This window comes from Rhodococcus shunpengi, from assembly GCF_048381395.1.
Taxonomy (GTDB): Bacteria; Actinomycetota; Actinomycetes; order Mycobacteriales; family Mycobacteriaceae; genus Rhodococcus.
This window is the reverse complement of record NZ_JBLWIU010000034.1, coordinates 580,966-637,621: the sequence shown is the minus strand read 5'-3', so window position 1 is coordinate 637,621 and position 56,656 is coordinate 580,966. Positions and strand designations below refer to the sequence as shown.

Below are 56,656 nucleotides of genomic sequence, written 5' to 3'. Positions count from 1 at the left end.
TCCGTTCCGTGTCGGCGCCAGCGCGTCGAGCAGTGTCGCGGCAGATACGTCGGCATGTGCGAGAGCGTCCCGAGTCCCACGGGAGATGTCCTCGAGGAGATCTCGGAACGGCTCGTCGAGGCGCACTCGGGTGCGCACCGGCAGGACCGTGCGCACATGAGTGGTACCGGCCGGGACCGGGACACCGAGGACGACGTCGTCGGTACCACCCGACCTGGCAACGAGGATCGCGGTGGCAGCGTGCAGGATCGGGAGACGATCGTCGGCACATTCGGCGCTCGCTCGGCCCGGTCCGCTGCCGAGGGGATGGACGAACTGCGCCCACGCCGAAGCAGATCCCGCGTTGCCCGTCCGTCCACCGGCGGGTGCCGGCGTGGACGGTGACAGTGCGGGCGGGGTGGGTGCGCCGGCCAGAAGGTGCCGCCAGTGATCGAGCACGGTGTTCCGCCGGTAGCGGGGGGCGGCCGCTCCGGCGCTCGGCGGATGGATCGAACCGACCGGCGTTCGAGGGTCGGCTGCGACGAACTGCTCGAGGATCTCCGTGAAACAGATGCACTGCGCCTGTATCTCGTTCTCCTCGTATCGGTTCGGATTCGCCCGGAATTCGATCACGGTGCCGGCCGGCGCACTGCGGCGGTGGACGGTGATCAGCCGGTCCCCGACGGGCCCGCGCGACAGGACATGTGGTGTTCCCACGATGTCCCCCAGTACGGGTTGCTGATCGAACAGCATGACGTTGACCAGCGGGACCGAGAATCGGGACACCGGTTCGGATGTCGCCCGGCGGATGTCGTCGAGTCCGCACGCCTGGTGTCGGAGGGCTCCGACGAGCTCGACCTGCATCCGCCGGACGAGATCCTCGACGGGTTCGCTCGGATCCACCCGGATCCGCAGGGGAACCACGTTGACGAGCATTCCGGCGGACCGTCGCAGCTCGGCCGTCGTCCGCGCCGACACCGGGATGTTCACGAGCACGTCGTACCGCCCCGACCGCCGCGAGAAGAAACAGGCGGCGGCCGCGAGTACCACTGCGGCCGAGGAGGCATCCCGCATCGCCGGGGACCCCGACAGGTAGACGTCCGCAGTGTCCGACAGATCCGTCTCCGCCGTGAGGGTCCGGACCGCCGGGGGCACCTCCGTGGTGTCGACGTGCGGCAGGTCGCGGATCCGCTCACTCCAGTACTCACGATCCGCGACGAACCGGCTCGACGCGCGGTACTGCCGGTCCTTCTCGTACAACGTCCGTAGATCCGCCGGCGGCTTGTCCGGCGTCGACACCCCGTCCTGGCCGGAACTCCGGGAGGCGAGTGCCCTGGAATAGAGTTCGGCTCCCCTGCGGACGATGATCATCGCTCCGAACCCGTCGAGCGCGATGTGGTGAGCCTTGACGTACACGAGGTAACTGGCATCACCCGTGCGCAGAACCACGATGCGGCACAACCGGTCCGCCATCAGGTCGACGGGTGCTTCCACATCCCGCCGGAGCCACTCCTCGGCCACTCCCCGAGGATCGGATTCGTCACGGAGATCGACGACCTCGGTGGGTACATCGAGGTTTCGGTCGACGACCTGGCACGGACGGCCGTCCACGTCGACGAGACGCAGGAGGACGGTCTCGAACTCCCGCCCGGCGGTCGTCGACGCCCACTTCAGCAGCTCGAGATCGAGTTCTCCACGGAATTCCACGTATTGGGCGATGACGAAAGGGACTTCGGGCACGAGTTGCTGAGCGAGCCAGATACCGTACTGGGCCGGAGTCAGCGGGAACGCACCCGCGCGCTCGTCGTCGGAGTTGTGCGCGGTGCCTACGACGGGAGTGGCCACAGCGCCCCCTTCACGAGGATGTGTGTGCAGCGGCAGCGTCGAACGGGAGCGTCTCGTCGAGCCGGATGCCATCGAGCGTCGTGCACAGCTCACGAGTGGGAAGGACCGAGTCGGCACGTCGCTTCGAAAATGTATGCGTCAGCGTAGGACGGGGACGGGGTTGCTGCAATGCTGTGCAGCAGAACGAGATCGAGATGCGACCAGGACATGACGCAGAGGACGACGCTCACACATCCCGACATTCGGCATTTTCACGCCATAAACCTTGGGTTTGTTTGATGGGATGGATAGAAACCCTCCGTCCGCGCTATGCTCGTTTTACAAACTTAGAATGCAAAACTTTCGGTAAACTCCGGACGAAGGGGAATTCACGCCCGGCCCGACGGTCGAACGAGCACGGGACCCGCGAGAGCGGACGATGCACGAGGCCGGACCGGAACAGTCGAACATTTTGCGCTGCAACAATTTCCACTCGTCGTATGCCTGCTGCGCGAAACAGCCTTCCGACAATCCTTTCCAAGAACCTTCCCCGGTTCCCACAGACACGCGACATTCATCCCCCTGGAGGGAGGAAGCGCAGATGCCGATCCAGAGACGAGTCGGGCCTCGTTCGGGCACGGTCTGGGTGGACCTGTTCGGTGAAACCTCCGAGTACGCAGACGAAGCGAGCGCCCACCTGTTGAGAACGTGGGCGAGTGGGTATCTCACCGAACCCAACCCCGACCTCGGCCGCAGCGGGCCCGTCTGCCCGTTCGTTCGTCCGTCGATCGGCAAGCAGCTCTTCGGAGCCGCGTTCGTCCACGGACCCGCAATCGACGCCGGGGCACTCGGCACGATCGTGGAGGACCAGTTCGACCTGTACACGACGCTCTCACGCGAGGACGATCGCGACCGGAGCCTGAAGACGCTCGTGACCGTACTGCCCGACCTCACCGGCTTCGAGGTGATCGACGTCGTCCACGCGGAATTCAAGTCGCGGTTCGTCGAACACGGTTTCATGCTCGGCCAGTTCTACCCGGGCTGCACCCAGCCGGGTCTGTGGAATCACGACTTCCATCCGCTCGACGCCCCGTTGCCGATGCTGGTCGCCCGCAACATGATGACGACCGATTTCCCGTTTCTCGTCGGTCGCCAGGAATGGCTGTGCGCCTACTTCAAGAAGTTCGCCCCGGCACTGCCGTCGACACTCCGCCTCACCATCGCGAAACGGATGAAGTACGACGGCGATGCGGTGGACGCGATCACCGCACATCATGAGCTGACGGGGAACGAGCCGGCCCGCTAGCCCGTACGCATCGCCACGCGGCACCCCGATTCGTCAAGCTTCAGGTCTTGATTATCCTGAATCAAGCCCTCACACTTGACCCATGTTCGTCTTGACGGTCGACCAACGGGGCAGCCGCCGCGATGTCGACCGCGTGGCGGACCTCCTCACCGCACTGCAGGACGTTCCGCTGGTACGGCCCTTCGATCGCACCGCGGGCGACGAGGTCCAGGCCGTCGCGGACGATCCCGCTCTCGTCGTCGATCTCGTCCTCGACCTCCTCCGAAGAGAACGCTGGAGTATCGGGGTGGGAATCGGCCCGGTGGAGACCCCGCTCCCCGAGCAGACACGCGCCGGCCGCGGACCCGCCTTCGAACATGCCCGCACTGCTGTCGAACGCGCCAAGAGCGCACCCGGGCAGGTCACGGCCGAAGGTGACGACCCCGAGGCCACCGCCGATGTCGACGCCGCGCTCACCCTGCTCGCCACCGTCGTCCTGCGCCGCACCGAGCAGGGGCACGAGGCGGTCGATCTTGCTCGCCAGGGTCTGTCGCAGGCGCGGATCGCCGAGCGTCTCGACATCAGCAAGCAAGCGGTATCCCAGCGCCTCGCCACCGCCGGGTGGCAGGCCGAACTGGCCGGACGCGAACTCGTGCGCCGACTCCTGGAAAGGGCCGATCGTTGACCGTCCTCTCACTGGTGTGCCTGGCCGTCGCCGCTCTCGCACCCACGCTCGCGCTGCGCCCGAGCCTGCCGGTGTGGCCGGCCGCCTCGCTGAGCCTCGCGGGTCTCGCCGGTGCCGCCCTCGCCGCCACCGCGACCACACCGGTTCAGGGAGTCGCGCTCGCGGCCACGCTGATCCTCACCGCCACGGCGGCGATCACCGGGGGCGGACCCGCGGTCCTCGTGGCGTTCCGGATCGCGCGCCGGCAACCCGACGCCGGTCCCGAGCCCACCCCTCCCCCGGGCCCGCTCCGCGGCGGACGCGTCATCGGCGTGCTCGAACGCGGAGCGGTCACCGCCTCCGTCCTCGCCGGATGGCCCGAAGGGATCGCCGTCATCATGGCGGTGAAGGGTCTCGCCCGTTATCCCGAACTACGCGAACCGAATGCTTCCGAACAGTTCATCATCGGCACGTCCACCTCGGTGCTGTGGGCGGTCGCGGTGTGCGGCGTCGGGCAGGCGCTGATCACCTGACGCCGGGATCTCCACCGTCAGGTCTTCTTCAGCGCACTGCCCTTGTGCATCGCGACGTGATCGGTCTTGTCGCTCCGGATCTCGTACTGCGGCTCGTCCTCGCTGCACCGCCGCGTGCGTCCCTTGAACTCCACGTCCTCCGTGTGCTTCGCGATGATCACACCCTCGACGTATCCGGCCTCGGAGTTCCATCGGACGTGGTCACCGACGGAGAAGTGGGTCGCCATGTCGTCGTCCTCCCGCTCGGCCCGCTTCCTGTGACAGTCGGATAGCCGTCTCCGATCGGTCCTACACCCCAGGTCGATCAGTCCGTCCGATGCTCCGCGGGATCCGCGGATCCCTCGGCGACGGCACGGAAACGTTCGAGGTCCTCCGGACGGAACTCGGGCCGGTCGACCACCGCGTCGACGAGCAGCCGCAACTGGTGTTGCAAGGCCGGTACCGACTCGGTGCGCCGCTGCTCGGAGAGATGATCGATGAGCATGCGCAGAACCCGGGCGAGCGCCGTGGCCACGTGCAGCTGCGCCGAACCGGCCTGCCGGATCTGTTCGAAGGCGTGCTCGATGTACTCGTCGGGCGACAGGATCCACGGACGCAGCAGAATCCGGCCGTCCGCCCCCTCGATCGCCGGCACCGGACTGTCGGTGACCAGCAGGGTGCGCAGCAGACTGCCGAGTCGGAGCACCACCTCGGTGGCGGTCGTCGGGTCGTTGATCGCCTGACTGAGGGCGCGCAGCGCGATGTCGACGAGTTGCCGCAGCGCGAAGTCCACGTCCTGTTGCATGGTGCGCGCATTCGAGATCTCCACGGCCGCCTCGAGCCGCCGCAGGACCACCGCCCGTTCCGGCTTCGGATGGATCCGCAGCAGCGGTTCCCCGCAGTGGATGTACGCGCCGGGACGCGTCTCCATCCGCACGACCGCACCCGGCGGTACCACGGCGAGAACGAGCTCGGCCGGCGCCTGGGTCACCCAGCCGTCGCGCGGGGCGTGCACCGTCGCCCCCTCGGTGAAATCCGGCTCCGGCACCCGGTCGACGTGGATCTCGCGGTGCGCACTCCGGCTCGTGTTCGCGATGACCTTCTCGGCCTCCGAGGCGATGCTGCGCACCACCTCCCCGACCTGCAGACCATGGGCCAGCCGGTTGAGATAGGCGATGATGAGCACCACGGTCGACACCGCGAGAACCACTGCAAGGGTGGTCGACAGTGTCGGGGCGGGTGCGGCGTCGTCCGCGCCGATGTGGCGCAGCGTCAGCACGCAGTAGACGAAGGTCGCCACCAGCATCCCGATCACCGTCTGGCTGGCCCGATCCCGGATGAAGGACCGCATCACCCGCGGTGAGAACTGGCTGCTCGCCAACTGCAGGCTCACGACGGTCAACGAGAAGACGACACCGGCGGTGGTGATCGTGGCACCCGCCACGGTACTCAGCAGCCAGATCGCGGCGTTGCTGTTCATCTTCATGCCCCACGGGAAGGGGCCGGAGGCCCGATCGATGTAGCCGCTCACCTCCGCGAGCACGGCTCCGGCGACGACGACCAGCGCGGGCAGCGCGAACAGGCTCTCCCGGAATCGGTATACGCCCGCTGCGACCCGCAACTGTATCCACGATCTCGGCAGAGCACTCATGTCGACCACGCTATCGACAGCCACGGCTGCGGCAACCCGACTCGCGAAGCACAGCGACCACGACCGGTCTCCGCCCCGGAAGTGCTACCTTCTCACCCGGTCGTCCGGAGGGGGTGGATCCGCTCCTCTCGCGCGACGACCTCGATGCGGTCCTGCACTCGTCGCATCGCGCGTAGCCACCGATCCGGGTCCGATGCTCGCCGCCGGTAGTACTCCGCCACCTCGGGGTGCGGAAGGATCAGGAACCGGTCGTCGCCGAGGGCTCCGACGATATGGTCGGCGACCTCGTCCGGGGTGAGCACCCCGCTCTCGAAGATCACCCGGCCTGCCGCGTCGGTGGGCAGCAGATCCGTCGCGACGCCCTGCGGGCACACGCACTGGACGATCACGCCCTTGTCCCCGTAGGTCGCCGAGAGCCATTCCGCGTGGGCGACGGCAGCGTGCTTGCTCACCGAATACGCCGGGGAACCGAGCATGGTCAGCAGTCCCGCTGCCGACGCCGTCACCACGAACCGGCCGGTGCCCCGATCGAGCCACTCCGGCAGCAGTGCCCGGGCGGCGCGGACGTGACCCATGACGTTGACGTCCCAGGACAGCTGCCAGGCCGCCTCGCTCTCGGCCCCTCCGGTCTCGACCCCGGCGTTGGCGAACCACACGTCCACGGCGCCGAGAGCGGCGCGCGCACGGGCGACCAGATCGGCGACCCCCTGCTCCCCTGCCGCATCCCCCGGTGCCGCGACGCCACCGATCTCCTCGGCGACACGGACGCACGCGTCGGCGTCGAGATCGTTGACCACGACACGGGCGCCGGCCTGCGCGAGGCGGTGGGCGAGAGCCCGGCCGATGCCGTTACCGGCTCCCGTGACGACGACACCCGCGTCCCGGAGATGATCCGGAGTCGTCCTGTGTGTCAACTGTCGTCCTTCCGTTCGTGCCGGCCCGGACGTGCCGGGGCGGCAGGCGAGACCGGGCCCGGCAACGAGCGACTCGCCGCCGGGCCCCGTGATGACATCTCGATCCGTGTGGTCACATCTTGCTGAGCGCGTCGGTTCCGCCCACCAGCATCGCCGCGGCGACACCGACCGCGGTGACACCGGTCATGACCAGGGCGACAGCGGCGACGAGCGGGTACCCACCGTTGGACCAGTACTCGAACAGGATGGTGCCCATCACCTGCGTCTGCGAGGCCCGCACCAGCAGCGACGCCGTGAACTCGTGGGTGAGCAGAACGAACAACAGGGCCGCGGTCCCGCCGAGGCTGCCGCGCATGAGCGGCAACAGGATCTTCACGTTGGTGGCCACGAAACCGGCACCGCTCACCCGGGACGCCTCGAGATAGGTCTCACCCAGGGCGAGCATCGAGGACAGCTGCATCCGGGTCGCGAACGGCAGCATCAACGTCACGTACACCAGGATCACCACCCACGAGGTGCCGTAGAGGACGATCGGCCCCTGCGTGTAGGTCAGCAGGAAGGCGGCGCCGAAGATGACCGCCGGCACTCCCAACGGCATGGACACGAGCACGTCGGTGACCACACGCAGCACCGGGTACTTCGTGCCACGCACGATGAGGTTCGCGGCGACGAAGCCCAGGGGCAGGACGATCGCCATCGCGATCAGGGAGAACATCACGCTGTTGCCCACCGCGGCGGGCACCGCCGTACCGGAGAAGATCGTTTCGAAGTTCTCGAAGGTCAGCGCCGAGAAGTTGACGGTGCCACTCCAGTAGCGCGACAGGGCGACGAACACCAGCGCCAGCAGCGGCAGCACCGTCGACAGCAACGAGAACAGCAGGATGATCGCCACACCGGTCTTCGACGGGCGCCCCTGCGAACGGAAGGCCTTACCGCCGTGGGTGACGAACCGGCGCTGATTGCCCAGCATCGCCTTCTGCGCGAAGACCACCACGATCCCCACGATCAGCAGCGGCGAGCCGAGGGCCGCCGCGGTGGCGAACTGTGCCGGCGAGTCGCTGATCTGGAAGTACATTTCCGTGGTCAGCACGCTGACCCCGGTGTTGGTGCCCAGCAACAGCGGACCGGTGAACTGCCCGAGCCCGAGCAGAAGTGCCACGCCCGCGCCGTAGATGAGTGTGGGGCGCAGCAACGGCAGGGTGATCTTGAAGAAGACCTTCCATTCCGGCATCCCGGAGACCTGAGCGGCCTCGATCATCTCCGAGTTGATGTTCTCGAAGCCCGAGCGGACGAACATGTACACGAACGAACTCAGCGAGAAGCCGGTGATGATCACGATCCACTGGATCGAGTAGATGTCGATCGGGCCCTCTTCGAGATGCGACCACCACGGCAGGTTCCGCAGCATCGCGTTGAGGTAGCCGGGACGGGGTGAGAGCAGGAACGCCCAGCCGACGATCGCAGCGACGGCCGGGATCACGATCGGCAGGATCGGCAGGATCTGCAACACGGCCAGGCGTCGGGGAAGCCGGTTCGCCGCCCACGCCAGTGCCGTGCCGAGAACCATCGCGATCACCAACGAGCCGAACGCCAGGCCGACGGTGTTCCACAGGATCTGGCCGATGCGGGGCAGACCGAAGGCACGGTCGTAACCGGCTGCTCCGTCCTCGAAGGCCGTCGCCTGCAACCGCACCACCGGAAGCACGACCAGGTAGCAGAGCAGCGCCACGAAGGCGACGACGCCGAGGCGGCGCGCGACGACCCGCACCGCGTCGTTCCCGAGCGCGCGGGGGACACTCGGAGGGGCTTCACCGACCTCGGCGGTCGGCAACGTCATGACAGCCATGTCCGCCTCACCCCACCAGAGCGCCGGTCAGCGCCTGTCGGGGCAGTGCCAGTGCCGTGCCGTCGTTGTCGAAGGTGCGCGCGTCGAGCGGATCGAAGGCGAAGATCATCGTCGCGCCGCGGTTCACCGTGCGCGGCATGCGCGCCGTGTCGAATGTCTGGATCCGGGCATGCAACTGGCGGCGCACCGATCCATCGCCCACCACCGAGCACATCACGTCGAAGTGCAGGCCACCGTACTCGACATCGTCGATGTGCACGGCCATCCCGGCTTCACCGGGCAGCAGGTCCGCGACGTCGGTCACCAGCCGGACCTTCTCCGGTCGTAGGCGCAGGACGAACGAACCCACCGAAGCCTCTGCCCGCGGTTGCATGCCGTGGATCTCGGTGCCCAGCGCATACCAGCGTCCGTCGACGTACTCACAGGGCACCCGGTTCGACATGCCCGTGAAGCCTGCGACGTACTCGTCGACCGGCTCCTCGAAGACCTCTCGCGGCGGACCGATCTGGACGATCCGGCCGGCGCGCATGATCGCCATGCGGGTGCCCAGCGCCAGGGCTTCGCTCTGATCGTGCGTCACGAACACCGCCGTGAACGGCTTGCGCTGATGCAGGTCGTGCAGTTCCGCCCGGACCTGATCGCGCAGGCGCGCATCGAGGTTGCTGAGCGGCTCGTCGAACAGGACGAGATCGGGATGGGAGACCAGACCGCGTGCCAGAGCGACGCGCTGCTGCTGCCCGCCGGACAGTTCCGCCGGGAGCCGGTCGAGCAGACGTTCGCAGTCCACCAGCGCCGCGGTCTCCTCGACCCGGCCGTCGGCGAGCGCGTCGGTGAGCTTGCGCGACTTGAGTGGGTAGGCGATGTTCTTGCGGACCGTCATGTGCGGCCACAGGGCGTAGGACTGGAAGACCATGCCGATGAAGCGCTTGTCGGGCGGCAGGTTCACGCGGCGGGCACCGTCGAAGACCACCTCGTCGCCGAGGGTGATGGAGCCGCTCGCAGGCTGCTCGAGGCCGGCCAGACAGCGAAGGGTCGTCGTCTTGCCGCACCCGGACGGGCCCAGCAGGACCAGGAATTCGCCGTCCTCGATCTCGAGGTCGAGATGATCCACGGCCACCGTCGGGGGCTTGCCGTCGAAGTTCTTCAGCAGCTGGCGTATCGAGACATGGGACATCGTGTACTCACTTTCCGACCGTCGGAGATCAGTGCTCGGTGGCGAACAGGGCGGGTGCCGGTTCGCGAACGGGTTCAGGGGACGGGGTGCCGCCTTCCCGGTCTGCGCGGCCGGTCGCGAGCCGATACAGCCGCTGAGCGTGTTCGTCGGCGGTGCCCCACAACACGCTCGAGCTCAGCGCCCGGCGGTAGTACAGGTGGGCGGTGTGCTCCCAGGTGAAACCGATGCCTCCGTGCACCTGGACATTCGTCGCAGTGGCGAGGCCGGCAGCGTCTCCGCACGCGATCGCCGCGATGGCCGCTGCCTCGGCGCACTCGTCGTCGGTGCCCTCCTCGACCGCCCACACCGCGTGTGCGACAGCGGAGTCGGCCAGTTCCACGGCCACGGCCACCTCGGCGAGCATGTGCTTCACGGCCTGGAACTCGCCGACGAGGCGGCCGAACTGCACGCGTTCCTTCGCGTAGGCCACTGCGGCGTCGAGGCACGCGCGGGCGACGCCGAGACTGTCGCAGGCCAGCGCCACGAGGGCCCGATCGCGTACGCGGCCCGGTTCGGGCCGGTCGGTGAGCAGGGTGGCCGGGGCGTTCTCGGCGTGGATGCGTGCCAGACCCCGGGTGGCGTCGGTGCTCTCCATCGGTTCGACCGCCAGATGGACGCGGTCGACGGCGTAGAGGCCCAGGGCACCGTACCGGTCGACGGCGTGGATCAGGATCGTGTCCGCCACAGCTCCGTCGAGCACGAACTCGACTCGGCCCGTGAGAGTGACGCCTCCGCTGCCTTCGACTGCCCGGAAGGCGCTCTCGGCGGACGGCGCGTCGCACTCGTCCCCGGGGACCACCGTGGCGACAATCCGTGTGCCCGAGGCGATCCCTTCGAGGAGGTCCCCGGCGAGGGGGTGTCCGGCGCAGCGGGTGAGAGCCGCGGCGGCGACGACACCGCCGAGGACCGGGACCCGGGTCAATTCCGCACCGAGGGTTTCGAGAACGGCTGCCACGGTGGCGAAAGAGGTACCGAGACCGCCGAGATTCTCGGGGACGGCGAGAGCGCCGATTCCGATCTCACGGCCGAGTACGGACCACAGTTCGCGGTCGAGGGCACCGTCGCGGTAGACCCGATCGGTCCGCCCGTCCGCCGGGTCGGCCCGGCCGACGGCGGCTCGGATGGTGTCGACGAGGAGCGCCGTATCCTCCGCGCCGGTCGCGCTCGAGAGAATCATGGTGTCGCCTTTCCTGGGGATGCCGGCCGTGGGAGCTGATGCCGGCGTCGGGATCTGCTCAGTCCGAGGACGGAAGGGGCCGGGCCTGCTTCTCGGCGAGAACCGCGTCGCCGATCGCGAGGGGTCCGGTGCCGGGACGTACGCACAGCACCTCGACTCCCCCACCCTCGTATCGCTTGCCGATGAGAAGACCCTGGTCCGTCGCCCCGCCGGCGGCCGGCGCCGCATCGGCGGACATCGGTTCGCCTCCGCACAGCAAGGGTCCGGTCACCGTGCCGTCGACTCGGACGACCACGACTTCGGCACCGCACACGGGGCTCTTGAGACGTTCTCCGACCTTCATGTTTCTTTCCTCTCGCGTCCGGGACCGATCCGGGTCTCCGGAAGGTTCGTCGGGCACCGGAGGCGGCGCTGCCGACGGCGGCGGGTATCGATGGGTTCTACTGGCTGGAGCCGAACAACTGCGCGAACTCGGCGCGGAAGGCCTCGGTCTCGTCGGCGGTGACGATCCGGCTGTTGACCCAGATGTCGTCCGCGGACGTCGCGGCCGTGGAGATGTCGGGCAGCACGGAGCCGGCGCGGTCGGCGACGGCTTCCTGACCGGCCTTGGTCACCAGGAAGTTCGCGAACAACTGTGCGGCATTGGGGTGCGGTGCGGTCGCCGGGACCCCGGTGAGGAAGGGTGCCCCGAAGACCGGCGAGGGCAGACCGGAGTCGACCGGAGCACCGGCTTCCTTCTCCGCGGTGAGCGGCATGGTGTAGATGGCCGCGGCAATCTCACCGGAGGTCAGTGCCTGGGCCATCGCCTGGGCGCCCGGATAGGTGCGGGGCTTCTGACCGGCGAGCTTCTCGACGTAGTCGGGTGAGACCGTGTCCCCCAGGAAATCGTAGAAGTCCACGATGGCGGACGACACCGGCAGCATCACGCCGATCTTCCCGTCCGCGAGGGAGGGGTCGAGCAGGTCCTCGTATCCGTCGACGCCGTCCGGTACCCGGGAGGTGTTCCAGCCGTAGGTGAGGACCGCGGCCGACGAAAGGAAGATCCGGTCGTCGTCCCGCAGGAACTTCTCGCGGTCGAACTCGGCGGCGTCGAAGGCGGGGCCGGTGACCGGGACGAAGTAGTCCTCGGCCAGCCGCGTGTCCACCCAGGGCCGGGAGGCGGTGGCGATGACATCGGCCGTGTGGCGACCGGTTTCCGCCTCCGCAGCCAGCTTGGTCTGGAGGTTGGCGTCGTTGTCGCGGACGATCTCCACCCCGATGCCGTACACCGACTCGAATCGGGCCGCGAGTTCCTGGAGGTTGTCCGTCGGTTGCCCGGTGAGATAGGTGACCGAGCCTTCCTCCTTCGCGGCCTCGATGAGTTCCTCCCAGGCGCTGTCCCCGGCCGGACCGAGATCCTCCGCGGACACCTCCGTGGTACCGGACCCGCACGCAGCAGCAGCGAACGTCACTGCAGAGATGCCGATTCCGGCAAGCGAGCGACGAAGCGACGGAAATCTCATGGCAGACCTTTCGATTTTCTGAAGAGTCGAGCGACCGTGCGCCGGGGGACGCAAGGGCGATGCGGTGGGACGGCCGGGATGCTCAGCTTCCGGAAGCGACCCGACCGTGGACGCGATGTCGCGCCTCGCGCCAGGTCAGGCCACGGTCTGCCCGAGCCTCCGCGGGGAGCCCGAGAAGTCGTTCCGCGACGATGTTGCGCTGGATCTGATCCGACCCGCCGGCGATGCTGTAACCGGGGGCGCCGAGAACGTGCGCATTCCATTCGTAGGTACCGGGAATGCCTGTGTCGGCGATGAGGTTGCGTCCCAAGACCGTTCGTGCTGCGTCGGAGACCGCGGCGAGCTTGTCGACCCATTGGATCTTGCGGACGGATCCGATCGCCGAGGGCGCGGCCCCGCCGTCGCGGGCCTGACGGTCCCGCAGCAGGTCCACCGCGGCGAGTTGCTGGCGCAGGTACACCCGGGCCAGTTGCTCGCGCACACGCGGGTCCTCGTCGCGCCCGAGGCGCCGGGCCGTGGCCACGAGTTGATCGAACTGCCCGCCGACATTCGCGGTATTGGAGCCGCCTTCGCGTTCGAAGGCGAGTGTGGTCAGAGCGACGGACCATCCCTTGCCCACCTCCCCGAGACGAAGGCTGTCGGGGATGCGGACCCGGTCGAGGAAGACCTCGTTGAAGCTGCTGCCCCCGGACATCTGCCGGATCGGGCGGATCTCGACACCGGGAGCGTCGAGAGGGATCAGGAATGCGGTCATGCCCTGATGCTTGGGCTGGTCGGGATCGGTGCGGGCGATGAGTTCGCCCCATTCGGCGAACTGCGCTCCCGACGTCCAGACCTTCTGCCCCGAGACGATCCAGTCGTCACCGTCCCGGACCGCGCGTGTTCCGAGATTCGCGAGGTCGGAGCCGGCATCGGGCTCGGAGAACAGTTGGCAGGCAAGCAGTTCGCCACGAAGCATCCGTGGCAGGAACTGCTGCTTCTGCTCGTCGGTACCGAGGAGCCTGATGGTGGGGGCGATGAGATGCAGGGTGACCGAGACGAGCTCGTGCGGCGGGAGCGGGCACAGTTCGTTCTCGATGCGCGCGAAGGCTTCCGCGACATCGGTTCCGGTCTCCGTGCCGCCGTATTCGCTCGGCCATCCGAGCGCACCGTAGCCGGCGTCGAACTTCTCGCGCTGCCAGGTGCGGTGGCGGTCGAGGAGCGCCCGCTCCTCGTCTTCGGGGAGATCGTGGAAGACCGAGACGTCGTACTCGTCGTCGCGGACGGTGAACGACAGTCGAGCCAGGGTGTCGGTCATCCAGGTACGGGCGCGGGTCTCGAATTCCGAGAGGGACATGAATACTCCACTGGCTGAGATCGTCCCGGGTGGGGCGATCGGGCTGTTGGTCGGTCCGCGGCCGGTGGCAGAAGCTACCCGCTCGGCATCCATTAGGAACATACGCATATTAACGGAGATTTAGGTCACAGTCCAGTGATGCGAGAGATGCGTGTCACCCCGCCGGAGGACCGGGACCGGCTGCGAACCGCCGGTGCCGGNGGTCCGCCCCGAGGGTATGGACCGGCACCTGGGACTCGAGGACGTCAGTCCAGGTTGTAGAGCGCCGCGGCGTTGTCGTGCAGGATCTTTCGCGCGTCCGCCTCGGAGAGGTGCGCGAAGTTGCGACGCAGGTAGTCGTCCGGCCGCACGGCGTCGCTCGCCGGTCCCGGGGACATCGAGGTCGGGTGCGGGTAGTCCGTCTCGTAGAGCACGTTGTCGGCACCGAGTTGCTCGATCGCACTGCGGGCCGAATCCTGCTCGAACCAGAAGCAGCCGTAGATCTGCCGCTTGAAGTACTCGCTGGGCAGAAGCTCGTAGTTCGGGTGCTCCTTGTGCACACCGCTGTTCCGCCACTGCCAGTCCATGCCTTCGAGCGCGAACGGCATCCAGCCGATGCCCGACTCCACGGAGACGAACTTCAGCTCGGGGAACCGGTCGCAGATGCCACCGAAGATGAGCTGCGAGATCGTGCGGGCATTATCCATGAAGAACGAAATGCCCATCATGCCGTAGTTGGCCGCTACACCGTTGCTCTCGTGCCCGAAGCCGCTCAGATCGACCTCGCCCGATGCGATGTGGAAGTTGATCGGCAGCTTCTTCTCCTGCGCGGACGCCCACAGGCGGTCCCAGTACGGGTCGGTCAGTACCGGCAATCCGAATGCGGCCGGATTCTGCGTGAACACCAGACCCTTGTGCCCGGCAGCCGCGACCCGCTCGACCTCGGCGATGGTCGCCTCCATGTCCCAGAAGGGCAGAATGCCCACCGGGACGTAGCGGCCGGGTGCGAACTGGGCCCACTCGGTGAGGTAGTCGTTGTAGGCGCGGACACACTCGAGCTGCAGATCGTTGGATCCGTTGGACTGCAGTGTCTTCTGACTGAAGACCGCGACGTTCGGGTACAGGATCTGTGCGTGGATGCCGTAATCGTCCATCAGCGCCAGACGCTTGGCGGGATCCCACGAACGCGGATCGGTGTCGGCGAAGCGCGGCGGGCAGCTCGGCGGGTACTCGTGCCAGCCCGCCATCGCGGGCGCACCGACGGCGCTCATGCGGGTACCGGAGACGAACCACGCCTCGTCGCCGCGCTGTTCGTCCCACCGCACGTGGGGAACGAGATCGCCCCACTTCTTCGACATCCGGGACGTCCACAGGTCCGGCGGTTCGACGACATGGGTATCGGTATCGATGATCTTGATATCGCGAAGGTCGTACACGAGAACTCCTCCTTGTGGAGATCGGGAAGCGAAAATGTCGGTGCGCGAGTGCGCAGGAAAGGCGGCGACCTCGGGTCGCAACCGGAAAGCTCTGTTCGATCGAGTGGAGACGCGCTACTTGATCGCGCCGGCGATCTTGAGTTCGACGATGCGGTCCCAGTCCAGACCGTGCTCGAGCAGCACCTCGTCGGTGTGCTCGCCGTGATGCGGGGCTCGCGTCAGTGTCGGGGCCTCCCCGCCGAAGGAGGTCGGTGCCGTCACCATGTCCAGGGTCCGCCCGTCCTCGTATTCGACGGTGCGGACGAAGCCGTTCGCCAGGGCCTGCGGATCGGACAGCACGTCGATCGGCTTGCGGAAGACATCCCACTGCCCTTCCTGCTTGCCCAGGATGTCGGTCCACTCCGCGAGGGTGCGCTGCTCGAAGATCTCCGTCAGGATCGCCGTGCACTCACGGGAATTGCGGGCGCGGTCCTCGAAGGTCGCGAACCGCGGGTCGTCGATCAGGTGGGACAGGCCGATCGCCTCGCACAGGCCGGGCCAGAACTTCTGGCTCTGCAGCAGCGCGAGATGGATGTAGCGCCCGTCGCTCGTGCGGTAGATGTTGGAGACGGGATTGACCGGGTTGTGGCGGTCGGGATACGGCAACTCGTCGGTACCGACCATCTGGCAGCCCGCAATCGTCGCCTGCATCGCCCAGGCACCGACCGAGAACAGCGACGTGTCGACGACGATCCCCTCACCGGTGCGTTCGCGGTGGAGCAGACCCGCCGCGATACCGCCGGCCAGGGCCATACCGCTCTGGGAGTCACCGAAGGCCGGACCGGGCATGTTGGCGGGCCAGTCCAGATCGTCCGGGGCGATGGATCCGGCAGCACCAGAGCGCGCCCAGTAGGTGATGCCGTCGAAACCACCCTTGTCGCTGTCCGGGCCGGCGACGCCCTGAGCGGTGCCGCGGGCATACACGATCCGCGGATTGCGCGCGAAGATGTCGTCGACGTCGATACCCAGCTTGGCGCGCGCGTCCGGCAGGAAGTTCGTCATGAAGACGTCGGCGGATTCGACGAGCTTCATGAGCACCTCGCGCCCCTCGGGGTGGGCGATGTCCAGTGCGACGGCGCGCTTTCCGCGGTTGTTGATCTCGAACAGGCTCGCGAGGCCGTCGACCTGGGCGGGGACGCCCCAGGCCGCGGTGGAGCGGGTGGGGTCGCCGAAATCCGAGTGCTCGATCTTGACGACGTCGGCTCCCCAATCGGAGAGGATCGCGGCCGCCGAGGGGACGAACGCGTACAGCGCCACCTCTACGACCTTGATCCCGTTCATCACCGTGGTCATCGAGTGTTCTCCTTCGTCGTCTCACGGCCACGAGAGGCCGCGTACAGCATGGGAAGTGAGCGCCGAGCGACTCCGTGAGGTGCGGGTCGGGAATTCGGCGGAAGCTCGAACGCGAGCTGAAAACACCGTAACTATAGCAATGTTTTGTGCGTTGTACATCACAATTTTTTCGGGAGGTCGCGAGGCGACGCCACGCAGGGCGGGTCAGTAGAGCGACTCACCCCCGTCCACCACGAGGTTCGTGCCGGTGACGAACGCCGAATCCGGACTCGCGAGATACAGTGCGGCAGCGGCCATGTCCGCCGGGGTGCCGGCCCGGCCCATGGGGACCGTCGCGGCGCGCTCGTCGAACAGGTTGTTGCGGTCCTGGGCGAGAGGGGTCGCAGTGATGCCGGGCGACAGCGCGTTCACGCGCACTCCCGTGGGCGCGAGCTCGTAGGCGGCGAGGCGGACGAGCTGGTTCAGGCCCGCCTTCGAGGTGCCGTAGGGAACGAGCGAGGGCCGGGCACCGAGCGCGCGGATCGAGGAGACGACGACGATGGACCGGTTCTCGTCCGCACGCTCGACCATGGATCGCGCCGCCGCCTGCACACAGAGGAACGTCCCCGTCAGATTCAGATCGATGCAGTCCTGCCATTGCCGCGGCGTGAGCTCGAGGAAGGGCACCACACTCCCACTCCCGGCATTGGCGACGAGTACGTTGAGCGGCCCGTTCCGATCCTCCGCGGTCTCGAACATCGCGGCGATGGAGTCCGCGTCGCTGATGTCCGCGACGACGCCGGAGACCCGGTCCGCGGCCTCGCACCGCATCTGCAGTCTCTCGACCGCCGCGTCGAGCACTTCGGGCCGACGTGCCGCGAGGGAGACCGTCGCTCCGGCATCGAGCAGACGCTCGGCGATGCCGTAGCCGATGCCCTCGCTCCCTCCGGTCACGAGGGCGTGCTGTCCGACGAGAGCGCCCGCGCCGGTGTCGTTCGCAGAATCTCTGGGTATACGTGTGTTCTGAGTCATAGAGAGTGGTATAACATCAACTAACCGAAACATACATATATTTCCACCTAGCCCTCAACACCGGGCTTCCTCCCTATACTCGGCCGCACGCTCACCCCCGCTCGGACGAGTGCGGGCCCCTGCAGAGACGACGAGGACACCATGACCCGCAACTTCACGAGTTCGCAGTCGGACACCGCCGCGCGACGACGCGCGGTAGCCATGACTCGCACCGAGAAGGTCTCGCGCACAGTGGCACGCATGGTCGCCAAGGAGATCGCCGACCGGCAGCTCGCTCCCGGTTCGGCCCTCGAAGCCGAGTCCGAGATGGCTCGACGCTTCGGCGTCGGCCGCGCCTCCGTCCGCGAAGGGCTGCGACTACTCGAGGCCCAGGGCCTGGTGACGGTTCGGCAGGGTCTCGGCGGTGGGCCCATCGTCTCCGAACCCACGGGGAGCGAATTCGGCGACACACTGTCGATGTACCTGCAGGCCAAGGGTGTTCGTTTCCGAGAGGTGGCCGAGGCCGCACTGGAGATGGAGGGCCTCGCAGCGGCGATGCTCGCCGACCGTGTCGCCGCCGGCGAGGACGTCGATCTCGACGCCTTGGCCGGGAAACAGATCGTGCCGGAGATGACCGACGACGAGGTCGTCGACACCGCGGTCGGCTTCCACCAGACCTTGCGGGAGATGTCCGGCAACTACGTGCTCACCCTCACCGGCTCGGCGCTCGCGCACATCTACACCTTCCGCATGCTCGAAGCACACCCCGATGTCTGGGACGACGAAGAGCGCGAGGGCTTCGAGGGTCCGCACCAGGCGATCCACAGTGCCATCGCCGCCGGCGACTCGGAACGCGCCCGCCGCCTGGCCCGCGAACACATGCGTGAGGTCATCGACCGCCTCTCCGCCCTCAACCCCCGAATGCTGGACGAACGCGTGGACTGGCGCTGAGCCCTCCCCTTCGGCGACGACCTGCATCCGGGCATCCGCCCGCGACCTGCACATCGATCACCCACGGCCCGGCGTGCCTGCACGGCCGCCGGATCGCCGACGCAGGTCGCCGTACCGAACCGGAGCTCCGCGTGTCGTCGAAGGCTGTTTCCGATACGAGTCCGCGCCCACGCACCGCGCTCCCCCGCGCGGCGTGGGCGATCTCGTTCGCCACCGTCGGTGTCTTCATGGGCATCGGCGTCGTCAGTCCGATCCTTCCGTCCCTGGCCGACGAACTGGGTGGGTCCCCCGCTCAGGTCTCCCTGCTGTTCACCAGCTACATGGCGGTGATGGGTCTGGCGATGGTCGTCACGGGCTGGATCTCGAGCCGCACGGGGGTGCGCGCCACCCTCCTGGTCGGCCTGGCCCTGATCGCGGCAGCCGCGGTGGGCTCGAGTGCATCGTGGACACTGGGGCCGATCATCGGTTTGCGCGCGGGCTGGGGACTCGGCAACGCACTGTTCGTCGCAACGGCCCTGGCCGCGATCGTGGCCGCGATGCCGGGACGGCGCTCACGCGCGATCACCTACTACGAGGCCGCGGTGGGAGCCGGCATCGCCACCGGTCCGCTCGTCGGTGGTCTCCTCGGGCAGATCTCGTGGCGGGCCGCCTTTCTCGGGTCCGCGCTCCTGGTCGCCCTGTCCTTCGTCCTGTTGGCGGTCGTACTCCCCCGTACCCCGCGTGCCGCCGAACCGACTTCGCTCGTCGCGCCGTTCCGAGCCCTCGCCCGTCGCGGTCTGTTCTCGGTCGCGGCGGTGTCGCTGCTCTACCATCTCGGTCTCTTCACGGTGTTCTCCTACGCACCCTTCGTGCTCGGGTTCTCGCCCGCACAAACGGGTTTCGTGTTCTCCGGCTGGGGTGTCTGTCTGGTCTTCGCGTCGGTCGTGGCCGCACCCCGTCTGCGGGGATCGGTCGGTGCCGTGCCGACCGTTGCAGCGTCACTGGCCCTGTTCGCGACGACGATCGCGCTCGTCGCGGTCTTCACCGAGGACAGAGTTGTCGTGACGGTCTGCATCGTCGCTTCCGGGCTGTTCGTCGGCGTGCTCAACGCACTGGTGACCGAGATCGGCATGCACGTCTCCCCCGTGGACGGCGCCACAGCTGCGGCGAGCTACAGTTTCGTCCGTTTCGGCGGGGGCGCCTGCGCGCCGTGGCTGGCCGGATGGCTCGGGGAGGCCACCACTCCGTCCGTGCCGTTCGCCGCGGCGGCGGGCGCGACCGCCCTCGGACTGGGCGCCCTCGCCTTCGGCCGGAAGAGCCTGCCTCCGCGACCTCGACGTGATGTTTCCGGTGAGGGTGGCCCTGATCGAGCGACTGCAGGGAGTCCCTCTACGATTCGGGGGTGACGTGGGCCACTGCACGCGCTATGCTCTCTAATATCCCAAATATGACGATGTTTTGGTCGTCCATTCCTTCTTCTGCCTACGGCACGAAAGGCCACGTCATGAGCGAACTTTCCCTCGGATCCGGTTCCGTCGTCGTCACCGGCGGAACCGGTGGTCTCGGCACCGCAGTCACCGAACGGCTCCTCGCATCCGGCGCCCGGGTGGTCGTCCCGTGGTACGACGAGGCCGAAGCGGACCGGTTGACCCCCCACCCCGATCTCGTCCTCGTCAAGGCCGACCTGTCCGACGAGAACGACGTCGAGCGGGTGCTCGGCCTCGCGACCGCTGACGAGTCCCGCCCCCTGACCGGCCTGGTCAACCTCGTCGGGGGCTTCCACTCCGGTAGCCGCGTCCACGAGACACCCGTAGAGGTGCTCGACGCCCAGCTCTCCCTCAACCTGCGGATCGCCTATCTCGTCACCCAGGCCGCGCTGCCCGAACTCATCCGACGCGGTGGCGGATCGGTCGTGTGCATCGGGTCGGCCGCCGCAACCCGCCCGTTCCCGGGAGCCGCCGGCTACATCGCCTCCAAAGCCGCTGTCGCGGCACTGGTCCAGAGCATGGCGGTCGAGTACGCACCCGACGCCATACGCGTCAACGGTCTCGTGCCGTCGATGATCGACACCCCCGCCAACCGCAGCGCGATGCCGAACGCCGACACCTCGTCGTGGGCCCGCCCGGCCGACATCGCCGACGTCATCACCTTCCTGTTGAGCGACGCGTCCCGCTCGGTGACCGGCGCGCTGATCCCCGTCACCGGAACCACATCCGATCGCTGATCCCGGCCACTGGATACAGGAGGACCCCGCGGGCGATCCGCGGGGTCCTCTTCTGCATCCGCTTCACCGGCGAATCGGATTCACCGGTGGAGCGCCGGCGATCGCACACCGAGCCGGTCCGCGAGGGCCGCGAGATTCTCACGTCGCTCCGCGACGGTGGCGCCCTTCCATCCCGCATCCGCCCACACGACCAGATCGTCCAGTCCACGATCCCGGTACCGTTCGAGATCGGCCGCCGTCGTCGCCTCGGTGACCTCGACCCGTACGTAACACGGGAACTCGGCATTCCCACCCGCGTCCGTGCGATGACGGCGCAGGCTGTCTACCAGATCGACGGCTTCTTCGAAGGTGGGTGTGCCCGAGGAGATCCAGGCGTCACCGAGACGCGCCGCACGGGACAGGGCCCGAGGACCGTTGCCCCCGTACACGACCGGCACGGACACGGCTCGCGGGTGCAGCCGCACCTCGTCGAACCGATAATGGGCGCCCTCGTGGGAGAACGACTCGCCGGCCCACGCCTTCCGCAGGATCTCCACGCATTCGTCGGTGCGCGAGAACCTCCCGGCGAAGGGCACGTCGAGTGCAGCGAACTCCTCGGCGAGCCACCCCGCGCCGACACCGAACAACAACCGCCCACCGCTCAGTTCCTGCAGGGTGATCGTGGTACGCGCGGTGTGCAGGGGATGACGCAGCGCGGTGACGTGGACGGCCGTACCGAGCTTCAGCCGCTCGGTCACCGCCGCGATCGCCGCGTGCAGCGCGAGCGGATCGGTGAGTTCGGTGGTGTCGTCGACGATCGGTCCCGAATGGTGCTGGCGGGTCCCCGTCGACGGATGGTCGCTCGCGTACGAGGTCGGGTGCAGCACGTGCTCCCCCAGCCACAGCGCGTCGAATCCGAGTTCGTCGGCGGCGCGGGCCAGTTCGAGCGCGTCGAGCGGCGTTGTTCCGTAGGTACACAGTCCGATGTTGGGCATGTCTTCTCCTCGTGGTCGGGAACGGAGACGGGGCACGCCCGGGGGCGGTTCGCACCACCGGACGTGCCCCGTGCGGACAGGATCTCTGCTCAGGCATGCAACAGCCCGAGCGCTCGGCGCGCGAGCGGCGCGACGAGCTCCCCTCGCTGTCCCATACGCGGATCAGTGGTCTCTCCACGGATGAACCGCGCATAGAGTTGCTGCAGGATGACCACGGTCTTCCAGCAGCCGAAGGCCTCGTACCAGTCGATGCGCGACAGGTCGAGATCGCTGCCCGAGGCGTAGCGCTCGACGATCTCCGCCCGCGACGGCAGATCGAGCGCGTGCATACCGGGAACGACGATGAACGCCGCATCCGAGTCGGGAGCCACGGTCCGGTCCGGCCAGTAGTTGAGCAGGGTGCCCAGGTCCACGAGCACATCACCGGTCGTGGCCATGTCCCAGTCGAACACCGACTTGACCCGGTCGGGGTCGCCGTGCGGGAACTGGCAGTTGTCGACCTTGTAGTCGTTGTGCACGATTCCGGCCCGCTGACTCGCAGGGACATCGGCCCGGATCCGACGGCCGACCTCCTCGACGAGATCGGCGACCTCACGATCGGAGACGTACTCGGCGACGGCATCCCACCGGGACGCCCACCCGGCGACCTGCCGTTCCAGATATCCCTCCGGCCGGCCGAGATCGGCGAGATCGCACGATGCCGGATCGACGGCATGCAGGTCGGCGAGCCCGTCGACCACGGCGAAGCCGATCCGCCGACCGGCGTCCGGGTACTGTGCCATCGACTCCGGGATCTCGTCCCACACCACGATTCCGTCGCGGTACTCGGAGACGAAGAACTCGGCGCCCACGACAGAGGTGTCGGCACAGTGCAGCAGCGCACGCGGAGCCCGGTCGTACGCGCGGTACAGACGGGAGAGCACCCGATGCTCACGCGCCATGTCGTGCGCGCCGCGCGCGATCTGCCCGAAAGGAGGACGGCGCACGACCAGCAGGCGGTCACCGAAGGCGACCCGGTAGGTCAGGTTCGCCGAACCACGCGGGAACTGCAGCACCGAGAACTCCCCGTTGAGCCCGTCGAGGTTCGACCGCAGGTAGGCCTCGAGCGCGTCCCAGTCGAGTTCCTCCCCGGGACGGACGGGCGCGATCTCGACCCGCGGTTCCTCCACGCCCTCGACGCGCGACTCTTCGGCGACGCCCGTCATCACTGCACCCCCAGCGCCGGCAACCCGAACTTGGCCTCTGCTGCAGCATCCAGTGCGAGCAGATGGGTCGTCGGGAACAGCCCCTCGGCCGGCGTCGCCGTCTTCAGCAACTGCTTGGCGATCTGCTGCTTGTGCAGCTCGGTCGCGCCGTCCGCCAGGCCCATGTGGTAGCTCTCCAGAAGCCACTTGCCGAACGGCATCTCGGTGGAGATACCGAGCGAACCGTGCAGCTGGATCGCGCGGGAGACGACATTGTTGAGAACCTTCGGCATCACCATCTTCACAGCGGAGATGTCGGCGATGACCTTCTTGTAGTCGTCGAGCCGATCGATCTTCCACGCGGTCCGTAGCACGAGAAGGCGGAACTGCTCGAGTTCGACCCACGACTCGGCGATCATGTCCTGCACCAACTGCATGTCGGCGAGCGAACGGCCGCGCGTCTGCCGCGACACGGCACGTTCGAGCATCATGTCCAGCGACGCCTTGACCAGGCCGACCGTGCGCATGGCATGGTGGATCCGTCCGCCGCCCAGACGCGTCTGTGCGACCGCGAAGCCCTCGCCCTCCTCCCCCAGGAGGTGATCGGCCGGGACCCGCACATCGGTGTACTGGATGTAGGCGTGCGTGCCCTCGGACTCCTGGTGACCCCAGACACCGACGTTCCGGACGATCTCGATACCCGGCGTGTCCATCGGGACGACGAACATCGACGCCCGCTTCGTCCGGGGAGCCTCGGGATCGGTCACGGCCATCACGATGAGGAAGGACGAGAACCGTGCGTGCGAGGAGAACCACTTCTCACCGTTGATGACGTAGTGGTCGCCGTCGCGCACCGCGCGGGTGACGAAGCTGGTCGGATCGGAGCCACCCTGGGGTTCGGTCATCGAGTAGCAGGATGCGATCTCGCCGTCGATGAGCGGCTGCAGGTAGCGTTCCTTCAGCTCCGGTGTGCCGTAGTGCGCGAGGATCTCGGCGTTACCGGAATCCGGCGCCTGGCAGCCGAACACCACCGGACCGCTGTGGGTGGCACCGAGGATCTCGTTGAGCAGTGCGAGTTTGAGCTGCCCGTAGCCCGGACCTCCGAGCTTCGGGCCGAGATGGCAGGCCCACAGGCCCTTCTCCCGCACGATCTGCTGCAGCGGACGGATAAGTTTGTTGCGCGTCGGATCGGTCACGTCCCAGGCGTGTTCGATCACCCGGTCGACGGGGGCCACTTCCTCGTTCACGAAGGTCTGCACCCAGTCCAGCTTCTCCTGGAACTCCGGGTCCGTTTCGAAATCCCATGCCATGTCGATCGTCTCCTACCGTGTGATGAAAAGTTCTCGTCGGCGATCCGGTCGCCGATTCAGCGTGTGAGGACGGTGCACGCGCTGATGCCCGGCGCCCCGTACACATGGGTGAATCCGACCTTGGGGTCGCCCGGCACCTGCCTGTCCCCCGCCGCACCGCGCAGCTGGACGACGTTCTCGTAGACCTGACGCAGACCGGTCGCGCCGATCGGTTCCCCGTTCGCGAGGCATCCACCGTCGGTGTTGACCGGTATCGCTCCACCGATCTCGGTGGCGCCGGAGCGGATGAGTGTCTCCTGCTCCCCGTGCTTGCACAGTCCCGTCTCCGCCAGATGCATGATCTCCGCACCGGCCTCGGTGTCCTGGATCTGCGCCACGTCGATGTCGCTCGGGTCGATCCCCGCCGCTTCGAAGGCCGCGCGGGAGGCGGTCACCGTCGGACCGTCGGCACGTTCGGGCGAGGTCCACGGACTGAACACTTCGAACGAACCGAACAGCCGCGAGCGCAGTTCGGCAGCCTCGAGGAAGACCGGCGTGTCGGTGTAGCGGTGGGCCCGGTCGGCGCGGGCGAGCACGAGCGCGACCCCGCCCTCTGCCGGGGAGCAGAACATGTACTGGGTGAGCGGGTCGTTGACCATCGTCGACCCGGCGATCTCCTCCTCGCTGAGCGGAGTTCGTCGCCAGGCGTGCGGGGCGAGCGAACCGTTGCGGAACGCCTTGGCCGCCACCGTGGCCAGCAGCGATTTCGGCAGTCCGTGCTCGACGAGGTACCGCTGGATCTTCATGGCGAAGAACTGGGTGGTGACCATCATCCCGGTCTCGCCGTACCAGCGACCCAGCCCGTTGTCCTCGGGGCGAGGGTTGAATGCTCCACGAGGATGCTTGTCGAAGCCGACGACGAGACCGAGATCGGACTCGCCGGAACGGATTCGGCTGACCGCCGAGGTCAGGGCGCTGCCGCCGGTGGCGCATCCGTTGGACACGTTGACGAAGGGCAGGCCGGTCAGGCCCAGGGTGGACACGAGGGTGTCGGCGTTGCCGGCGGAATCGCTGCCTCCGTAGGCGAACTGGATGTCCTCGAACTCGACTCCGGCGTCGGCCATCGCCTGCCGGGCCGCGTAGGCGCCCTGGTCCAGGCCGCTCACGCCCTCGGTGCGGCCGAACCTGTGGATGCCGATACCGACGATCGCGACCTTCATGCCGCCTCCTCCTTGCTCGGTGCGAATGCGAAGGTGACGACCTCGGTGCCATCGTCGTCGACGTGGTTGACGATGCTGCACAACCGCATCGGCATCCCGATCTCCAGCGACTCCGGATCGTTCACGGTGAGCCGGGACTCGACGATCACGTCACCGAGATCGATGTAGCCCACGCCGAAGGGGGTGAACGGTTCGACGTGCAGGAACGGCTTCTTCGGAGCGAAGGACTGCACGGTGTACGACCAGAGCACGCCGTCCCTCGGCAAAGCCTCGGGGTTCATCTCCGCGGCCCCGCAGCGGGGGCAGCTGGGCTGCATCGGAAAAGTGACGGTCGCGCAATGAGAGCAGCGGGCGCCGCGCAGTGCGACGTTCGGGTCGTCGTCGACGAACAGGACCGGATCGATCGGGCGGGTGGGCGTCGTGGTCATTCGTCCTCCCCGGTGCCGTCGTTCGCGCGCTCGGTGTCGATCTCCCAGACAGGCAGCGCCACGGGGTTTCCGGCCGCGTCCTCGCCGAGGTCCTCGAAGGTGCAGCGGACCGGAGTTCCGGCGGTGACGTCCGCGCTACCGGGCAGGTTGCCGATCAGGCGCACGCCGGCCTGCTCTCCGTCGAGGTCGACGACGATCACGGTGTACGGGACCGGGAACAGCGGATGCACCTGATGTTCGACGATGGTGTGGCTGTACACGGTGCCGGTGTGGGGTGCCGGCTTCCACGACACCTCGGTGCTCGCGCAATACACGCAGCGCGGGCGCGGCAGGTGGATGCGTCGCCCGCAATCCTCGCAGGTGAGGATCTCGATGCGGCGCTCGGCAGCGGCGGAGAAGAAGCCTGCGCTGCCCCGTTCGGTGACGAGGGGACGGAGCCGGTCGGTGGTCGCCGCGCTCGCGGCTGCCGCGGCGCTCATGCCGCCACCAGGATCAGCGCGGACGCCGCCGGGGGCGGGGCCGAGGTGACCAGGGAGACCTGCGCGCCCTCGACCTGGCTCGTGGAGGTGCCGCGGATCTGCCGCACCCCTTCGACGACGTGGTTCATTCCGTGGATGTATCCCTCGGACATGTGTCCTCCGCTGGTGTTGATCGGTATCGTTCCACCGAGGTCGATCTGCCCCTCGGCGAGGAAATCGCCGGTGTCGCCGCGCTTGCAGAACCCGTAGTCCTCGAGCTGGATGAGGGCCGTGATGGAGTAGCAGTCGTAGATCTGCGCGACGTCGACGTCCGCGGGACCGAGACCGGCCCGGTTGTAGAGCGTGTCCTGACATTCCCGCGACGGCAGGGCGGTGATGTCCTCGCGCATGAGTGTCGGGTACATCAGGCCCGGCTGGGGCTGACGGCAGGTCGACATCGCGACCGACCGGATGAGCGCCGGCGTCTGCCGCAGGTCCTTGGCGCGTTCGGCGGTGGTGACGACGACCGCTGCGGCACCGTCGGTTTCGAGGCAGTAATCGAACAGGCGCAGGGGCGATGACAGCATGCGCGAATCGAAGTAGTCGTCGAGCGTCATCGTCCGGTCGTACATCTGGGCGGCCGGATTCGCATTGGCGCGCTTGCGGGTCACCAGCGCGATCTGCGCGAGTTGCTCGGAGGTCAGACCGGTCTCGGTCATGTAGCGCTGAGCCATCAGCGCGAAGTACTGGCCGGACGACAGCAGCCCGTACGGGCCGAAGAACTCCTCGAAGGTCTCGTTGCCGCCCACCTCGGGGGTGACGACCGGAGACAGGCCGAACCGACGGCCCGATCGGCCGTTGAGCGAACGGAACACGACGACGGTGGTCGCCTGTCCGCTCATGATGGCGGCCACGGCCTGGGCGACCATCGCGGCCGGCCCCGAACCACCCGGGCCGGCCTCGCCCCAGTAGGTCAGGTGCGGGACGCCGAGTCCGTCGGCGAGCGCCGCACACGAGACGAGATCCATATCGTTGCGGACGACGCCGTCGACATCGGCCGGGGTCAGTCCGGCGTCCTCTAGGGCCGCCGCGGCGGCCTCGACGGCGAGCGCTGTGACGGAGACACCGGAATCCTTGGAGAACGCGGTGGTTCCGATTCCTGCAATGGCGCAGGCATCCCTGCGCCAGGTCGGGTCGGTGGACATGTGTGGGTCACCTCTGTGTGTCGTGCCCGCCGCAGCGGGCGGGGAGTCAGTTCGCGGTCAGTCCGCCGTCGGCGGCGATCGCCGCGCCGGTCACGAAGGAAGAGTCGTCGGACAACAGGAAGGCCACCACCGACGCCATCTCGGCCGGGTCCGCCGAGCGTCCGAGCGCGGTGTTCTCCACCACCCGACTGCGGGTCGCCTCGGGCTCCGGGCCCTGCAGCGCCTGCGAGTTCACCCGCAGACCCGTCCGCACCAGTCCGGGGCACAGGCAGTTGGCCCGGATGTTCCGGTCCGCGTACCCCATGGCAACCGACCGGGTGAGCTGCAGGACGCCTCCCTTGGACGCGTCGTAACCGGGGGTGTTCAGGTTGGTCGCCACCAGCGACGCGACCGAGCCGACGGTCACGATCGAGCCCCCGCCGGCCTGGAGCAGGTGGGGCAGGGTGGCCCGCAACGGCAGGAAGGTACCGGTGAGGTTCACGCGCAGGATGCGTTCCCAATGGGCGAGTTCCATCTCGTGGAGCATCGCCGTCCCGTTGATGCCGGCGCAGGTCACCACGCCGTCGAGGCCTCCGAACTCGTCCGCCGCGGCAGCCACGGCGTCCGCGACGGAGGTCTCGTCGCCGACGTCGCACCGCAGCCCCAGCGTCGGTGCGCCGGTCTCCGCGACCGAAGCGGACACGGCCTCCGCGGCCTCGCCCCGGGCGTCGGTCACCGCGACCGCTGCACCCTCGGCCGCGAGTCGCTTCGCCACGGCCTCACCGATGCCGCTGCCACCACCGGTCACGAAGAGCCGGCGACCTTCGAGTCTACTCGGCACCCGAGCGGTTTCGGGCCGGGTCTCGTTGTCCAGAGCGGTCACAGTCGCACCCCCGCGTCGACCGGCAGTGCCACGCCGGTGATGAATCGTGCTTCGTCCGAGGCGAGGAACAACACGGCGTTGCTCATGTCCTCGGGCGCAACCCAGCCGATGCCCATGGGATTGCGGTCCTTGGAGCGCTCCCACAGGTCGTCCGGTCCCGGATTCTCGAGATCGGGCCCGAAGATCCGGAAGGTCGCATCGTTGTGCAGCATCGGGGTCTCCACGGCGCTCGGATTGACCGTGTTGACGCGGATGCCGTGGGGGCCGAGTTCGGTGGCCAGAGTCCGCATGAGGCCGACGACACCGCTCTTCGACGCGTTGTAGTGACCGATGTTGGCCGAGCCGAGCATCGCCTGGATCGAGCTGGTCATGACGATCGATCCACCGCGGCCGGCGCGGATCATCTCCGGAACGACGGCTCGAACGGTGTGGAACACCCCGGTGAGGTTGACGTCGAGCATGTCCTGCCATTCGGCGTCGCTCAGCTCCCAGGTGGGCCGGAAGCCCACGATGCCCGCGTTGGCACAGACGATGTCGATGTGCCCGAACGTTCCGATCGCGTCCGCAACCGCAGCATCGAGCTGCGTCTGGTCCCGGACGTCGGCGACGCGGGACAGGACCCGACGGCCGGTCGCGGCGACGAGCGCCTCGGTCTCCTTCAGGTCGTCCCCGGTGGCAAGCGGGTACGGCACCGAGTCGATCGACCTGCACACGTCGAGGAGGACGACGTCCGCCCCTTCCTCGGCGAGACGCACGGCGTGCGCGCGCCCTTGGCCACGGGCCGCGCCGGTGATCAGTGCGACCTTTCCTTCAACTCTTCCCATGGGGGTGACTCCTTCTCCGGCGATCCCGGAACTACTGGTTGAACAGACGGCCGAAGCGGGCCTTGAGTTCTTCGAGTGCTTCCGGCGTCATGGCGTCCGTGTTCTGAGGGGCAACCTTGTCGACGGTGGTGACCGCCGAACCGATGCCGGGCAGAACGGAGGCATTGCGGAACGAGACCGCTTCCTGACCCGCCGGGGTGATCATGTAGTTGGCCAGGACCTGGGCTGCATTGGGATGAACGGCGTCGGCGAGGATCGCGGTGTACATGGGTGCGCCCCACACGACGTCTCCGAAGGCCGAGTCGACAGGGGCGCCGGTCTGCTGCTCGCTCTTCTGGTCCTGCACGAATGCGGCGGCGGCGATCTCACCGGAGGCGAGGGCCTGCGCCAACGGCAGCGCGCTGGGGTAGATCCGCGGACGCTGCTGGGCCAACTTCTCGAGATAGCCCTCACCTCCGACCTGCTCGAGATAGTTGTCGTAGAAATCCACGTGGGCGGTCGACGTGGGAAGGACGATGCCGATCCTGCCGTCGCCGAGCGCCGGATCCAGGAGATCGCCGTAGCTGTCGACGCCGTCCGGGTAGCGCTGGGTGTTCCAGCCGAAGGTCAGGACCGACGCATTGGAGACGAAGTAACCCGTGTCGTCCTTCAGGGTCGTGACGTCGTACTCACTGGCGGAGTCGGTGAAGGCCGGGCCGACGGGCTCGGCGAACTCCCCCTCCGCGCCGAGGCTCACGGCCCACGGCACACTCGCCTGCGTGACCACGTCGGCGACCCGGTTGCCGGTCTCGGTCTCCGCACCGACCTTCTGGTGCAGATTCGCGTCGACGTCACGGACGACGTTCAGGCGGATGCCGTAGTCGGCCTCGAAGCGGCGGCCCAGTTCGGCGAGAGCGTCCGCGGCGTTCGACGAATAGATCGTGACCTCGCCCTCCGCCTTGGCCGCCTCGATCACCTGTTGCCAGGCATCGTCGCCGGCCGGGCCGGTCGCTCCGATCGATTCCGAGGTGATGCGGTCGTCCCCACCGTTTCCACCGCAGGCCGCGAGGGTCGCGGCGAGCGCGGCGGCGGTCAGGGTCGACAGGAAGGTGCGCCGGGTACGGCGCGGTGCTCGGATGAAGTCCATGGGAGGCTCCTGGTCGTCGGCCCGTGGGCCGCGGATCGGGTCAGGGGGTGGAGGTGCGGCCGCCGTCGACGGGGATCACGGCACCGGTGGTGTAGGTGGAACCGGGCCCCGCGAGATACAGTGCGGCGCCGACGATCTCGTCCGGATTTCCGGCACGCCGGAGCGGCATCGCCCCGAAGAGTTCGTTGGCCGAGTCCATGTCCCAGGCCTTGCTGATGTCGGTGAGGAACGCACCGGCCATGATCGTGTTGACCCGCACGCTGGGGCCGTATGCCTGCGCGAAGCCCTTGGTCAGGGTGTTCAGTCCCGCCTTGGCGGCCGCGTACGGCAGATCGGTGGTCATCGGCCGCTCGGAGGCGATGGAGCTGATGTTGATGATCGATCCCCCGGAACCCGCCGCCATCCGAGGACCGACGAGGGCGGTCAGACGGAAGGCACCCTTGAGATTGACCCCGATCACCTTGTCGAACAGTTCCTCGGTCACCTGGTCGAGGCTGGGGTACAGAGGCGCCATGCCGGCGTTGTTCACCAGGACGTCCAGGTGGCCGAACTCGTCGTAGACCCGGTCGACGACCGGTTCGTGGGCGTCCCAGTCGCCGACGTGCAGTGCGAGGGGCAGAGCCTTGCGTCCGGTGGTCTCGGCGACCTCCGCGGCGAGTTTCTCGCAACTGTCGACCTTGCGGCTGACGATGACGACGTCGGCACCGGCGTTCGCAAAGGCGAGAACCATCTCGCGGCCCAGGCCGCGGCTGCCACCGGTGACGAGCGCTACCTTTCCTTCGAGAGGACGGGGATGCGTGGTCATGCGGGCTCCTGTCGATGAGGTCGGCGTCGAAAGCGCCGAAAGAGTGAGAAGGTGCGGCGGGACACCGGCGTCGCCGCAGCGACGTCGGGACGGTCCCGACGGAGTCAGGTCGAGGGGACGAGAGGGACGAGGGCCTTGCCGGTCGCGGCGCCGTCGAGCATCCCGACGAAGGCATCCCATGCACCGCCGATGCCACCGGCGAACTCGGTGTGGACGGGCCGGATCCGTCCGCTCCGGACGAGCGAGGCCATCTCGTCCTCGAAGGCGTCGCGTGCGTCGAGATGGTCGGCCAGCAGGAAGCCTTCCATCCGGGCGCGACGCCAGATCAGTTTGAGCAGGTTGTTCGGTCCGGGCACGGGTGTGGCGGAGTTGTAGACGCTGATCATCCCGCACAGAGCGATCCGGGCGTGGTCGGCGAGCACGCGGATGGCCGCTTCGAGCTGTTCGCCTCCGACATTGTCGAAATACACGTCGAGCGCGGTGGCACCGACCTCGGCCATAGCGCTGCGCAGCAGGTCCTTCGCCGGCCCCTCGTGATGATCGAACGCCGCGTCGGCACCGAGTCCCCTGACGAGCGAAACCTTCTCGGGAGATCCGGCGCTCGCGATCACCACGGCACCGCGCAGTTTCGCCAGCTGGACCGCGGTGGATCCGACTGCACCGGCCGCGGACGACACGAACACCACGTCGCCGCTGCGCACCTGCGCGATCCGATCGATTCCCACCCAGGCGGTCATACCCGGGATGCCGAGGACACTCAGGTGCAGAGCGGCGGGGAGATCGTCGTGCCGAAGCCTGCGACAGTCGGAGACATCGACGAAACTTTCGGTCCGCCAACCGTACTCGTGGAGAACCAGTGATCCGACCGGCAACTCGGGTCGATCGGACCAGGACACGAGCCCGACAGTGGGGGCAAGCATCGGCTCCCCGAGTGCGTAGGGCTCCGCGTAGGTCGCCTCACCGCCCATCCTGCCCCGCATGTAGGGCTCGACGGACATGACGAGGTTCCGCACGCGGATCTGCCCCGAGGCGGGTTCGCCGAGAGCGGTTCCGACCAACTCGACGTCGGTGTCACGGGGACGGCCGCTCGGGCGCGCCCGGAGGATCCACTCGCGTCGGACGAGTTCGGTGTCCACGATGTCGGTCACAAGGATGCCCGTTCTCTTCGTGATGCGGACGGCAGCGCGATCATCCCGCGAGTCCGGCCGTGACCTGCTCGACGAGATCGCGGCGCACCAGCTTGCCGGTGGGGGTACGGGGCAGGTCGTCGACGAACACGACGTCGTCGGGGGTCCTCGAACCGCGCAGACGTTCACGGCACCACGTGCGGATCGCATCGGCCTCGTCATGGTTGTCGACAGCCGGGACGATCACCGCGCAGATCCGTTCGCCCCATTCGTCGTCGGGAGTACCGATCACGGCCACCTCACGCACCTGCGGGTGGCGCGCCAGCACGTCCTCGATCTCGGCCGGCGCGATGTTCTCCCCGCCCCGGATGATCGTGTCGTCCGCGCGACCACCGATGTAGAGATAGCCGTCCTCGATCCGGGCGCGATCCCTGGTCGGGAACCAGCCCTCCGCGTCCAGAACCGAACCGTTGCCCATGTACTCGCCGCTGACCTGCGCCCCGCGCACCCACAGCAGACCCGTCTGCCCGTCGGGCAGCACGCGTTCGCCGTCCTCGGATCGGATCTGCGCTTCGATGCCGGGCACGATCCGCCCGGTCGAGGAGAGACGCCCTCGCAGTTCGGGTTTCGCGAAGGCTTCCCGATGGTCCTCGGGTCCGAGCACCGCGATCGTCGAACTGGTCTCCGTCAGCCCGTAGGCGTTGACGAATCCGGTGTCACCGAACGCCGCGAGCGCACGTTCGAGGACCGGCTGGGGCATCCTCGCGCCCCCGTAGGCGAGCGACTCGAGAGTCGGAACCTCGGCCGGCGCACCGTCGAGGTGGTCGACGATGCGGGCGAGCATCGTGGGCACCACCATCGCGCTGGTGACGCCTTCGGTGCGGACGAGGTCGAGCCAGCCCTGTGGCGTGAAGTCGGGCAGGTACACCATGCGGCGACCCGAGTAGACGTTGCTCAGAACGGCACCGAGACCTGCGATGTGATAGGGCGGCGTGCTGACCAGCGTGGCCTGTTGCTCTGCCGCCGAACCGAATTCGACGGTGTTGAGGAGGTAGGACAGCAGGTGCCGGTGTCGGAGCAGGACCCCTTTCGGAGCCGAGGTGGTTCCGGAGGTGAACAGCACGATCGCTGTCCCCTCGTCTTCCGAGCGGTCGCCCGCGAGAGGTGCCGTCCCCTCCGCGAGACCGAGAAATTCATCGGTCGAGACGATTCGGTGCGCACACCCGTCGAGCTTGCCGACATAGTCGGCGTCAGCCACGACGATCGGTTCGTCCAACCTGTCGATCAATTCGAGCAATTGCGCCGCGGGAAGCCGGTAGTTCAAGGGCGCCAGGGGAATACCGGCACGACCGGCGGCGAACATGAGCGCGGGAAGGACCGGACCGTTCACTCCGACGAAGACGACGTGCCGGGCTCCGAGCTCACCGAGCAATCCCGCACCGCGCGAAGCGAGTTCGTCGAGCCGGCGGTAGGTGACACCGTTCGAACGAGGACCCATCGCGATCCGATCGGGGGTGGCGGCGGACGCCATGTCGAGGACCATCCCGATACCCATATGACCACCTGTCTTCAGAAGCTCTGCCGTACGAGAGAAGAGACGAATCGACCGGCGCTCGCGATCACCGGGTGCCGAACCGTCGGTCGCGAGACCGTGTGATGCACACCATAGCAATTATGCCTATATTTGTGAAGGTATCGACCCGGAATTTTCTGGCAGCCCTCTCACCAGGCGAAATGCGAGACATGCCCGACCCCCGGTACGACCTCACAGACCGGCATCGAGCCGCATGGCATACTTGACGCCACAACTGAACAGCCACCGAACCGCGGCGGGAGAGTCCCGCACACGGCGGGCGCCGAAGGAGCAACCTCCCCGGGAATCTCTCAGGCCCCCAGACCGCCACGGCGAGGCTCCTCTGGAAAGCAACTCTTCCGGGTTCACCGAAGGTGTAAGCGGCTCCGTCCGCGAAAGCTCTCAGGTCCGATGACAGAGCGGGGAACGACAACACCCGCTGGTGCTCGTTTCGTGCACCCTGGACCCGAGGTAGACGTGTGACCGTTTCCCTGGGCGCGCTTTCGCGCGCCGATAATTCACTGTCCGCGCCCCCGCGCGCCGATGATGCGTTGCTCAAGCAGCGCGCCGATATTGCACCGACCGAGTCGCGTGGCCCTGTTCTCCCTCCCTCCCCCGCCCCGAAGTCGCCGCCGCGTACGAACCGGCGACTCGGGATCGCCGCGATCGTGCTGTCCGCGACCGCGATGGGCGCCGCAGGGTTGTTCGGCCGCAAGGCCACTCCCGAAGGCGCGGTGCTCGGTGAGGCACTGACGCTCGGACGGATGGCAGTCGGAGCACTCGGCATGCTCGTCCTGATCGCGCTGTCCCGCCGCCTCGGACAGTTGCGCCGGACCCGCCTGTCCTGGTCGGTCGTCAGTGGCGGTGCGCTCCTCGGACTGTCCCTCGCGACCTATCTGTCCGCCACGGTGTTGACCGACCTGTCCCGTGCCGTGGTTCTCCATTACCTCGGCCCCGTCGTTGCGACGGCCCTCGCCCGGGTGTTCCTGAAGGAGAGGGTCGGTCGCCTCGACGCCCTGTCGATCGGCACGGCGTTCGCCGGGATGTTGCTCGCCGCCGGCCTGGTGGGCGGTGAGTCGTCCGGGGGTGAGCACGAGACGCTGGGTACCGTGCTGGGCGCTGCCTCGGGAGTCTTCTACGGCGGGGCCCTGCTGTGCTACCGCTATCGCACCGACATGCCGTCCGACGTCCGGTCCCTGTGGAACTTCGTCTTCGGCGCCGTCGCGGCAGGTGGGATGGTCGCGGTGACCCGACCCGACATGTCGGGGATGACCGCGACGCACTGGTTGTGGGCCGGTGGGTTCTTCGTCGTCTGCGGTCTGTTCGCGCTGGGGCTGCTCGTCGTCGCGGGCAAGCACCTTCGTGCCGCGGAACTGTCCGGGCTGTCCTACCTCGAAGTCGTGGTCGCGCTGATGATCGGCATGGTCGCCTTCGGAGAGTCCGTGACCGTGCTCGCCGCCGCGGGCGCCGGTCTCATCATGGTGGCGATGGCACTGCCGATGCTCGGCCGCCGATGACACTGCCGATGCTCGGCCGCCGATGACGAGTGGGAGGGCGCGCCGACGGGCGCGCCCTCCCACTCGAATCGGTTTCCGTTACTGCTGTTGCGGCGGCTCGGCCGGCTGCTCGGATGCGTCGTTCGTCATCCAGCGCTGCGCCGGCGGCGTTGCGGGCAACGCCGACTGTCCTTCACCGGAACCCCCCTGTGTCCCCTCCGTGGCGAGACCCGTCCGAACTGCGGGGTCGACCGGCTTGCGCGCGACCGCCTCGGCTTCGGCGACGGCCTGGGCCACCTCGGGGTCGCGCTTGGTCGCGAACCAATCCTCGACCTCGGCACTGTCGTCCTCGGGCCGTTGCAGTTCCTCGTCGACAGGACTCGGCTCGAAGCGGAAGACGCCGTCCTCGCCGGGCGCGCCGAGCGTCCGCGCGAATCCTTCGAGCGCCTTGCCGAAGTCGCTCGGCACCACCCACATCTTGTTCGCATCGCCCTGGGCCATCTGCGGCAGGGTCTGCAGGTACTGGTAGGCGAGCAGCTCCGGAGTGGGCTTGCCGGCCTTGATCGCGGCGAACACCTTCTCGATGGACTTCGCCTCGCCCTGAGCCTCGAGGTAGCGCGCCGCGCGATCACCCTGCGCGCGCAGGATCCGCGACTGCCGGTCGGCCTCGGCTTCGAGGATCGCGGCCTGCTTCGCACCTTCGGCGGAGAGGATGCGCGACTGCTTGTCGCCCTCGGCGGTCTTGATCGCGGATTCGCGGTGACCCTCGGCCGTGAGGATCATCGCGCGCTTCTCACGGTCGGCCTTCATCTGCTTCTCCATCGATTCCTGGATCGACGGCGGCGGATCGATGCTCTTGAGTTCGACCCGGGCGACACGCAGGCCCCATCGGCCGGTCGCTTCGTCGAGCACACCGCGGAGCTGGCCGTTGATGGAGTCGCGTGAGGTGAGCGTCTCCTCGAGGGTCATTCCACCGACGACGTTGCGGAGTGTGGTGACGGTGAGCTGCTCGACCGCGGCGATGTAGTTGCTGATCTCGTAGACGGCCGCCTGCGGGTTCGTCACCTGGAAGTACACGACCGTGTCGATGCTCAGCGTCAGGTTGTCCTGGGTGATGACCGGCTGCGGCGGGAACGAGACGACACGTTCGCGTAGATCGACCTTCGCGCGGATGCGGTCGACGAAGGGCACCAGGAAGGTGAGCTGACCCGACGCCGTCCGGTAGTACCGGCCGAGACGTTCGATGACCGCGGCCTCCGCTTGCGGTACCAGCGATACCGATTTGGCCACGACCACCACGACCAGTGCCACCACTACGGCGAGCACGATCAGAGCTTCCATCCTCAGACACCCCTCCACACGACGGCAGTCGCGCCGTCTATCTGCATCACTGTCACTGTCGTTCCCGGCTCGTATACCTCGGTGGCGTCCAGCGGCCTGGCGGTCCACACCTCACCGTCGATCTTGACGCGCCCGGAATGCTCCCCCACCTGCTCGAGGACCAAGGCGTGCTTGCCCGGGAGAGCGTCGATCCCGGTCGGCAGAGCGGGCGGCTGGGAGTACCGCCGCCTCAGCATCGGCCGGACACCGAGCAGCAGAACCAGCGAGGTCACGGCGAAGATCACCGCGTCGATCCAGACGGGCAGATCGGTCGCCGCAGAGACCCCGCCGGTGACGAGCGCTGCACCGCCGAGCATGAGCAGCGCGAAATCGCCCGTGAGCGCTTCGCCGGCCGCCAACGCCACTCCGGCGATCAACCAAATCAATGCGGCCACGATCACCATCGAACCACAAATCGGACATCCTGGCAGACGCCCTGGTGGAGGAAACGGTCTCGGCTCCTCGTCTTGGATGCTGTTTCCTGAAGGGGAGATCTCAGGGCCGGTGATTCTGTATTTTTCTTTTTTCCGTCCCGACCGGACTCCCCGCCTCGCTCCATAAGTGAAGTTAGCCGAAACACATCCTTTTGCCGTTGTGAGATCGGTGATACCGTCCCCGAACTATGGGTATCACCCCCGTGCGTTCGCTCCTCGTGGGAGCGTTGATCGGCCAGAGCGCCGACGCCGATCCGACCGACACCGCAATCCTTGCGGCCACCATCCGCTGCCTGAGCCATCACGGCCTCGAGCGGACGACCGTGGCCGACGTCGCGGCGGAGGCCGGCGTCGGCCGCGCGACGGTCTTCCGGCGGTTCGACACCAAAGAGGAACTGCTCGGTCGCGCGTTCGCGTGGGAGCTCGATCAGCTCGTCACGCGGTTCCACGCCGCCATCGACGACATCGAGGACCCGTACGAGCGCGCGGTCGAATGGATCGTCGAAGCGGTCCGTACCGTTCGCCACCACCCGGTCGCACGACGATTCGTCGACGACGGAGCCGCCCTCCCCCTCCTGCACGATCCGCAGATCACCGCCGCGCTGCTCACGTCGGTCCGCCACGAACTCGACCTCACCGCACAACGGGCGGGGATCACGTTCGACACGGCCACCGCCGCGGAGATCGTCTCGCGATTCTTCGCGAGCGTGTGGCTCGCACCCGATCTGGGCAGCGCCACCGCGACCGACGACGGGGTACGACGGGTGGCCCGGACCATGCTGTCCTTCCTGATCGTGCCCTCGACGCCCTCCACCGACAGCTGATGTCCGCATCCGTTCCCCAGCCATCGAACCCGAGGAGTCCGGCAATGGAAGTCACTCCCGCACAGCGTGTTCGCGCAAACATCGAGGACGACGTACCCGTCGCCGACCGCACCTTCGTCCGGTTGCTGGCAGATCGCCGCATCTGGCCGATGTTCCTGTTCCGGGCGCTCTCCCTCCAGGGCACCCACCCCACCGTCATGGTTGCGCTCGAACAACATTCGAAGTCGTTCACCGAGCCGTCGGTACGCGCGGAGAACACCCTCGCGTACACCTACCGCATCTACTTCGGCGAGAACGTCGCCGATTCGGCACGCGAACTGCGGGAGATGCACCGCCCCATCACCGGACTCGACTACGAAGGCCGGAGATACCACGCGTGGAACCGCGACGTGTGGACGTGGGTCCACCTCACCACCATCGAATCGCTCATCTACGCGATCGAGGTCTGCTTCGGTCCGCAACCCGCACCGGAGGTGGAGGCCTTCTACCGGGAGAGCTGCCGGCTCGGCATGCTGTTCGGCGTCCGTGAGCAGGACATGCCGGACGACGTGGCAGCTCTTCGCGCCTACGTCGACCGAGGGGTCGCCGACAAGCTCGCGATGTCGCCCGGGACCCGGCGGATGCAGCAACTCGTCGACGAACAGGACGTGATCGCAACCCTCGAGCCGAAACTCGCCGCACTCCCCCGGCCCCTTCCCGCCGTCCTCGAGAAGTTGACGGGGCGGCCGGTGAAGACGTTGATGTTCGGCGCATTCCCCGAATCCGTCCGCCGGATCTGGGGAGTGCCGTGGAGCGCGGCCCGCGAGCGTGAGTTCCGAGCGATCCTCGCACTCATGCGCGTCGGCTCCCGGCTGGTTCCCGAGCGCCTGCGCATGATCCCGGAAGCCCGCGCCGCGCTGGGGATCTGACCCACCGGTCCTCACCGCCGTACACGCGTCCGCTCGTAGCGGACGCGAGCCGATGCTGCAGTCGTCGGCCGTCCTGCAAGTACCCGACTCGGGTATCCGGTTGCTTCCGTGCCCGGTTCCACCCAGTACCAATCGATTCAGTGTCAGTTCATCAGGGGGCTCGATGAAGACCTCGCGACCCGCGGACGCAGACGTCCGGGGCGAGCGGCCGTTCGGAGGTGCCGTGGTCACACGCACCGCCGACTCCACACGCACATTCGGACGCACGCTCCGTCTGGCGTTCCGCTCCACCGCATACCTGATCGTCGACATCGCACGCGGTCGTTTCCCGATGCGGGAAGCAATCGTTCAGGGATGGTTCTTCATCTCCGTCTCGGCCGTGCCCGCAGTTCTGGTGGCGCTGCCGCTCGGCGTCGTCATCGCCGTCCAGGTCGGCAGCATGACCGACAACGTCGGCGCCAACTCCATGGCCGGCGCGGTGGGCGGCATGGGAGTGATGCAGCAGATCGCGCCCCTGGCCGCGGCCCTGCTCATCGGTGGTGCCGGTGGTTCGGCCATCTCGGCCGACCTCGCCTCGCGCACCATCCGGGAGGAGATCGACGCGCTGCGCACCCTCGGCATCGACCCCCAGCGCAGATTGGTCTCCCCCCGCATCCTGGCGATGGTCGTCGTCGCCCCGATGTTGTCGGTGCTGATCATCCTCATGAGCATCCTTGCGAGCTTCGCCGTGGCCTCGCTCGGCCAGGGCGTCGCCCCCGGCTCGTACTGGTTGTCGTTCGGCAGTTTCGCCTCGACCACCGACCTGATCGTCTGCCTGTTCAAGGCCGCGGTCTTCGGTTACGTGGTGGCGATCATCTCCAGCCAACGGGGCCTCGAAGCCAAGGGTGGCCCGAAGGGCGTCGCGGACAGCGTCAATGCGGCCGTGGTGCTCAGCATCATCGCCTGCATGGTCGTCAACCTCTTCATCACCCAGGTGGTCCTGATGTTCGTCCCCATGAGGTTCCTCTGATGAGCGCCACACGCAGCGGATCCGTTGCCACGCCGTCGCCCTATCGTCCCCGCGGTCTGCGGTGGACGCGCCACGCCGGCCGGGCGTGGAACCCGTTCGAATCCCTCGGGCTCTACCTGCACTTCGTCGTCGTCTCGTTCCGCGGCATCGGCCACGCCCTGCGCCGCAACCGCCGCCAGACCGTCGCCATCTTCACCGACCTGACATGGGGCAACGGCCGCGCGGTCATCGTCGGCGGAGGCGTCGCACCGGTGCTGGCCATCCTCGGCATCGTCGCCGGGGCGATGGTCGGTCTCGTCGGCTTCTCCGCACTCGACATGCTCGGGATGGGACCGCTGACCGGCGCCATGTCGGCCCTGGCGAATCCACGCGAGCTCGCTCCCCTCATTGCGGCGATCGGCTTCGCCGCCCAGGCCGGCTGCCGCATCACCGCCGAGGTCGGCGCCATGCGGATCTCGGAGGAGATCGACGCGCTCGAAGCCCAGGCCATCGACTCGATCCCCTACGTCGTCTCCACCCGGCTCATCGCCGCCGTCGGCGCCGTCGTCCCGTCCTATCTGATCGCGCTCGCGCTCGGATTCGCCGCCACCGGCGCGACCGTCACCGTGGTGCAGGGTCAGGGGTCGGGCGCCTACGACCACTACTTCCACATGTTCACCGAGCCGATCGACCTGATCTACTCGCTGGTCAAGGTGATCGTGTTCGTCCTGGTCGTGACGCTCGTGCACGCCTACCAGGGCTATCACGCGAGCGGTGGTCCCGAGGGGGTCGGGATCGCCTCGGGCAGGGCCATCCGGGCGAGCCTCGTGCTGATCGTGACCACCGACATGGTGCTCACGCTCGTCATGTGGGGCCTCGACGCGACGATCAGCTTCTCGGGGTGAGGAATCAGTGAGCGCAGCACAGTATTCGGGCTTCGGCCCCAGTCGCCGCGGACTGCGGATCCGCGGGCTCGCCGTCGTGGTCGCCGCCGCACTCGTCGTCACCGTGGCCTGGTGGGCGTCGCAGCCCGACCGCTCCGGTGAGGTGCAGTTCGCCGTCACCGCATCGAATCTCGGCGACGGAGTCTCCACCGACACCGCCGTGCGTCTGCGGGGCATGTCGATCGGATCGGTGATCGAGGTCGAACCGCAGGGGCCGCAGCAACAGATCGTCACGCTCGGTGTCGACGAGGAGCACGTCGACGAGCTGTCGACGGCGATGCACACCCGTTTCGTCTCGTCGAACATCTTCGGCTCCACCGCACTCGAACTCATCCCGATGCCGGGCGGCGAGCCGATCCGAGCCGGCAGCACCCTCGCCCTCGGCGATGTCGGGGACTACACCGTCACCACCGTGCTGCGCGATTCCGGTCGTCTCCTGCTCGACGTGGTCACCCCACAGCTGTCGGACTCGATCGACAGTGCCGCCGAACTGACCCAGCAGATGGCGCCGCTGCTCGCCTCGTCGCTGCTCGTGATGCGCAACATCGCCCGCACCCAGAACGAGCCGCTCAGTGAGCTGCTGCCGAAATTCGCGGATGTCTCCGAAGGTGTCGCGGCGTTCACCCCGTCGGCACTGAACACTCTGTCGGCCATCGCGTCCGTCGAGGAACTCGAGGACGATTTCCGCACGCAGCAGGCAAGCGAGACGATCACCGAGGTCTCGCATCTGGTGCTCGCACTCTCGGGTGAGATCGTCGGCGCGCTCGGCCCCACTTCGTCTGCCGTCGACATGCTGCTCGACATCCTGATCCCGCTGAACCAGAGCCTGGGAGGGGTCACCCCCGATCAGGTCGACAGGCTCGTCGACGGCGCAGACGGTGCCCTGCAGCACCAGGGCGACCGGGTGGTCCTGGGGGTGGACGTGCTCGTCGACACCTTCCCGGCCTTCCGGGTTCCGCTCGAAACCACCGGGGGTACCCGATGAGAACTCCACGCCAGGCAGCCGTCCGGCTCGCCCTGCTCGCCGGCGTCGTCGTCCTGATCATCGTGCTGATCGTGCAGGCGATCGAACGTCCCGTCGGCGGATCGACCGTCGCCTACAAGGCCCAGTTCGGTGACGTCTTCGGCCTCAAGGAGAACGCCGACGTGCGCCTGCGGGGCGTACAGATCGGCAAGGTCACCGACATCTCGGTGTCCGACGGCAACCGTGCGCTCGTCGACTTCACGGTGCTCGAGGAGTACCGTCTGCGCGAGTCGGACCGGCTGCTCGTGAAGTTCCAGAACCTCACGGGCCAGCGCTATCTCGAACTCGATCGCAGCGAGGAGGGTGGCCAGGAGGTCGACCCGTCGGGGCTGGTCGTGAACACCGTCGACTCGTTCGACATCACCACGGTGTTCAACGGGCTCAAACCGCTTCTGCGCGAGGCCGATCCGGCCGTCTACAATCGGCTCGCCACGAATGTGGCCGCGTTGATCGAGGGCAGCGAGTCCAGTCCGACCCCGGTGATGCGCGACATCGCCGAACTCGCGAGCTACGCCGAGGACCGAAGCGCGCTGATGAGCACCCTGCTCGACAACTTCACGGCCCTCAACGAGCAACTCGAAGGCCGGTCCGAGAATCTCGAGAACATCCTCGAGGTCTTCCATTCGATCTTCACACCGCTGGTGACACGTATGACCGAGTTCCTGTCCCTGACCAAGCTCGGTGCACTCGAGATGGCGGAGGTCGACCGCACGGTGAACCTGCTCTCCCAGCTCGGTCTCGGCGCGCCCGCCGAGCACGAGGGATTCCTCGAACGCAACGATGATTTCATCGTCCGCGTGGACCAGGTGATCCCGGATCCACAGACGGCCATCGACACCCTGTCGGTGCTGCCGGGGATCTTCGAGGGCATCAATTCCCTGGTGCCGCGCGTGGACGAGTCCCGACAGTGCAGCAACGGCGCGGTGCAGTTGCCGATCGAGGCCGACATTCTGCTCCAGGGCCGTCCCCTGACCATCTGCAACGGAGGTGCCTGATGCGCACCCGTCTGTTCGGACGACTCGACTTCGGCGCCGAGGACGCCGATCCCCGCACCCAGATGTGGTGGGCGCTGTCGGGTCTGATCGTCCTCGCCCTCGTCGCGGGAATCGTCCTCGTGCTCTATCTGCGACCGGTCGGTTCGACGACCTATCGGCTCGAACTACCGGAATCGGCGGGGCTCGCTGCCGGCGACGACGTGCGCATCGCGGGTGTGCCGGTCGGATCGGTCACCGGTCTGAACCTCGCCGACGACCACGTCGACGTCGAATTCACCGTGGAATCCGAGCATTTCGTCGGAGACCAGACCTCCGTGTCGGTGCGGATGCTCACTCCCATCGGGGGCCTGTACCTCGCGGTGCACCCGGCCGGCCGGCAGCCGCTCACCGAACCGATCCCCGAGAACCGCGCAGCACTGCCGTTCCTGGTGAACGACATGTTCGAGGAGGCCACCGAGGTGGTGGAAGAACTCGACACGCAGGCACTGCGCACCGCCCTGGACAAGACCGCTGCGCTGCTCGGCGAATCCCCGGATTCGGTGCGGATCACGGTCACCGATCTCGAAGCCGTCATGGACGTCATCGCGAATCAGAAGGACCAGATCGAAAGCCTGCTCGAGCTGTCCAACGAATATCTCCGCACCGCCAACGACAACAAGGAACTCGCGCTCGAGATCATCCGCGGCTACGCGATCCTCGGCCCCAAGATCGTCGAGGCCCATCAGGACGTGAAGATCTTCGCCGACGGGCTCTCCGGGCTCGCCGGGCTGCTGTTCGACTTCCTCAGCGGCCCGTACCAGGAAAAGGTCGAACCGATCATCCCGCATCTCGTCGAAGCCGCCGACAGCAGTGCGGAACTGTCGGCCTCCGTCGAGTCGATGACGGAATCCCTCCGTGCCACCCTCACGGGACTCGCGGCCGTCGCCGGTCCCGAAGGCCAGGCCCTTGTCGACCAGAGCGGACTGACGGTCCAGCGACCCGACGTCTGTCTCCCGATGCCGGGAACACGGTGCTGACGTGCGAACACTGACGACGACTACACGACGACTCGTTCCCGCGGTGACGGTCGTGGCGCTGGCCGTGGCCGGCGCGACCGCCTTCGCCGCGACCTCGGGGGACGACACCTCGATCTGCGCGTACTTCGAGGACTCCTACGGCCTCTACCCCGGTTCCCCGGTCACCATCCGCGGGATCTCGGTCGGGACCGTGGACCGGATCGAACCCGACGGTGCGCGCGTGCGCGTCGACATGACCGTCGGTGACCGCGAGCTTCCCGCGGAGACCGGCGCGGTGATCACCAACGCGTCCATCCTCACCGACCGCAGACTCGAACTCGTCGACGCCGATCCCCGGCCGGGACCGACCCTGTCGCGGGAGACGTGCATCGACACGGCGCACACCCGCACCCCGGTCAGCGTGTCGGACGCGCTCGGATCGTTCTCCGAACTCGTGCGGCAGATGACCGAGCGCGGACCCGACGGGACCGCGCCGCTCGAAACCGCATTGAAGGACGCCGGACGCGAGTTCGAGGACCTGGGACCGACACTCAACCGAGAACTGCGCGACCTCGCGGACCTGCTCTCCTCCCCCGACAACTTCATGGACCAGCTGGGGCAGATCCTCGACAACTCGGCCGAGATGACGACCCTGCTCACCGGCGACTGGGAGAACGTCAAGTCCACCATCCAGACGTTCGCCCCGGGCCTGGCGGGCATCGAGCAGATGCTCGTCGTGGCGAAGATCCTCGTCGAGAAGCTGTCACTGGCCGTCGGACCTCTCGACCGGCTGTTCAACGAGCACTTCCCGTACCTGATGAACGCCCTGAACTCGACGCTGCCCACGCTGACGATGCTGCGCACCCAGGCGGAGAGCTCGAGTGAGCTGCTCGCCACCATTCCCGGCACGATCACGATGCTCGAGACCATGGTGCAGTCCCACCCGGGGTCGGTCGCCGTCGAACTCGATCCCGCCCGCGCCGAGGTGCCGACCCCCGATGCCGCGCTGACGTGCACAGCACTCGAGCAGATCGCACCCGACAGCTGCACCGTGGTGTCGTCCCGCTCGGTGTCGGTGCCGCTGCCTCAGCTGGTCCTGTCGACGATCGGAGCAACGCCGTGACCCGTTCGTTCTCCCGGTCCCGCCTTCTCATCGGTGCGGTCCTCACCGCGCTGGTGGCATTGTGCGGATGCAGTTTCGACCCCAGCGACCACGCGCTGCCCGGCTCCGGGGTGCGCGGACCGACCTACCGGCTGAACCTCGAATTCGAATCGCTGCTGAGCCTGCCGGCCGGGGCGGACGTCCGCTCCGAAGGCATCTCGGTCGGCACCCTGCGGGCGATCGATCTCGAGCCGCACAGCGCCGTTGCCCGGATCGACGTGCGCGAGTCGGTGGTCGTGCCCGCGGGCACCCGCGCCGAACTGCGGCAGAACACCGTGCTCGGCGACATCTACGTCGCTCTGCTCCCCCCGAAGGACGGCAGCGGCGCACCCTTGCAGGACGGCGACACGATCCCGTTGCAGGACACGGATCCGGGTCCGCAGATCGAGGACATGCTCGAACGCATCGCGATGTTCGTCAACGGCGGAAGCCTGACCCGCCTGCAGGATTCGCTTGCGCGGCTGAACGACGTGCTGCCCGAGGACACGCAGGAGACCCGTGAGTTGTCAGCGGTCATCTCCAACGATCTGAGCGAGGCCGCCGCGAACATCGACCAGATCGATCGCATCGTCGTCGCGACGGAGGACCTGTCCCAGCGTCTCGATGCCGCACGCGACGACGTGGGGTTCCTGTTCTCTGACACCGCACGTCGGCGTCTCGACCGGGTGCCTTACTTCATGGAGGCCGTGCTCAACATCGTCATCGACGTGAACACCATGGTCACGGGCCTGGAATGGTTGATCCCCCGCCTCCCGCACATCAACGACAACCTCGAGATCCTCACTCCGCTGCTGCGCGAACCGTCGCCGAACGCCACCGAACTGCGCGGCAACGCAGCAGAACTCGTGGAGCTCGTCGACGAGAAGCTCGTCCCCTTCCTGCTCGAACCCGGCATCGACATCCGTGAGGTGACCATCGCCGGTAACGAGGGGAGTCCGGCGGCCGACGGACTGGTTCTCCTGCGCATGATCGGAGCGATCCCGTGACCCGAATTCCGGCCTGGATGTCCGCACTCGCCCTGGCCCTCGTGATGATCCTGGGAACCTGGTATCTCGTCGTCGGTGTGCTGCAGATCGATCCGACCCAGCGCCGCGTGCACGCCGTGGTGGACATGCGCGACGCGGCAGGACTGCGCACCGGATCGAGCGTCGTCTACCGCGGGGTGAACATCGGACGGGTCGACGGCATGGAAAACCTCGACGGTTTCGTCCGCATGAACATCTCTTACGAAGCCGAACACCGCATCCCCGTCGACAGCACCATGCGCGTCGAGAACCTGTCGTCGCTGGGCGAACCGGTGTTCTCGTTCCTCCCGGCCTCGACCCAGGGGCCCTATCTCGAGGACGGCGCCCACCTGACCGAGATCGTCGAGCTGCCCACCTCGGTACCCGATCTCCTCGCCACCACCTCGGAGCTGCTCGAACAGACCGACGCCGAGTCGCTGAACGAGCTCGTCGCGACGTTCACCGAATCGGTTGCGGGTCTCGAGGAGACCATGCCCGCGGCGGGTCGTGGCGCCGAGCTGCTGCTGTCGACCCTGACCCGGCACGAGGGATCGCTGGAAACGGTACTGAGCGACCTGATGTGGATGATGGGCGATGTGGACTGGGTGCGACCCGCGATGGTCGCGGCGCCTCCCATGCTGGACCAGTTCGGTGAGACCCTCGGTGTCTCGTACGAGTACCTCTTCGAGGGGTCCTCGGTACTGAAGGGTGAGGAGATCCTCGGCTCGTGGCGCGAGGAGGAGATCGAACTCGCCGACTTCCTCAGGAGGTTCGCACCCGAACTCGGCGCGATCGGTGTCGCGCTCCGCCCGGTCACCCAGGCCACCGGTTCCGTGGTGGGCCGAATGGATCTCGGTACCCTGCTCGAACAGGCCATCGCGACCATGCCGGGCGACAGCGTCCGATTCACCGTGAACGTACCCCGATGAAGAAGGAAGAAATCGTCATGTCGAACACCGGCCCCTCGAACACCGGCCCCTCGAACACCGGACCTTCGAACACCGGGCCCTCGAACATCGGGGTCACCGAACAGGAACCGGCCACCTCCACGCCGACTGCCGCCGAGGCGGGAAGCCGCGGTCCGTGGTGGTCGTCGGTCCGTGCCCTCGCGGTCGTGACGGTGCTCGCCGTCGTCGCCGCGGTCACCTTCGGGGTGCTGTGGGCGACGGACGACTCGTCCGAGCAACTGCAAGCCCTGCAGAGCCGACTCGACACCGAGGCCGAGGCCGAGGCCGTCGCCTCCGACTACGCGCTGAGCGTCTCGGAGGTCGACTTCCGTGATCTCGACGCCTGGCGGACGGCGCTGACCGACGGCGTCAGCGAACAACTCGCACCGAAACTCGAAGGCGCCGTGGACGTCGTGGCTCCGTGGCTGACGCAGATGGAGTACACCGCCGACGCCCGGTTGCTCGCGGCCGAGGTGGCGAGCAACGACGGCGATACCTTCGTCGTCCAGGTCTTCGTCGACATGATCTCGAAGAGCAAGCAGACACCCGACGGCGTCGCCGCCACCGCGACCTACACGGTGACGATGGACCGCGCGTCGGACTGGACCATCACCGACGTCGGCGGAGTGGGCACCGGCCTGCCGGGTGGCGCCGCGGAGCCGGAACCTGCGCCGGCGCCGGCGCCGGCGGACGGGGGCCGCTGAGGCTCCGGTCGGTCAGCCCTCGTCGGGTTCGGTGACGAAGTCGACGAGGCGCTCGACGGCGCCGATGAGGTGCGATTCGAGATCGCGGAACGAGTTCACGGCGTTGTAGACGCGCCGCCAGCCGTCCTGCGGGGTGCCCCAGCCCAGTTCACGACAGACGCCGGTCTTCCAGTCCTGGCCGCGCGGGATGGTGGGCCAGGCGTCGATGCCGACGGCCTTCGGTTTCACCGCCTGCCACACGTCGATGTAGGGATGACCGGTGACCATCACGTGCGAACCGAGATTCGCGGTGAGACGCTCCTCCTTGGATCCGGTGACGAGGTGGTCGGCGAGCACACCGACCCGACGACCCGGGCCGGGATCGAACTCGGCCAGCCGGGCACCCAGATTGTCGAGGCCCTCGAGTTGTTCGACGACCACACCCTCGACCCGCAGATCGTGCCCCCACACCCGTTCGACGAGGGCGGCGTCGTGCACGCCCTCCACCCAGATCCGGCTTCCCCGCGCCACGCGTGCGCGCAGACCCTCCACCCGGGTGGACCCCGAAGCGGATCTCGTCGGTGCGGAGGCGGGACGGATCTTCGGTTTGACGAGGGTGACGGGTGCTCCGTCGACCAGGAACGCGGCGGGTCGCATCGCGAACAGGCGGGTGCGTCCCTGCGCGTCCTCGAGCCGCACGAAGTCGCCGTCGTAGGTCTTCTCGATCCCCACGATCGCGCCGCACCAGCCGGATGCGGCGTCCTCGACGACGACGCCGCGCTCCGCTGCGAGTTCGGGAACGGCCTTCTTCTTGGTGCGGGCGTGACCGGCATAGATGTCGCCGCCGTAGATATCGCGTGGGCTCACGCCAGTCGACCCTAGGACATCGCGCGGGACCGCTCGCGCTGCCACGCCGGACCGCCGTGCGCGGTCGCCGTATGCTTTCGGGGTGAGTTCTCCGAGCCTGACGCTGACCGTGTGGGCTGGGTCGTGGCTGTCCGGTCACGCCTCCCCCGACGATGTGATCGACGCGCTGCACGAATGGGCGCCGATGCATCTCGTGGGTGCCCACGATGCGGCGACGGCCTCCGCGGCGGATCTGCCCGACAGAGGTGTCGCCGACGGTGCCGCCCTGCTGCTCACCCTGATCCGCCGCGTCGACACCGCCGCCGGCGCGGGTCTGCATCTCGTCCTTCCCGCCCCGGGCGACGTCCGCGCGCTGCCTGCCGGTACGGCGTTCGCCTCCGCAGCGCTCGCGGCCGGTGAAGGTGTCGTCGTGGGAGCGCCCGGCGCCCCGGGGCTGGGTCTGGTACCCGTCATCGAGGGTCCGGACGCCCTGCGGTGGAACGTCTTCACGCTGCCGGCGGTCCCCGAGATCGCCGTCGACGGTGGTCTCGGTGCGGCCGAGTTCGCGATCCGCGAGGCGGTGCGTGATGCCGCCTCCGCGTTGAGCGGAATCCCGACGGTGGGCACCGACGGGCGCCGCACCGATCCGCGGACGGAGATCGCCGAGGAGGTCGCCGAACTCGCGCGGCACCGCTATCCCCCGTCACTGCCCGCACGTGCCGTGCGCGTCCTCGACACCGCAGACCAGGTCGCGGCGATCCTCACCGTGGCCGGTCGCGGAGGGGGTCTGCGGGCCGGTTCGGTGTCCGCCGCCACCGGCCGCGAGGGCGCGCTGCAGCCGCTGTGGGCCGCGGTCCGCGAGGCCCGCACCGGTGCGGTCGCGGCGGCTCTGCGGGCCGAGCACCATCGCTGACCGCACCGGCAGTGCGCGTCGACTTCAGCGCGCGTCGACTCCAGTGCGCGTCGACTCCAGTGCGCGTCGACTCCAGTGCGCGTCAACTCCGCTGCGCGGTGACCAACAGGTACTCCCAATTCATCGCTCCCCCACCGAGATCGTGACGCTGGGCGAGTTCGAGCAGGTCGAGATCGAGAGCCGCGACCCGTTCGTGGTCGTCCGCGATGTTGCGGTACACCGCGATGGTGGGGCCGTAGGCGGACTTGAAGAACTCGCGGAAGTCCTCCCCGGTCGCGAAGCGTTCGACGCGCAGGTTCTCGGTGCGTGCCTGCAGGTCGGTGACACGGTCGCCGATCAGCTCGCGCACGTGCACCTCGTCGCCCCACAGCGGCGGCGGCTGTGCACCCGGCGGGGGCGGTGGCGCATACGGTTTCATCGTCGCGAACATCTGCCCGATGAAGCCGGTGGGGGTCCAGCTCAGCAGGCCGATACGTCCGCCCGGGCGGGTCACCCGGAGCAGTTCGTCGGCCGCGGCCCGGTGGTGGGGCGCGAACATCACTCCCACGCAAGAGATCACGGCATCGAAGCTCGCATCATCGAACGGGAGTGCTTCGGCGTCGGCTTCCTGCCAGTCGAGCGTCGCACCTGCCGCTTCGGCGTCACGGCGGCCGACCTCGAACAGTTCCGGGGTCAGGTCGGTCGCGAGCACCCTCGCACCGGTGAGCGCGGCGGGGATCGACGCATTGCCCGATCCGGCGGCGATGTCCAGGACGCGGTCGCCCGGACCGATTCCGGTCGCGGCCACGAGAGCGGGGCCGAGTTCGGCGATGACCTCGGTCGCCACCGCCGGATAGTTGCCGAGTGCCCACATCGCCCGGTGCTTGGCCTTCAGGGCGAGATCGGCGTCGTGTGTCGTGGAGATGTCGGTCATCAGAGGATTCCTCCTGTCGAGGGACCCGGCTTCGGCGCCGTCTCGGAGGCGGCCCGGGTCACAGATCGACTGTAGGAACGCGGACGCGGTGTCCTCCAGTACACAATCTGTACTGCACAGCCGCACATCCGTGCTGGTCGTGGCGGTCCGACCGGCCTACGATCCGATCATGGGCCCGCCCTACCACCAGTTCTGTCCCGTCGCCAAGGCGATGGAGTTGTTCGACGAGAGGTGGACGCTGCTCGTAGTGCGCGAACTCGTGCTCGGCAGCGAACGGTTCAACGACCTCCGGCGCGGCCTGCCCCGCATGTCGCCGACGCTGTTGTCGAAGCGGCTGCATCAGCTCACGGCGGCGGGCATCGTGCGGCGTCTCGAGGACGGAAACGACGTCCGGTATGTGCTCACCCCGGCGGGACGCGATCTCGAGACCGTCGTCGACGCACTCGGTGCGTGGGGCACGCGGTGGACCGGGAAACTCGGTGACGTCGACCTCGATCCGCGACTGCTGATGTGGGACATGCACCGGCACGTCGACCATGCGGCCCTGCCGGAATCCCGGGTGGTCGTGGAGTTCGCCTTCCCGACGGTCACCCACGCGTCGCGCCGGTGGTGGATGGTCATCACGCCGCACGACGTCGACGTGTGTGACGAGGACCCGGGCTTCGAGGTCTCGATCCGGGTGACGACGGGACTGCGGGAGCTGACCGAGATCTGGCGTGGCGAAGCGACCTGGCCGGACGCATTGCGCTCGGGCGCCGTGGTCGTCGACGGTCCGAGCACCCTGCGCCGGTCGCTGCCGCGCTGGTTCGACTCCCCTCTGGCCTCACCGGTCGGGCACCCCGCCCGGTGAGGCGCGGAGGGATCTATCCGTTCGCGGCGGGACGGGACGGGCGTTTCGGCGGCTCGCAGCACCCGACGGCGCACAGGCTCCCGTTGCACGCGGCCCCGAGCAGCGGTTCGGTGCCGCAGCGACGGGCGGTGATCCCGTCCCGCTGTTCCTCGACGAGTTCGCGGACGAGTTGCGCGAAGCGCGGGTCGGTTCCGGCCGTCGCCGCACGAGAGAAGCCCATGCCCAGCTCAGCGGCCCGGTCGTGAGCCTCGGTGTCGAGATCCCACACGACCTCGAGATGATCGGAGACGAACCCGACCGGCACGACCACGACGGCGCGGACTCCCCGTTCGTGCAGGGCGTCGACGTGGTCGACGATGTCGGGTTCGAGCCACGGCACCTGTGGCGGACCGGACCGCGACTGCCACACCAGGTCGTAGTCGTCCTCGCCGAGCGCCTCGGCCACCAACCGCGCCGCTTCGGCCACCTGCCGGCTGTAGAGATGCCCACCCTCCTCCGGCGGACCACCGGTCGCGTCGAAGGAGTTCGGAACGGAGTGCGCGGTGAACACCACGCGCGCGGAATCGCGCACGTCGTCGGCGAGTTCGACGCGGGCGGCGCGCACGGCGTCGGTGACGGCGTCGAGGAACAGCGGGTGGTCGTAGAAGTGCCGCAGCTTCGTCAACTGCGGGGCGTTCTCGACGGCGTCCCGTGCCCGCGCGATGTCCTCGTGGTACTGCCGGCATCCCGAGTAGCCGCCCCAGGCGGAGGTCGCGAACACCAGGGCGTTGCGGATCCCGTCGTCGCGCATCCGCGCGACGGTGTCCTCGACCATGGGATGCCAGTTGCGGTTGCCGAAGTAGATCGGCAGATCGATACCGTGCGCGTCGAACTCGGCGCGGACGGCGTCGATGATCGCCCGGTTCAGGGCGTTGATCGGCGAGACACCCCCGAAGTGCAGATAGTGCTGCGCAACCTCGTCGAGTCGTTCCGGTGGGATCCCCCGTCCGCGGGTGACGTTCTCGAGGAACGGCCGCACGTCGTCGGGTCCTTCCGGTCCGCCGAACGACAGCAGCATCAGCGCGTCGTACGCCCCGGGGGTGTTCGTCATGAAAGTGCCTTCCGTCGTACGGTCAGCTGCCGAAGCCGACCTGGGAGTGGAAACCACCGTCGACGTAGACGATGGATCCCGTTGTCCCGGGTAGCCAGTCGGACAGCACCGCACACACGGTCTTCGCCACAGGCGTCGGGTCGTCGACGTCCCAGCCGATCGGGGACGCGGCCGACCAGCCCTCGTTCAAGCGGTTCATCTCCGCTCCCGGGCCGGTCGCGTCGCCCGCGATGGCCTTGGCCGCAAGCGTCTTGATCGGGCCGGCGGCGACGAGGTTCGAACGGATGCCGCGCGGGCCGACCTCCTTGGCCACGTAGCGGTTCACCGACTCGAGCGTCGCCTTGGAGACACCCATCCAGTTGTAGAACGGCACGGCCCGGGACGGGTCGAAGTCCATTCCGACGATCGAACCGCCCTCGTTCATGACGGGCAGGACGGCCTTGGCGAGCGCGCCGTAGGAGTAGGCCGACACCTCGAGTGCCACCGCGACGTCCGTCCACGGCGCGTCGAGGAACGGGCTGCCCAGGCAGGACCGGGGTGCGAAACCGATGGAGTGGACGACACCGTCGATCCCCTCCGGTGCGAGTTCGCGGATCTTGTCGGCGAGACCGTCGAGATCCTCCTGGTTCTGCACGTCGAGGCTGATGGCCGGCGGCACCGGCTGCGGGAGACGCTGCGCGATCCGGTCGATCAACCGGAGTCGCTCGAAGCCGGTGATGATCACCTTCGCGCCCTGTTCCTGCGCGGCCTTCGCGGTGTGGAAGGCGATCGAGGCATCGGTGATGATGCCGGTGACGAGAATGGTCTTGCCCTCGAGCAGTCCGCCCATGAGTGTATCGGTCCTCCAGTGAGATTCGGATGTGGTCGCGAGACCGTCAGTGGCCCATGCCCATGCCGCCGTCGACCGGGATGACGGCGCCGGAGACGTAGGCGGAGTCGTCGGAGGCCAGGAAGCTGACGACGGCTGCGACGTCCTCGGGCTTGCCGAGTCGCTGCAGCGGGATGAACTTCTTCGCGGTGTCGCGCAGGTCGTCGGACAGATCCGCAGTCATGTCGGTCTCGATGAAACCGGGAGCGACGACGTTGGCGGTGATCGATCGCGAACCGAGTTCGCGGGTGACCGAACGGGCGAGACCGATGACACCGGCCTTCGAGGACGCGTAGTTGATCTGACCGGCCTGCCCGGCGAGGCCGACCACGGAGCCGAGGAAGATCATGCGGCCCCAACGGGCACGGAGCATCGCGCGGTTGGCGCGCTTGGCGCACCGGAAGGCGCCGGTGAGGTTCGCGTCGATCACCGAGCTGAACTGGTCCTCGGTCATGCGCATCAGCAGGGTGTCGTCGGTGATGCCCGCATTCGCGACGAGCACCTCGACGGGACCCTGATGCTCCTCGACCTCCTTGAACGCGGCGTCGACCGAGTCGGCGTCGGTGACGTCGCATCGCACACCGAACAGGCCGTCGGGCGCGCCCGAACCGCGGTGGGTGACGGCGACCTTGTGGCCGTCGGCCTGCAGGCGACGGGCGACGGCGAGGCCGATCCCGCGGTTTCCACCGGTGACGAGGACGGATCGGGGGGTGACACCCGCGCGCGTGGACGCTGCGGCACTATCTGCGTCAGTCATGCATTCCAACCTATCTGGTGGTCTGTCCGGGACGGAAAACGCTCCGTGAGCGTGCACAAGGTGGATCAGGGCAGCCGCTGGCGCAACACCATCGCCGCGCCGAGCCCCGCGATCACCGAGAGCGCTCCGAGCATGAGCCACGGACGACTGGCGTCGCCGCGGGTCGTCTCGAAGCCGATCTGCTCCTCGAGCGTGTTGTAGGCGTCCTCGAGTTCCTCGAGGCTCGCCGCCGTGAAGAAGCTCCCACCCGAGAGATTGGCGATCTCCTTGAGCGACGGGTCGTCGACGGGCACGGGGATCCGATCGTCCTCGATGGTGACGGTGCCCGTCTGCGTGCCGAACGAGATGGTCGAGACCGGGATTCCCTTCTCCGCCGCCTGTCGCGCCGCGGTGAACCCCCCGCGGGGATCGTCGGGACTCTCGGGGACGGTCTGCTTGCCGTCGGACAGCAGCACGATCCGCGCGGGCGGCGCCTGGTCGCTACCGCCGAGCACGGCGGCGAGCGTGTCGATCGACTGCATCGCCGTGAAGATCGCCTCGCCGGTCGCGGTGCGCTCGCTGAGCTGCAGGTTGTCGATCGCGGACTTGCTCGCCTCCCGGTTGGTGGTCGGCGAGACCAGGACCGAGGCGGTACCCGAGAACGCGACGAGACCGAGGTTGATGCCGGGTGTCAGGTCGTCGGCGAACTGCTTGGCCGCCTCCTGAGCGGCGGCGAGTCGCGTGGGTGCGACGTCCGTGGCCTCCATCGACAACGACACGTCGATGACGAGCACGACCGTGGCCCGGTTGCGCGGCACCCGCTGTTCGGCGGTCGGGCCGGCGAGCGCCACGGTGAGGAAGACGAGGCCGACGAGCAACAGTGCGACGGGAATATGCCGAGCGCGTCCCGGGCGGGCGGGCGCGACCTTCTCGAGCAGCTCGAGATTGGTGAAGCGCAGCGTGTTCGTCTGGCGCCGGCGCTGGACCAGCACGTACGCACCGCCGAGGGCGGCGACGACGAACAGCAGCAGCAACCACCACGGTGAAGTGAAACCGGACAGGCTCATCGTCCCCCCTGCCGTGCGGGTGCGCCGAAGCTGTGCCGCCGGGCCGCGACGAACCGCACGACGTCGCCGATCCAGTCGCGGTCGGTGCGCAGCGTCAGCACGGGTGCACCGGAACTGCGCAGTGCCTGGTGCACGGCCGCGCGATGCTCCGCGGCCGCCTGCGCGTAGTCGGCCCGCAGTTCGGGAGTGGTCGTGAATTCGCGGGTGCGGCCCGTCTCCGGGTCGTGCAGCACCACGTCGCCCAGATCGGGCAGTTCGAGGTCGCGGCGATCGATGATCTCGACGGCGAGCAGTTCGTGCCGGCCGGACAGCGCCCGCAGGGAGCGCTCCCAGTCGAGCGGACCCAGAAAATCGCTCACCACGACGGCCAGACCGCGGCGACGCTGGGGGCGTCGCAGCGACTCGACGAGGCCTTGGAGATCGCCGCGGGTCCCGTCGGGTGCATGCGGGGTGGTCGCGACGGTACGCAGCAACGACTGGGCGTGCAGCCGCCCACCACGCGCGGGGACGCGGACGGTCTCGTTGCCGGTGGAGATCACCGCACCGATCCGATTCCCGCCACCGGTGGTCAGATGCGCGAGCGCGGCCACCGCTGCGATCGCCAGGTCGCGCTTCTCGCACATACCGGTACCGAAGTCCAGGCTGGCCGACAGGTCGACCGCGAGCCACGTCTCGAGTTCCCGGTCGGCGACGGTCTGCCGCACGTGCGGGTGCGTCGTGCGCGCAGTGACCGACCAGTCCATCTGCCGCACGTCGTCGCCCGGCTGATACTCGCGGGCGTCCCCCGGTTCGGAACCCGGGCCCGGGATCAGACCGAGGTGGTCGCCGTGCAGGACGCCGTCGAGACGGCGCCGCACGGTGAGCTCGAGGGTGCGGAGCGCGGCGGTGAGCGCGGGATCGCGCAGTTCACCGGACCGGAACCGCGGTGGCGACCCGTCGTGAGGACGTGTGCTCACCGCGCGCCCGCACCTCCCTGCGGACCGGGTGCACCGACGGGCGCCTGCTGACCGGCAACGGTCCGCGGATCGGCGGGCGCCGGGCCGGGGGTCGCGGTCGGCACGGGTGCGTTCGCCTGGGGCGCGACCTGCGGAAGACCCACCGTCTGCAGGATGCGGGTGATGATCTGGTCCGGGGAGACGTCGTCCGCGAGCGCGTCGTAGGACAACACCAGGCGATGGCGGAGCACATCGGGGATGACGTCGACGATGTCCTGCGGTACCACGTAGTCGCGACCGCGCACGAGCGCCAGGGCACGCGCCGAGGAGATGATGCCGAGCGTCGCGCGGGGCGAGGCGCCATAGGCGATCCAGCCCTGCACATCGTGCAGGCCGAGTTCGGCGGGCCGACGCGTCGCGAAGATGACCCGCACCACGTAGTCGACGAGCGCGTGGTGCACGAACACACGTCCGGCGATCTTCTGCAGGCGCAGGAGCTGCTCGTTGTCGAGCACCTGCTTCGGTTCGGGAGCGGCGACACCCATCCGGTAGACGATCTCGCGTTCTTCCTCCACCGTCGGGTAGTCGACGAGGACCTTGAACAGGAAGCGGTCGCGCTGTGCTTCCGGGAGCGGGTAGACGCCCTCGTTCTCGATGGGGTTCTGCGTCGCCATCACGAGGAACGGCTCGGGCATCGGGAAGGTCCTGCCACCGATGGTGACGTGGCGTTCGGCCATCACCTCGAGCAGCGCCGATTGCACCTTCGCCGGGGCGCGGTTGATCTC

56 protein-coding genes and 1 riboswitch (2 of these 57 running past the window's edge) are annotated in these 56,656 nt (G+C 68.0%); of the genes, 20 read left to right on the top strand and 36 right to left on the bottom strand.

Annotated elements, in window-relative coordinates; translation table 11 throughout:
- Positions 1–1,824, bottom strand: the start of a protein-coding gene (locus tag ACNJ7K_RS23240; RefSeq protein WP_487042232.1) for an amino acid adenylation domain-containing protein. 11,901 nt of this gene lie to the left of the window's left edge; 1,824 of the gene's 13,725 nt are visible here — the first part of the coding sequence; it begins with the start codon at positions 1,822–1,824; its stop codon lies beyond the left edge, outside the window.
- 580 nt (positions 1,825–2,404) lie between these two features.
- Here ACNJ7K_RS23240 and ACNJ7K_RS23235 point away from each other — a divergent pair.
- The 3 genes from ACNJ7K_RS23235 (at position 2,405) to ACNJ7K_RS23225 (ending at position 4,285) form a co-directional block, all read left to right on the top strand.
- Complete coding sequence (locus tag ACNJ7K_RS23235) at positions 2,405–3,109, top strand: DUF6875 domain-containing protein (RefSeq protein WP_159418400.1); 705 nt, start codon at positions 2,405–2,407, stop codon at positions 3,107–3,109.
- A gap of 82 nt (positions 3,110–3,191) precedes the next feature.
- Positions 3,192–3,773, top strand: a complete 582-nt coding sequence (locus ACNJ7K_RS23230) for a hypothetical protein (protein WP_268655672.1) — start codon at positions 3,192–3,194, stop codon at positions 3,771–3,773.
- Positions 3,770–4,285: a hypothetical protein gene (locus ACNJ7K_RS23225; RefSeq protein ID WP_120282509.1), complete on the top strand. Its 516-nt coding sequence runs from the start codon at positions 3,770–3,772 to the stop codon at positions 4,283–4,285. The genes ACNJ7K_RS23230 and ACNJ7K_RS23225 overlap by 4 nt, the downstream gene beginning before the upstream one ends.
- 17 nt (positions 4,286–4,302) lie before the next feature.
- Here the strand turns inward: ACNJ7K_RS23225 and ACNJ7K_RS23220 are convergent, their stop codons facing one another.
- The 12 genes from ACNJ7K_RS23220 to ACNJ7K_RS23165 all read right to left on the bottom strand — a co-directional run bounded on the left by ACNJ7K_RS23220 (position 4,303) and on the right by ACNJ7K_RS23165 (position 17,661).
- Positions 4,303–4,512, bottom strand: coding sequence for a hypervirulence associated TUDOR domain-containing protein (locus ACNJ7K_RS23220; RefSeq protein WP_006551530.1), 210 nt, complete (start codon positions 4,510–4,512; stop codon positions 4,303–4,305).
- Positions 4,513–4,589: 77 nt separating this feature from the next.
- Positions 4,590–5,915 carry a DUF2254 domain-containing protein gene (locus tag ACNJ7K_RS23215; RefSeq protein WP_487042231.1) on the bottom strand — a complete coding sequence of 442 codons (1,326 nt, stop codon included), beginning with the start codon at positions 5,913–5,915 and terminating at the stop codon, positions 4,590–4,592.
- 92 nt (positions 5,916–6,007) lie between these two features.
- A complete protein-coding gene (locus ACNJ7K_RS23210) occupies positions 6,008–6,829 on the bottom strand; it encodes an SDR family oxidoreductase (protein ID WP_159418403.1) in 822 nt (273 codons plus the stop codon).
- A 112-nt stretch (positions 6,830–6,941) separates the two neighbouring features.
- Positions 6,942–8,675 carry an ABC transporter permease gene (locus ACNJ7K_RS23205; RefSeq protein WP_120282506.1) on the bottom strand — a complete coding sequence of 578 codons (1,734 nt, stop codon included), beginning with the start codon at positions 8,673–8,675 and terminating at the stop codon, positions 6,942–6,944.
- Between the two features lie 7 nt (positions 8,676–8,682).
- Positions 8,683–9,849: an ABC transporter ATP-binding protein gene (locus tag ACNJ7K_RS23200; protein WP_120282505.1), complete on the bottom strand. Its 1,167-nt coding sequence runs from the start codon at positions 9,847–9,849 to the stop codon at positions 8,683–8,685.
- Positions 9,850–9,877: 28 nt separating this feature from the next.
- Entirely contained in the window at positions 9,878–11,065 is a 1,188-nt protein-coding gene (locus tag ACNJ7K_RS23195; RefSeq protein ID WP_487042230.1) for an acyl-CoA dehydrogenase family protein, read from the bottom strand.
- 58 nt (positions 11,066–11,123) lie between these two features.
- Positions 11,124–11,408 (bottom strand): hypothetical protein, encoded by a 285-nt coding sequence (locus ACNJ7K_RS23190; RefSeq protein ID WP_120282503.1) that lies wholly within the window; start codon positions 11,406–11,408, stop codon positions 11,124–11,126.
- A 97-nt stretch (positions 11,409–11,505) separates the two neighbouring features.
- On the bottom strand, positions 11,506–12,567 hold the full coding sequence (locus ACNJ7K_RS23185) for an extracellular solute-binding protein (RefSeq protein ID WP_120282502.1): 1,062 nt from the start codon (positions 12,565–12,567) through the stop codon (positions 11,506–11,508).
- A gap of 82 nt (positions 12,568–12,649) precedes the next feature.
- Entirely contained in the window at positions 12,650–13,903 is a 1,254-nt protein-coding gene (locus ACNJ7K_RS23180) for an acyl-CoA dehydrogenase family protein (protein ID WP_120282501.1), read from the bottom strand.
- A gap of 245 nt (positions 13,904–14,148) precedes the next feature.
- Positions 14,149–15,318, bottom strand: coding sequence for an amidohydrolase family protein (locus tag ACNJ7K_RS23175; RefSeq protein WP_059381447.1), 1,170 nt, complete (start codon positions 15,316–15,318; stop codon positions 14,149–14,151).
- A 114-nt stretch (positions 15,319–15,432) separates the two neighbouring features.
- Positions 15,433–16,650, bottom strand: a complete 1,218-nt coding sequence (locus ACNJ7K_RS23170; RefSeq protein WP_120282500.1) for a CaiB/BaiF CoA transferase family protein — start codon at positions 16,648–16,650, stop codon at positions 15,433–15,435.
- A 204-nt stretch (positions 16,651–16,854) separates the two neighbouring features.
- Positions 16,855–17,661: an SDR family NAD(P)-dependent oxidoreductase gene (locus ACNJ7K_RS23165; protein ID WP_487042229.1), complete on the bottom strand. Its 807-nt coding sequence runs from the start codon at positions 17,659–17,661 to the stop codon at positions 16,855–16,857.
- A 141-nt stretch (positions 17,662–17,802) separates the two neighbouring features.
- Here ACNJ7K_RS23165 and ACNJ7K_RS23160 point away from each other — a divergent pair, with 141 nt between their 5' ends.
- The 3 genes from ACNJ7K_RS23160 (at position 17,803) to ACNJ7K_RS23150 (ending at position 20,794) form a co-directional block, all read left to right on the top strand.
- On the top strand, positions 17,803–18,591 hold the full coding sequence (locus tag ACNJ7K_RS23160; RefSeq protein WP_120282498.1) for a FadR/GntR family transcriptional regulator: 789 nt from the start codon (positions 17,803–17,805) through the stop codon (positions 18,589–18,591).
- Positions 18,592–18,722: 131 nt separating this feature from the next.
- Complete coding sequence (locus ACNJ7K_RS23155) at positions 18,723–19,976, top strand: MFS transporter (protein WP_487042228.1); 1,254 nt, start codon at positions 18,723–18,725, stop codon at positions 19,974–19,976.
- A 98-nt stretch (positions 19,977–20,074) separates the two neighbouring features.
- Complete coding sequence (locus tag ACNJ7K_RS23150; RefSeq protein ID WP_120282496.1) at positions 20,075–20,794, top strand: SDR family NAD(P)-dependent oxidoreductase; 720 nt, start codon at positions 20,075–20,077, stop codon at positions 20,792–20,794.
- An 80-nt stretch (positions 20,795–20,874) separates the two neighbouring features.
- Here the strand turns inward: ACNJ7K_RS23150 and ACNJ7K_RS23145 are convergent, their stop codons facing one another.
- The 13 genes from ACNJ7K_RS23145 to ACNJ7K_RS23085 all read right to left on the bottom strand — a co-directional run bounded on the left by ACNJ7K_RS23145 (position 20,875) and on the right by ACNJ7K_RS23085 (position 33,851).
- A complete protein-coding gene (locus tag ACNJ7K_RS23145; RefSeq protein ID WP_487042227.1) occupies positions 20,875–21,768 on the bottom strand; it encodes a TIGR03619 family F420-dependent LLM class oxidoreductase in 894 nt (297 codons plus the stop codon).
- Positions 21,769–21,857: 89 nt separating this feature from the next.
- Positions 21,858–22,973, bottom strand: coding sequence for a phosphotransferase family protein (locus ACNJ7K_RS23140; RefSeq protein WP_487042226.1), 1,116 nt, complete (start codon positions 22,971–22,973; stop codon positions 21,858–21,860).
- Positions 22,973–24,262, bottom strand: coding sequence for an acyl-CoA dehydrogenase family protein (locus ACNJ7K_RS23135; protein ID WP_487042225.1), 1,290 nt, complete (start codon positions 24,260–24,262; stop codon positions 22,973–22,975). Before ACNJ7K_RS23135 ends, ACNJ7K_RS23140 begins: the two co-directional genes overlap by 1 nt.
- Before the next feature lie 56 nt (positions 24,263–24,318).
- Entirely contained in the window at positions 24,319–25,461 is a 1,143-nt protein-coding gene (locus ACNJ7K_RS23130; protein ID WP_120282492.1) for a thiolase family protein, read from the bottom strand.
- Entirely contained in the window at positions 25,458–25,889 is a 432-nt protein-coding gene (locus ACNJ7K_RS23125) for a Zn-ribbon domain-containing OB-fold protein (RefSeq protein ID WP_487042224.1), read from the bottom strand. Before ACNJ7K_RS23125 ends, ACNJ7K_RS23130 begins: the two co-directional genes overlap by 4 nt.
- Positions 25,886–26,368 (bottom strand): Zn-ribbon domain-containing OB-fold protein, encoded by a 483-nt coding sequence (locus ACNJ7K_RS23120; RefSeq protein WP_487042223.1) that lies wholly within the window; start codon positions 26,366–26,368, stop codon positions 25,886–25,888. Before ACNJ7K_RS23120 ends, ACNJ7K_RS23125 begins: the two co-directional genes overlap by 4 nt.
- Positions 26,365–27,552 (bottom strand): thiolase C-terminal domain-containing protein, encoded by a 1,188-nt coding sequence (locus ACNJ7K_RS23115; protein ID WP_487042222.1) that lies wholly within the window; start codon positions 27,550–27,552, stop codon positions 26,365–26,367. The genes ACNJ7K_RS23120 and ACNJ7K_RS23115 overlap by 4 nt, the downstream gene beginning before the upstream one ends.
- A 46-nt stretch (positions 27,553–27,598) precedes the next feature.
- Positions 27,599–28,414: an SDR family NAD(P)-dependent oxidoreductase gene (locus ACNJ7K_RS23110; RefSeq protein ID WP_487042221.1), complete on the bottom strand. Its 816-nt coding sequence runs from the start codon at positions 28,412–28,414 to the stop codon at positions 27,599–27,601.
- A complete protein-coding gene (locus ACNJ7K_RS23105; protein ID WP_120282488.1) occupies positions 28,411–29,238 on the bottom strand; it encodes a mycofactocin-coupled SDR family oxidoreductase in 828 nt (275 codons plus the stop codon). Before ACNJ7K_RS23105 ends, ACNJ7K_RS23110 begins: the two co-directional genes overlap by 4 nt.
- 31 nt (positions 29,239–29,269) lie before the next feature.
- Entirely contained in the window at positions 29,270–30,364 is a 1,095-nt protein-coding gene (locus tag ACNJ7K_RS23100) for an ABC transporter substrate-binding protein (protein WP_487042220.1), read from the bottom strand.
- 40 nt (positions 30,365–30,404) lie between these two features.
- On the bottom strand, positions 30,405–31,169 hold the full coding sequence (locus tag ACNJ7K_RS23095; RefSeq protein WP_159418414.1) for an SDR family NAD(P)-dependent oxidoreductase: 765 nt from the start codon (positions 31,167–31,169) through the stop codon (positions 30,405–30,407).
- Between the two features lie 104 nt (positions 31,170–31,273).
- A complete protein-coding gene (locus ACNJ7K_RS23090) occupies positions 31,274–32,317 on the bottom strand; it encodes an NADP-dependent oxidoreductase (RefSeq protein WP_230787097.1) in 1,044 nt (347 codons plus the stop codon).
- Between the two features lie 40 nt (positions 32,318–32,357).
- The gene (locus tag ACNJ7K_RS23085) at positions 32,358–33,851 is read right to left on the bottom strand and encodes a class I adenylate-forming enzyme family protein (protein ID WP_487042219.1); all 1,494 of its coding nucleotides are present in this window, start codon (positions 33,849–33,851) and stop codon (positions 32,358–32,360) included.
- Positions 33,852–34,116: 265 nt separating this feature from the next.
- Positions 34,117–34,206: riboswitch (glycine riboswitch) on the top strand.
- Positions 34,207–34,348: 142 nt separating this feature from the next.
- Here ACNJ7K_RS23085 and ACNJ7K_RS23080 point away from each other — a divergent pair.
- Positions 34,349–35,386 (top strand): DMT family transporter, encoded by a 1,038-nt coding sequence (locus ACNJ7K_RS23080; RefSeq protein ID WP_487042218.1) that lies wholly within the window; start codon positions 34,349–34,351, stop codon positions 35,384–35,386.
- A 78-nt stretch (positions 35,387–35,464) separates the two neighbouring features.
- Here ACNJ7K_RS23080 and ACNJ7K_RS23075 read toward each other — a convergent pair whose 3' ends face one another.
- Both ACNJ7K_RS23075 and ACNJ7K_RS23070 read right to left on the bottom strand, forming a co-directional pair.
- Positions 35,465–36,706: an SPFH domain-containing protein gene (locus ACNJ7K_RS23075; protein ID WP_088898541.1), complete on the bottom strand. Its 1,242-nt coding sequence runs from the start codon at positions 36,704–36,706 to the stop codon at positions 35,465–35,467.
- 2 nt (positions 36,707–36,708) lie between these two features.
- Positions 36,709–37,149: an NfeD family protein gene (locus ACNJ7K_RS23070; protein ID WP_120282483.1), complete on the bottom strand. Its 441-nt coding sequence runs from the start codon at positions 37,147–37,149 to the stop codon at positions 36,709–36,711.
- Between the two features lie 218 nt (positions 37,150–37,367).
- Between ACNJ7K_RS23070 and ACNJ7K_RS23065 the strand changes: the two genes are divergently transcribed.
- The 11 genes from ACNJ7K_RS23065 (at position 37,368) to ACNJ7K_RS23015 (ending at position 47,674) form a co-directional block, all read left to right on the top strand.
- Entirely contained in the window at positions 37,368–38,003 is a 636-nt protein-coding gene (locus ACNJ7K_RS23065) for a TetR/AcrR family transcriptional regulator (protein ID WP_159418417.1), read from the top strand.
- 44 nt (positions 38,004–38,047) lie between these two features.
- Positions 38,048–38,911, top strand: a complete 864-nt coding sequence (locus ACNJ7K_RS23060; RefSeq protein WP_159418418.1) for an oxygenase MpaB family protein — start codon at positions 38,048–38,050, stop codon at positions 38,909–38,911.
- Positions 38,912–39,074: 163 nt separating this feature from the next.
- Positions 39,075–39,920, top strand: a complete 846-nt coding sequence (locus ACNJ7K_RS23055; RefSeq protein WP_202399687.1) for an MlaE family ABC transporter permease — start codon at positions 39,075–39,077, stop codon at positions 39,918–39,920.
- The gene (locus ACNJ7K_RS23050) at positions 39,920–40,804 is read left to right on the top strand and encodes an ABC transporter permease (RefSeq protein WP_487042217.1); all 885 of its coding nucleotides are present in this window, start codon (positions 39,920–39,922) and stop codon (positions 40,802–40,804) included. The genes ACNJ7K_RS23055 and ACNJ7K_RS23050 overlap by 1 nt, the downstream gene beginning before the upstream one ends.
- A 7-nt stretch (positions 40,805–40,811) precedes the next feature.
- Positions 40,812–41,828: an MlaD family protein gene (locus ACNJ7K_RS23045; RefSeq protein ID WP_159418420.1), complete on the top strand. Its 1,017-nt coding sequence runs from the start codon at positions 40,812–40,814 to the stop codon at positions 41,826–41,828.
- Complete coding sequence (locus ACNJ7K_RS23040; protein ID WP_120282479.1) at positions 41,825–42,862, top strand: MlaD family protein; 1,038 nt, start codon at positions 41,825–41,827, stop codon at positions 42,860–42,862. The genes ACNJ7K_RS23045 and ACNJ7K_RS23040 overlap by 4 nt, the downstream gene beginning before the upstream one ends.
- Entirely contained in the window at positions 42,862–43,878 is a 1,017-nt protein-coding gene (locus ACNJ7K_RS23035) for an MlaD family protein (protein ID WP_455408809.1), read from the top strand. The genes ACNJ7K_RS23040 and ACNJ7K_RS23035 overlap by 1 nt, the downstream gene beginning before the upstream one ends.
- Position 43,879: 1 nt before the next feature.
- Positions 43,880–44,980: an MCE family protein gene (locus ACNJ7K_RS23030; RefSeq protein WP_229568047.1), complete on the top strand. Its 1,101-nt coding sequence runs from the start codon at positions 43,880–43,882 to the stop codon at positions 44,978–44,980.
- Positions 44,977–46,005: an MlaD family protein gene (locus tag ACNJ7K_RS23025; protein WP_120282476.1), complete on the top strand. Its 1,029-nt coding sequence runs from the start codon at positions 44,977–44,979 to the stop codon at positions 46,003–46,005. The genes ACNJ7K_RS23030 and ACNJ7K_RS23025 overlap by 4 nt, the downstream gene beginning before the upstream one ends.
- Positions 46,002–46,952: an MlaD family protein gene (locus tag ACNJ7K_RS23020; RefSeq protein ID WP_120282475.1), complete on the top strand. Its 951-nt coding sequence runs from the start codon at positions 46,002–46,004 to the stop codon at positions 46,950–46,952. Before ACNJ7K_RS23025 ends, ACNJ7K_RS23020 begins: the two co-directional genes overlap by 4 nt.
- Positions 46,949–47,674 (top strand): hypothetical protein, encoded by a 726-nt coding sequence (locus ACNJ7K_RS23015; RefSeq protein ID WP_487042216.1) that lies wholly within the window; start codon positions 46,949–46,951, stop codon positions 47,672–47,674. Before ACNJ7K_RS23020 ends, ACNJ7K_RS23015 begins: the two co-directional genes overlap by 4 nt.
- Positions 47,675–47,686: 12 nt before the next feature.
- On the opposite strand, the gene ACNJ7K_RS23010 is transcribed toward ACNJ7K_RS23015, so the two are convergent.
- The gene (locus ACNJ7K_RS23010) at positions 47,687–48,520 is read right to left on the bottom strand and encodes a DUF3097 domain-containing protein (RefSeq protein WP_016694064.1); all 834 of its coding nucleotides are present in this window, start codon (positions 48,518–48,520) and stop codon (positions 47,687–47,689) included.
- An 82-nt stretch (positions 48,521–48,602) separates the two neighbouring features.
- On the opposite strand from ACNJ7K_RS23010, the gene ACNJ7K_RS23005 reads away from it, so the two are divergent.
- On the top strand, positions 48,603–49,412 hold the full coding sequence (locus ACNJ7K_RS23005) for a hypothetical protein (protein WP_487042215.1): 810 nt from the start codon (positions 48,603–48,605) through the stop codon (positions 49,410–49,412).
- A gap of 82 nt (positions 49,413–49,494) precedes the next feature.
- Here ACNJ7K_RS23005 and ACNJ7K_RS23000 read toward each other — a convergent pair whose 3' ends face one another.
- Entirely contained in the window at positions 49,495–50,325 is an 831-nt protein-coding gene (locus ACNJ7K_RS23000) for a class I SAM-dependent methyltransferase (RefSeq protein WP_120282471.1), read from the bottom strand.
- 169 nt (positions 50,326–50,494) lie between these two features.
- On the opposite strand from ACNJ7K_RS23000, the gene ACNJ7K_RS22995 reads away from it, so the two are divergent.
- The gene (locus ACNJ7K_RS22995; RefSeq protein ID WP_487042214.1) at positions 50,495–51,175 is read left to right on the top strand and encodes a winged helix-turn-helix transcriptional regulator; all 681 of its coding nucleotides are present in this window, start codon (positions 50,495–50,497) and stop codon (positions 51,173–51,175) included.
- A 13-nt stretch (positions 51,176–51,188) separates the two neighbouring features.
- Here ACNJ7K_RS22995 and ACNJ7K_RS22990 read toward each other — a convergent pair whose 3' ends face one another.
- The 6 genes from ACNJ7K_RS22990 to ACNJ7K_RS22965 form a co-directional block, all read right to left on the bottom strand.
- On the bottom strand, positions 51,189–52,265 hold the full coding sequence (locus ACNJ7K_RS22990; protein ID WP_487042213.1) for a ferrochelatase: 1,077 nt from the start codon (positions 52,263–52,265) through the stop codon (positions 51,189–51,191).
- Between the two features lie 22 nt (positions 52,266–52,287).
- Complete coding sequence (inhA, locus tag ACNJ7K_RS22985) at positions 52,288–53,094, bottom strand: NADH-dependent enoyl-ACP reductase InhA (RefSeq protein ID WP_016694069.1); 807 nt, start codon at positions 53,092–53,094, stop codon at positions 52,288–52,290.
- Between the two features lie 46 nt (positions 53,095–53,140).
- Entirely contained in the window at positions 53,141–53,890 is a 750-nt protein-coding gene (gene fabG1 / locus ACNJ7K_RS22980) for a 3-oxoacyl-ACP reductase FabG1 (protein ID WP_016694070.1), read from the bottom strand.
- A 65-nt stretch (positions 53,891–53,955) separates the two neighbouring features.
- Positions 53,956–54,936 carry a VWA domain-containing protein gene (locus tag ACNJ7K_RS22975; protein WP_006551517.1) on the bottom strand — a complete coding sequence of 327 codons (981 nt, stop codon included), beginning with the start codon at positions 54,934–54,936 and terminating at the stop codon, positions 53,956–53,958.
- Positions 54,933–55,892, bottom strand: coding sequence for a DUF58 domain-containing protein (locus tag ACNJ7K_RS22970; RefSeq protein ID WP_120282469.1), 960 nt, complete (start codon positions 55,890–55,892; stop codon positions 54,933–54,935). Before ACNJ7K_RS22970 ends, ACNJ7K_RS22975 begins: the two co-directional genes overlap by 4 nt.
- Positions 55,889–56,656, bottom strand: partial view of an AAA family ATPase gene (locus ACNJ7K_RS22965; protein ID WP_159418429.1) — the 3' portion only. Its footprint extends 594 nt past the window's final position; only the last 768 of its 1,362 coding nucleotides appear in the window; its start codon lies off the right edge, out of view; its stop codon occupies positions 55,889–55,891. The genes ACNJ7K_RS22970 and ACNJ7K_RS22965 overlap by 4 nt, the downstream gene beginning before the upstream one ends.

Coding starts and splice junctions, on each gene's coding strand:
- fabG1 (WP_016694070.1), bottom strand. CDS start 53,890: ATGACTGACGCAGATAGTGCCGCAGCGTCCACGCGCGCGGGTGTCACC.
- ACNJ7K_RS23075 (WP_088898541.1), bottom strand. CDS start 36,706: ATGGAAGCTCTGATCGTGCTCGCCGTAGTGGTGGCACTGGTCGTGGTG.
- ACNJ7K_RS23040 (WP_120282479.1), top strand. CDS start 41,825: ATGAGAACTCCACGCCAGGCAGCCGTCCGGCTCGCCCTGCTCGCCGGC.
- ACNJ7K_RS23165 (WP_487042229.1), bottom strand. CDS start 17,661: ATGACTCAGAACACACGTATACCCAGAGATTCTGCGAACGACACCGGC.
- ACNJ7K_RS23120 (WP_487042223.1), bottom strand. CDS start 26,368: ATGAGCGCCGCGGCAGCCGCGAGCGCGGCGACCACCGACCGGCTCCGT.
- ACNJ7K_RS23070 (WP_120282483.1), bottom strand. CDS start 37,149: ATGGTGATCGTGGCCGCATTGATTTGGTTGATCGCCGGAGTGGCGTTG.
- ACNJ7K_RS23085 (WP_487042219.1), bottom strand. CDS start 33,851: ATGGGTATCGGGATGGTCCTCGACATGGCGTCCGCCGCCACCCCCGAT.
- ACNJ7K_RS23215 (WP_487042231.1), bottom strand. CDS start 5,915: ATGAGTGCTCTGCCGAGATCGTGGATACAGTTGCGGGTCGCAGCGGGC.
- inhA (WP_016694069.1), bottom strand. CDS start 53,094: ATGGGCGGACTGCTCGAGGGCAAGACCATTCTCGTCACCGGCATCATC.
- ACNJ7K_RS23220 (WP_006551530.1), bottom strand. CDS start 4,512: ATGGCGACCCACTTCTCCGTCGGTGACCACGTCCGATGGAACTCCGAG.
- ACNJ7K_RS23230 (WP_268655672.1), top strand. CDS start 3,192: ATGTTCGTCTTGACGGTCGACCAACGGGGCAGCCGCCGCGATGTCGAC.
- ACNJ7K_RS23185 (WP_120282502.1), bottom strand. CDS start 12,567: ATGAGATTTCCGTCGCTTCGTCGCTCGCTTGCCGGAATCGGCATCTCT.
- ACNJ7K_RS23100 (WP_487042220.1), bottom strand. CDS start 30,364: ATGGACTTCATCCGAGCACCGCGCCGTACCCGGCGCACCTTCCTGTCG.
- ACNJ7K_RS22990 (WP_487042213.1), bottom strand. CDS start 52,265: ATGACGAACACCCCCGGGGCGTACGACGCGCTGATGCTGCTGTCGTTC.
- ACNJ7K_RS23200 (WP_120282505.1), bottom strand. CDS start 9,849: ATGTCCCATGTCTCGATACGCCAGCTGCTGAAGAACTTCGACGGCAAG.
- ACNJ7K_RS23105 (WP_120282488.1), bottom strand. CDS start 29,238: ATGGGAAGAGTTGAAGGAAAGGTCGCACTGATCACCGGCGCGGCCCGT.
- ACNJ7K_RS23235 (WP_159418400.1), top strand. CDS start 2,405: ATGCCGATCCAGAGACGAGTCGGGCCTCGTTCGGGCACGGTCTGGGTG.
- ACNJ7K_RS23125 (WP_487042224.1), bottom strand. CDS start 25,889: ATGACCACGACGCCCACCCGCCCGATCGATCCGGTCCTGTTCGTCGAC.
- ACNJ7K_RS23035 (WP_455408809.1), top strand. CDS start 42,862: ATGCGCACCCGTCTGTTCGGACGACTCGACTTCGGCGCCGAGGACGCC.
- ACNJ7K_RS23015 (WP_487042216.1), top strand. CDS start 46,949: ATGAAGAAGGAAGAAATCGTCATGTCGAACACCGGCCCCTCGAACACC.
- ACNJ7K_RS23150 (WP_120282496.1), top strand. CDS start 20,075: ATGAGCGAACTTTCCCTCGGATCCGGTTCCGTCGTCGTCACCGGCGGA.
- ACNJ7K_RS23095 (WP_159418414.1), bottom strand. CDS start 31,169: ATGACCACGCATCCCCGTCCTCTCGAAGGAAAGGTAGCGCTCGTCACC.
- ACNJ7K_RS23180 (WP_120282501.1), bottom strand. CDS start 13,903: ATGTCCCTCTCGGAATTCGAGACCCGCGCCCGTACCTGGATGACCGAC.
- ACNJ7K_RS23140 (WP_487042226.1), bottom strand. CDS start 22,973: ATGACGGGCGTCGCCGAAGAGTCGCGCGTCGAGGGCGTGGAGGAACCG.
- ACNJ7K_RS22975 (WP_006551517.1), bottom strand. CDS start 54,936: ATGAGCCTGTCCGGTTTCACTTCACCGTGGTGGTTGCTGCTGCTGTTC.
- ACNJ7K_RS23000 (WP_120282471.1), bottom strand. CDS start 50,325: ATGACCGACATCTCCACGACACACGACGCCGATCTCGCCCTGAAGGCC.
- ACNJ7K_RS23195 (WP_487042230.1), bottom strand. CDS start 11,065: ATGATTCTCTCGAGCGCGACCGGCGCGGAGGATACGGCGCTCCTCGTC.
- ACNJ7K_RS23170 (WP_120282500.1), bottom strand. CDS start 16,650: ATGACCACGGTGATGAACGGGATCAAGGTCGTAGAGGTGGCGCTGTAC.
- ACNJ7K_RS23135 (WP_487042225.1), bottom strand. CDS start 24,262: ATGGCATGGGATTTCGAAACGGACCCGGAGTTCCAGGAGAAGCTGGAC.
- ACNJ7K_RS23145 (WP_487042227.1), bottom strand. CDS start 21,768: ATGCCCAACATCGGACTGTGTACCTACGGAACAACGCCGCTCGACGCG.
- ACNJ7K_RS23115 (WP_487042222.1), bottom strand. CDS start 27,552: ATGTCCACCGACCCGACCTGGCGCAGGGATGCCTGCGCCATTGCAGGA.
- ACNJ7K_RS23205 (WP_120282506.1), bottom strand. CDS start 8,675: ATGGCTGTCATGACGTTGCCGACCGCCGAGGTCGGTGAAGCCCCTCCG.
- ACNJ7K_RS23190 (WP_120282503.1), bottom strand. CDS start 11,408: ATGAAGGTCGGAGAACGTCTCAAGAGCCCCGTGTGCGGTGCCGAAGTC.
- ACNJ7K_RS23160 (WP_120282498.1), top strand. CDS start 17,803: ATGACCCGCAACTTCACGAGTTCGCAGTCGGACACCGCCGCGCGACGA.
- ACNJ7K_RS23060 (WP_159418418.1), top strand. CDS start 38,048: ATGGAAGTCACTCCCGCACAGCGTGTTCGCGCAAACATCGAGGACGAC.
- ACNJ7K_RS22995 (WP_487042214.1), top strand. CDS start 50,495: ATGGGCCCGCCCTACCACCAGTTCTGTCCCGTCGCCAAGGCGATGGAG.
- ACNJ7K_RS23065 (WP_159418417.1), top strand. CDS start 37,368: ATGGGTATCACCCCCGTGCGTTCGCTCCTCGTGGGAGCGTTGATCGGC.
- ACNJ7K_RS23055 (WP_202399687.1), top strand. CDS start 39,075: ATGAAGACCTCGCGACCCGCGGACGCAGACGTCCGGGGCGAGCGGCCG.
- ACNJ7K_RS23130 (WP_120282492.1), bottom strand. CDS start 25,461: ATGAAGGTCGCGATCGTCGGTATCGGCATCCACAGGTTCGGCCGCACC.
- ACNJ7K_RS23050 (WP_487042217.1), top strand. CDS start 39,920: ATGAGCGCCACACGCAGCGGATCCGTTGCCACGCCGTCGCCCTATCGT.